Origin of the sequence: Allomuricauda sp. F6463D (assembly GCF_023015965.1) — a bacterium.
Taxonomy (GTDB): Bacteria; Bacteroidota; Bacteroidia; order Flavobacteriales; family Flavobacteriaceae; genus Flagellimonas.
The window spans coordinates 115343-173013 of the sequence record NZ_JALKAN010000002.1; the positions used below are offsets into that span (position 1 = coordinate 115343).

Below are 57671 nucleotides of genomic sequence, written 5' to 3' on the forward strand. Positions count from 1 at the left end.
GGGGCTTCCTGCGTTAATTTACACCTTTATGGTCCTCAAAATACCGTACAGCCCACGTTGGTTATTGATGAAAAACCGGGCCGATACCGTAATTATTGAGTCCATTACATTACTTGGTATTGCAAAGGACAATGCTGCTATACATTTGGAACAAATCAGGGTATCCTTACTAGAGTCCGCCGATGAGCAAAAAGAAAGTTTATTTTCAGGAAAATATAACAAGCCTTTGACATTGGCATTTCTAATAGCATTTTTCAATCAGTTATCAGGAATCAATTTTGTTCTTTATTATGCTCCTGAAATCTTGGAACGCGCAGGTCTTGCCTCTAGTGAATCCTTATTTAGTTCAATATCTATAGGAGTAATAAATTTGATATTCACCTTTATTGGAATTTCTTTGATAGACAAGTTGGGAAGAAAACAACTTATGTACATAGGTTCCATTGGCTATATTATAAGTTTGTCCATGGTAGGTTGGTGTTTCTACTCCGGTGCCAGCTCTCTACTTTTACTCATCTTTATTTTAATTTTTATTGCCTCGCACGCGATTGGCCAAGGCGCTGTAATCTGGGTATTCATCTCAGAAATATTTCCGAACAAAGTTCGTTCATACGGACAATCGTGGGGTACAGGTACCCACTGGGTGTTTGCTGCCCTTATCACCTTGCTAACTCCTACTTTTTTAGATGCTGAAATTGGAATTTTCAAAGACAACCCGTGGCCTATCTTTATATTCTTTGGGGTAATGATGGTGCTTCAGTTATTGTGGGTAATATTTATGATGCCGGAGACCAAAGGCATTTCTTTGGAAGCGCTGGGAAAACTCCTTAGTCCAAAAAAGAAAAATTCCAATTAATTGATTTACAGTATAAACCAAAAACAGGCCCATTAATCGATTAATGGGCCTGTTTTTATATAAAATGCATAAATAATTCCGTAACTTGATAGAAATTACACTATTATGGAGGATGAAATTAGCATTGGAGATAAGCTCATGATTGCTTTCTTACGGGTCTTGGTATTTATATTGATTGTGATATTGATAGCCATTCCTGTTCTCATTGCATTGGACTTTGTTGGAGTGTTATAGGCACTGAAACGTTCTATTTAAATATCACATCTTGTTCTTTCATTGATTTTGTGACTAGCTCAATATAAGAATCTATAGTCTTATTTACATCCTCGGGTTCCGTTACATCCACTTCGCCCCTCCAGATCAATTCTATTTCCTTACCAACACATATGCAATAGAGTGAAGTCTCCGAATGATATATATTGAAAGTATCATAGTATTCGGGATCGTAGTAAATCTCTTGATGCTCTAAATAATCGTTGGTGAACCTCATGAACATACTATCCACATCATTGATATGATTCTTAAATGTTCTTCGATTTTCCGTACCAACCACTTTGGTGAACAAAATAGCATCAAATCCTTTGTCCAATAATTGCTGTTCCACTTCTTCCAATTCCGCTTCGGATCGTTCCGAGCTTGTAAATTCCACATCAAAGAGATCCATACTGCGCACAGCATCAACACCCTGTCTCTTGAGGGCATCAACAAACCTGGTTTCATACTCCATACGTGCATTATCATCTTGTATCATGCCTACCACTAGTACTTGATACGCATCAAACAACACTATATCGGGGTTCTTCCAGGTACTTACCAATCTCGTTGTGGAACACCCCATTAGGAGTATCATGCTTATGAGTATTACTTTTGATTTCATCACAATGGGTTTTAATGATTGATGCACAGTATGGTTCGTGGTCTTTTAATGTGTAGAAAATGTAGCCTGTCTTTTCTCGAGTTGCCTACTCAAATCCTCTATCGTCTCAGACATGGATTTTTCAAAATCATCAGTATCAGATTTGGCAAAAATTCTAGGACCTGGCGCACTCAATTCAATTTCACAAATTTTACCCTCTCCAGTTCTATCATTCTCGGTTTTAAAAAGTACATTGGCCTTAATCAACCAGCTATACTTTTTTTCCAACCCTTCCATTTTTTTCATTAACAACTCGGTCAATGCTTCACTAGTCATCATTTTTTGATATTGAACTTGTACTTCCATGATTTTTGTTTTGATTTAATTCAAATCTATAACTACTAGAAATAAAATTTAATGACAAATGTCAGTTAAAACCTCATTGTTATCCCAAGAAGAATGGCTGACCTGTACTTTGAAGTACCGAGAACCAAAACTCTCCTTCCAAATCTATTTTTTTTCTTTTTTTGGTCACATCGGAAATTGGTGCATAAACATAGCTATTGTTCACTCTACTGGCCACAAACTTGGTCTTGCCCGCCATGGCCCCATGAACCGCATGATAGGCCAACCTGCTACAATACACACTATCACTGGAGTTTGCAGGAGCACACCTAATAATATAACTAGGGTCAATGTATTTAATGGTTACAGGACTTTTTTCCTCAAAGTGTTCCGTGATTTTTTCCTTTAGGAAAATTCCAATATCCTTATGTTGGATATTTCCGGAGGCATCCTTAACAACTTCGTTGTCCTGGAACAGTTGTTGTCCCGCTCCTTCGGCAACCACAATAACAGCGTGTTTTTTCTTTTGCAAGCGTTTTCCCAAAACCTCGAGAAAACCATCCTCGCCTTTCATGGTAAAATCCATTTCCGGAATCAGCACAAAGTTGACCACGGGCATGGCCAAAGCCGCAGATGCAGCAATAAAACCACTATCCCTACCCATTAGTTTAATTATGGAAATACCATTGTAAGCCCCGGTAGCTTCATTATGGGCATCACGTAAGATTGAACTGGCCACATCAAAAGCAGTTTCAAATCCAAAAGACTCATCGATCAAATCAATATCGTTGTCTATTGTCTTGGGTATTCCCACAACGCTTATTTTGGCATTCCTTTTGGATATTTCTTCACCGATGGCATTAACCCCTTTTAGGGTACCATCTCCACCGATGGCGAACAACATATCTATTTTATTTTTCTCTAGCGTGTCTACCATTATGGATACATCCTGTGCACCTCTTGATGAGCCTAAAAAAGTTCCTCCAAATTGATGTATATCTTTAACCTTGTCCGGGGTCAACTCAATCAATTCATGTCCTTTTTCCGGGTTGAGCCCTTCATATCCATAAGGTATCCCAACTATTTTTTTTACCCCATAAAAATAATGCAGCGCCATTACCAATCCACGAATCACATTGTTTATACCGGGACAAAGACCTCCACAGGTAACTATGGCCGCAGTAGTGTTTGCGGTATCAAAAAAGATTTGTTGTCGAGGGCCTGCCTTCTCTAGGCAAAGGGGTTGCTCCCCAGTTTTCAAACAATGATTGTAGTGCTCCATGGAGAGGTTAAAAACCAACTTATTCGACTCACTTACAAAATTGAATATATGGTCTCCCTTTACCGTGCTTAGTTTCAGGGGCGACTTAAACTGGGGCGCGCCCAAACTTTCTATATTAAATCTATTTTTATCGTTCACTATGATTAAACTTATATATGATCGGTCAAACTATGGTGCGAATCAATAAGAGGTCCCCCATTCATGATATCTTCTGATGCTTGACTCGAAAACTTATCAAAGTTAATATGGAACGAGTGGGCCAACTGAATGGCCTTGCTCACATAGGCACCTTTTTGCAGCCAAGTATTCATGGGATCCAAAATTTCTATTGGCACCCCTGGACAATATTTTGGCATAAATAAACCAAAAATTGGGTGTATATCGAACTCCACATCATCCAATTTATCTTCAAGAATGGCAGATATCATAGCCCTAGTATATTTTAGCTTTATTCTAGACCCTACTCCATAAGGGCCTCCGCTCCAACCCGTGTTGACCAACCATACATTGACCCCTGCTTCCTTCATTTTATTGCTCAACATTTCAGCATAAACGGTTGGGTGCAATGGCATAAACGGTTCTCCAAAACATGCGGAAAACGATGGGACCGGTTCAGTAATGCCCGCCTCGGTACCTGCTACTTTTGCCGTATATCCAGAAATAAAGTGATATGCGGCTTGACCAGGTGTCAACTTGGACAACGGGGGCAACACTCCAAAGGCATCACAAGTTAAGAAAAAGATATTTTTAGGGTTTGATGCATAGGATGGAACCTGAATATTATCGATATGCTCAATGGGATAACTTACCCTTGTGTTCTGTGTAATGCTACTATCAAAAAAGTCTACTTCCTTGGTGCCTTCCTTAAAAACAACGTTTTCTAAAAGTGCCCCCGGACGAATGGCCCTAAAAATATCCGGCTCCTTCTCTTCGGTCAGATCGATCACTTTGGCATAGCATCCACCTTCAAAATTGAAAATGGTGTTTTCCTTGGTCCAACCATGCTCATCGTCCCCGATAAGTTTACGGTTGGGATCTGCGGACAGGGTAGTTTTCCCCGTACCGGACAGCCCAAAGAATATGGCTGTATCCCCATCTTCGCCTACATTGGCGGAGCAGTGCATTGGAAGCACTTCCTTTTCAGTCGGAAGGATAAGGTTAAGGGCAGAAAAGATACCTTTCTTAATTTCCCCTGTGTATGCCGAACCAGCTACCAATGCAATTTTTTTTGTGAAATTCAAGATGGAAAAATTTCCACTTAAAATTCCAACATCAGAGGGGTTTGGTGTCTCATAGCCTGGGGCACAAAGTACCAACCATTCTTCTTCAAAGTCTTTTAGCTCGTTTTCATCCAAACGTAAAAACATATTTTTTACAAAGTAATTGGACCAAGGGTATTCCGTAACAGTCCTCACATTCATTTTATATTTTGGGTCTGCACAAACGGCCGCATCCCGCACAAAAACCTCTTTTCCACTAAGGTAATTGGCAACTTCATCATAAAGCTTGTCAAAATTTTCAGGGGAGATGGGTTTGTTTATCCTTCCCCACCATACTTTGTCCTTTGTATACTCATCTTTTACCAATAAACGGTCTTTTGGGGATCGTCCGGTAAATTTTCCCGTATTTACACAAAGGGTTCCGTTCTCAGTTTCGACCCCCATACCTTTGTCAAGGGTCAACTTCTGCAATGTTTCTCCATCAAGGTTCCAATGTGCTTGGACATTCTTCAACCCATATTTGCTAAGGTCTTTGGTTGTGCTCATAACTGTTGTTTTTAAATGATTAAAAGCTCCATATCCACGGAACCAATATTATTGTTGCTATAAAGAAAAGTAGGAGCAATGGTCCTCCCACCCTAAGGTAATCTGTAAATTTGTATCCGCCTGCTGCCATCACCATGGCGTTGGTGGTGGTCCCTACCGGAGTTAAAAATGCGGTCGAGGCACTTATGGCCACGGCTATCATAAAAGGTTTTGGTGAAACCCCCAGAGTTATGGATGCCATAACCGCTATGGGTGCCATCAAAACCGCAGTGGCCGAATTGTTGATGGTTTGGCTAAAGGCCGCTGTCAATAGAAATATACCTGCCAATAACGCTACGGGATGAATGCTCCCCAGTGAATTTACCAAGCTATTGGCCGCTAATTGTGCCACACCTGTTTTTTGCAATGCCAGTCCCATGGGAATCATGGCTGCGATCATTACCACGCTCGTCCAACTAATGCCCTTATACGCCTTGGAGATGGGCACACAACCCGTCAACATCATGATTCCAGCACAAACCAGTGCCGCAATTGCCCCGGGCAATATCTTGAATACCAAGAGCAAAATCATCAAAACCAAGGTTCCCATGGCAATATAACTTCTTGTGGTCAACTGATCTACATTTTTTGCCAGTGCCTCTGGACTTCCCGATATCACCAAGTTCTCGTACATGGATTTTAGTGAAATTATGTTTTCCCACTGTCCACGAATTACGAAAGCATCGCCCGCTTTGATCTTTATCTTACCTGTCAAGGGGACATTATCCCGGGACACGGCTAAAAGTTGTACTCCGGCTTGGCGGAGATAATGACCCAAATTAATGGTCTTGCCAACAAAAATAGACTTTGGCGTAATGATCATCTCGGCCATGCCCACCTCTTGATTGATCAGCTCTTTTTTGAGCATGTCTTTTTCAGGTTTCAGTGCCAGAACCCCCAAATGAAACTTGAGCACGAACTTATCCACTTCTTCCGGCTCCCCTTTTACCGTGATTATATCGTGATACCGCATTTCGGTATCCAATCCCGGCATTTCCACAAACTGTGGTATCCTATGGAGCTTGTTCGGATGTCTTCGCTTAAGGCGCATTATGGATATTTTGTGTTCACTCTCAAAATTCCAATCTCCTATTTTGGTATTGATCAGTTGGGACATAGACCTGATCCGCAGACGGTAAAGGTTATCTCCGATACTGTAGTTCTCGATCCATTTGTGCATTTCTTGATCAATGGCCATCGGCTTGTTGTTGGTTCTATGGTTGGGCAACAATTTATAACCGATATATCTAAAGTATAGCACGGAAATAATCAAGAGCGGCACACCTATCAATCCAAATTCAAAGAACGAAAAACCTATAAATCCATTTTCGACCAAGGCATTGCTCACAATAATATTGGGTGGTGTCCCGGTCAACGTAAGCAACCCGCCCGTATTGGATCCAAATGCCACGGGAATCAAGAGTTTAGAGGGCAGTGTACCCGCATTCCATGCCGCTGATACGGTAACAGGAAGCAATGCCGCTACAGTACCGGTGTTGCTCACCAAACCGGACAATATACTGGAACCTAGGGTTACAATTACCAATAAGCGCGAAATGTTCTTTCTCGCCCACTTCACAAAAAACTGTCCCGCCATGGCCGTCCATCCGGTCCTGGAAAGTCCCTCGCCAATAATAAAGAGAGCCGCGATCATGATTACCGTTGGATTGCTAAACCCGGTCAAAGTCTCACTAAGATCCAAAATACCAGTGAGAAAAAGAGAGAGCATGGCCATTAAAGCCACTACATCGGGAGGAAACTTCCCCCAGACAAACAATAAAATTGTAACACCTAAAATAATCAGCAGTGGCAGCATGCTCAAAAATCAAGGTTAGTCCAAAGCTAATACCGGTATCTCGGAATGCAAGGTCAACAGTTTTGTCAAACGACCTTCCGACGGTGTACTCCTTTCCGTATGGTTTCGTGGCAATATGGTTAACATATCTATCTTTTTTTCAGTGATATAATCCAAAATCCCCTGTTCAACATCCTCATTTTTACTAAATGAGTGTTCCGCATAAAAATGCTCTAAATAATATTTCAATAGGTTTTCATTGGATTCTTTAACTGCTTCTTCATCAAAAATAGACTCTTTATATATGGTAAGCACGTGCACCTTGGCATTAAATGTTCTGGCAATGTCCAAAAGAGTAGCCAAAACTGCTTTATCATCAATTTTTTTTCCTCCCATCACCAAGGCTATTTCCTTGGGCTCTTTAATCTCGGTTCCGTAGGGTATAGATAGCACCGGACAATTTGCCTTCAATACAAGTTTTGAAGTGTTTGTGATAGCTTCATCTGTTATTCTATCGCCCATAGTTCCCATCATAATTACATCCGACCCACTCTTTTCCTGAGTGGAAAGAATAGTACTGATTACCTCACCTGTTTCCGTTATAAACTCTGGAGATACTTTTAGTTTCACATTGAACGAATCAAACAATTTTAAAAATTTACTTCTTAAATTATCATTATCAGATTCATTAAGGGGCATAGTGCCCACATAAAGACCCAAAATATTTATGGAACGTTCTGTTCCCACAAAATTGGTCGCATATTCCAAAGCATTCAGGGATGCTTCAGAAAAATCAAAGGGAATCAATATTTTATTTAAACGGCTCATACCTAGTTGTAATTATTGGTTTAATTTATCCTCTCAAAAATAGAATTGGAGTTTGACGTATAATATGACGTAAGTCAGAATTTCCAACTTTTCCTCCATTATTACCTCAACAATTGTTTTTATAAAAAGTCCTATGAGTTATTTTTTCATCATAATGGCTATCTTTAAAAACAGTAAAAAAAGTAACATCGCAATATGGATTTAGTAATCGGGATTGACATAGGTGGAACTAAAACTAAAATTGGCTTGGTGGATGAACATGGTGAATGCCACGAGAAAACATTCTTTAGAACCAAAGAGTTTCCAAACTTGGATGATTATCTAAATAAAATAAAATCTTCCTCAGATGAGCTATTAACACAGTTTGGAACCAATGCCAATGTAATTGGTTGTGGAATTGGGGCCCCAAATGCTTCTAGTAAGAACGGGACCATAGAAAATGCAAGTAATTTAACCTGGAAAGGAAGTGTACCCTTGGTTAAACTTCTCAAACAGCGGATGGACATGCCCATTCGCATAATGAACGATGCCAGTGCTGCTGCTTTGGGCGAAATGCTGTTCGGAGGAGCAAAAAACATGACCGACTTTATTGTGATTACCCTTGGGACCGGTTTTGGCGCTGGTATTGTTGCGAACGGCAAACTTATAGATGGGTTTGATGGGTTTGCAGGCGAATTGGGTCATATAGATATGACCATGGGAGATGGCAGGTTAACCGGACTTGGCGTAAAAGGCGGATTGGAGGCCTACGTTTCCGCTACTGGATTAAAACGGACTGTTATGTTCATGCAGAGCAAATATATGGTTGAAAGCAGGTTCAGGGATATTGCCTACAATGACCTTCATGGTGAAGATATTACACAAGCAGCGGAAGAGGGTGACGAAATTGCCTTGAAGGCTTTTGATTATACAGCACGTATTATGGCACAGGCATTAGCCAATTTTACGGCTTTCACACAACCCGAAGCATTTATTTTGATGGGTGGGCTAACCAACAGTGGCAAGTGGATCATGAACCCCTTGGAAAAATACTTTAATGGTTTTCTATTGGATATTTATAAAGGAAAAGTAAAACTCTTACACTCCAATATGCAAGGTAAAACCGCAGCTATTTGTGGCGCAGCAGCTCTAATATGGGAAAGTAAAAAATAATTCCAACTATAGGAATCTTGAATTTATTAATCAATAGATAAAACCTTTTATAAGATTATACGATCCTTAGGAACTGTTGCTGCTTAAAAGGATTAAGGATACACACCAGAGGCCAACCCCAGAATTAAAACAGTGGCGGGGCAAACACCTTCATTACCACACGGATCTCACAAAAAAAGAATGTAACACTTCTTAGATTAGACCTATAACCCTTTAATTCTTAAAGGGCTGACATTCAATGGGAAACTGATTATTATCATGTTTTATGATTTTGAAGTACGCTAACTTTAAACTAGTTAAATAGTAAAAGTCATGAAACCTAAAAAAAACCCATATGCAGAAATTGGACGCAATAGCAGTCTTTATTTCATGATAGGATTAACTTCGGTTTTGTTCATTACGTGGCAATCGTTTGAAGTTAAGTTCTACGAAGAAGTTTCGAAAGTTTCAGAAGTTGTACAACTAACTGATGATCTTAAGGAAGATGTACCCATTACGGAAATACTGAGAACCGCACCTCCTCCCCCACCTCCATCAGCACCAGATGTAATTGAAATAGTGGAAGATGTGGAAGATGTGGAAGAAACTGTTATCGAAAGCACAGAGAGTAGCCAAGAAACCTTTATTGAAGATGCGGTAATAAGTATTGAAGAGGTTAATGTGGAAGAGGTTGAGGAAGAAGAGATAATCCCCTTTGCAGTGATAGAGTTTGTACCTGTTTTTCCTGGTTGTGAAATTTATCCTACCCAAGAGGAACGTAAAGCTTGTTTTAACCAAAAAGTACAGGAGCACATCAAGAAAAATTTTAGCTATCCCACAGCTGCTTTGGAAATGGGCATTGCAGGCAAAGTTTACCTTCAATTTGTAATAGACTCCAATGGACGTGTCACCAACATTCAGAAGAGAGGTCCCGATTTACGTTTAGAAAAAGAAGCTGAGCGCATCATTGCCTCCCTGCCAAAAGTTAAACCTGGGGAACAACGCGGAAAAACGGTAAGTGTTAAATACAGCATTCCAATTAATTTTGTTTTACAAAACGAATGAACAATCCTCGATGCAAAAAAAGCCCAAGAACCAAACTTGGGCTTTTTTATTTTTGATACCATGCGGCATTCCCATACTCTTTAGGTCGTGAGGCACTCTCCCTATTCTTGGCTATTAAATGGGACCTATCAAATTTTCTTGCCCTGTAGCCCAACAAGTGAAAGAACGACTTGGCAAAAAAGCGAGCGACTCGTTGATCAACCACCATCACATCTTTTTTACCATCTCTCCATTTAACCCCTGGCAATTTCACTAAAATATGATCTACCTTAAACCTTCGTAATTCCTTGGACAGCCACAACCATATTTTGGGTATAGGTCTAATAAAATAAAATCCCTCATTCCCCTGATCTTGATAGAGGGGCATAAAAATTTGTCGTTTCTTGGTTGTTTTCAACTGGACCCCATCAACAAGAGCTATATTTTTTCCTTTCGGCACTACTTGAAAATTAATAAACCCTGGGTACATTTTAAAATTACTATTATGGTCGATATCATGCTGATGATAGATTTCATAAAATCTATGGGGAGTGCTACTCAAATTAGAAATTGCATCTTTTATTTGTTGCTGTTCTATTTCAGGAATATTCACAGATTGGGTCAAAACCAAAGAATAACGAATAAATTTTAAACAATTTTCCACTGCCCTGCTATCATCGTGCTGTCCACTTTCAAAACCTAGTGAAACATAGCCCAAATCGTTGATATAACTTAACAAGGCTCCTTTTAAATACTCCTCTATACCCAAAATAATGGGTAAAGGGTAATTTGAGGCAAATTTACGGTTCAGTAAACTATCATTAAGAACCATGAAGGGAGACGTTTCGCTAGAGGTTGTATGAAGGTCCATAAAATAAAACGGTGGGGTCCCGGTATCCAGAATATTTTGTAGCAACCGAAATAATTGGCCCAGTTCATCCTCTTCATCGTGCTGGATTTCTTTAGTGCTAATGACACGTTCGATTCTATCTTGCAACCAAATTCTATTTAGGTCTTCATGTTGGAATCGCTGTTTGCTTCCCAAAGCTCCCAAATTTCCAGAAATAGCGTATACTTCTCCATTTACCGAAATGTTCTTGTTTCTAATTTCTTCTACAACCTCTTTTAAGGCAAAAACACCCGCAGTCTCATTTCCGTGAACACCTCCAAAAAAGACTATAGTGGGACCTCCTTGGCTTCCTTGGATATGATCTATTATTCGATTAACCTTTACTGTCCTACTAAGTGCTTTACTGTGAACTAATATCATACTGCTCCAAATCAACTTTACTAATAATTCCCACTATGTGGGCATCCATACAAACGGGCAAACAACCTATACTGTGTTTTACCATTATTTCTTTGGCAACGATTATCTCGGTTTTGGGAACTACACTTATAACTTTCTTGACCATGATATCGGAAACTCTTGCTTCATTTTTATCTAGCTCTTTAAATTTCTCGATATGGCTCCATGTAAGAAGCCCTGCCAATTCTCCTTTTTCATTTTCCACAGGAAGATGATGTATATTGTTCCATCTCATAATGGCCAAAGCCAAATTGGCATAATCATCCTCATACAGTTTCATAAGTTTTGTAGACATTATCTGACTTACCCATCGGAATGCACACTTAGTCTCCAACATTCCCCTTATGGGTTTCCATTGATGTACCGGTATATCCTCTTGCTGGTTTTTATACATTGCCTTGGTCAATTGCACTATGGCGCTGTCTAGCTTCATTTGTTTGTTGAGCTCCCTAAAATTTTTGATTTGCCACTCAGCACCGGTTTTACCATTGGCTCTGTTCTCAATAACCCCCAAAAGTCTGTTTATATCCGCTTTGTCAATATTAAACTTTTTGAGACCTTCATATGCAATGGGCAATAACTCTTGAACCACGATTTTTTTCATCGTCATGGCTTTCCCCATCCAAGAAAACATAGCATGACTTCCACTAGTGGCGGCCCTAAGAAAATTGAGCTTGACCGATTTAAAATCCATTAAACTGGGCATATCATCGTACTTTTTGGGCCTACCGGCCATAAGACCGACCCAAAAAGCGAAATTTGCCATCTCATCCGTAATGGTGGGACCTGCCGGAATGTACCTGTTCTCAATTCTTAAATGCGGTCTACCGTTGCCCACGCCATAGCAGGGTCGGTTCCAGCGGTACACTGTACTATTGAATAGACTTAATGCTTCCAGTTTTGGCACTACTCCATCTTTAAGCAAGTCTAAAGAATTGTGTTGGATGGGCTTCGTCAATAAAATACGATGTGTTGAAATATCCTGTTTAAATATTTCTGTAACCGAGTCTTTTTGCCATCTTTCACCAAAACCTACCCTGGCTACTTCTTCCTTGAGTGCCTTGGTCCATATTCGTGTATCCAAACTTTGCTGAAACAAAGCGATTCTAGTTTCTCGCCAAAGTTCTTTTCCCAAAAGCAATGGTGAGTTACAACAAACTCCCAGTACTGGTCCAGAAATGGCCTGGGCCCAATTATAGCTTTTAATAAAATCTTCTGGTGGTATTTGTAGGTGGAGTTGAAAACTGGTGTTACAGGCTTCGAACAAAACAGAATCGTGATGAAGCGCCAGCTCGTCCGCTCCTTTGATCCGTACCGTAAAATCATCGCCGCGCCAGGCGGTTAAAACTTCGTTGATTCTATAATACCTAGGAATTGGTGTCATAAAATCCATCCCCAGTTCATCTTTACTGATGGTGGGGAGTATGCCTGTCAGTATAATCTTGGTATCATTTTTATTGGCAGAATGTTTTACTTTCTCCAACAAACTCCTCAGTTGTTGCTCCACGATTGTAAAGCAATCTTTTTCCAACGTAAAGGGGTCAAGGTTAGCTTCAATATTATAGGTTGCAAATTCGGTGGTAAAATGATCATCATTTACATCTTTGATTATTTCCAATGCATTTGGGGATGGTCTATAATCTTCATTGATCAAACACATTTCCTGTTCGGCACCAATACGAACAATATCATCCTCTATCATTCCATCTTTGATCATGTTCTCCAAGGCTTGGATATCATCAATAAGATGTTGGGCAAAAACTTTCCGTTCTTCTTCGCTAAATGAACTTTTTCTAATATGTTCTCCCATAGAATAGTATTTATGAGTAACCAAAATCATCTAAAGATAGCATGTTGGGAAGATGAAAAACATGATACACATCAGGCTTTAAATTAATGCCGTGTACTATTTAAATAGCTACACTGACAATTATCATATTTTTTAAAAGCTATCAAAAGTAATTTTGAACCGTGATTGTAATGGTATAAAGCTTATGTGCGAATTAGTCCAAAAATACAATGTTCCAGGTCCTAGATACACCAGTTATCCTACTGTACCCTATTGGGACATGGAGGGTTTTTCTGAAAAAAAATGGAGGTCCAGCGTTCTTAAGGCCTTTGGTGAAAATCCTGAAGATGGAATAAGTGTTTATATACACCTACCATTTTGCGAAAGCTTATGTACTTTTTGCGGGTGTCACAAACGCATCACAAAACGGCACGAAGTGGAGCGCCCCTATATCAATACAGTTTTAAAAGAGTGGGAATTGTATGTTGACCTTTTGGGAACCAAACCGGTTATCAAGGAGCTTCATTTGGGAGGTGGTACCCCTACATTCTTTTCTCCCGAAAACCTAAGAATATTGATTGAGGGCATTGTCCGACTCAGCAAAAAAACAGATAAAATTGATTTTAGTTTCGAAGGACATCCGAACAACACTACCAAAGAACATTTGCAAGCTCTTTACAATGTAGGGTTTAGAAGGGTTTGTTTTGGTGTGCAAGACTACAACCTCACTGTACAACGTGCGATAAACAGGTTGCAGCCTTTTGAAAATGTAAAAAATGTTACCGAGTGGGCCAGGGAGATTGGATATACCTCTGTTGGACACGATATAATATACGGGCTACCGTTTCAAAATTGTTCCGATGTTGAGAACACCATAATCAAGACAAACGCATTGAAACCTGACAGAATTGCTTTTTATAGTTATGCCCACGTACCGTGGCTGAAAGGAAATGGACAACGTGGATACAAAGAGTCCGATCTGCCATCATCCGTTGAGAAAAAAGCACAATACGAAATGGGTAAAAGAATGCTTTCAGAATTCAATTATAAAGATGTTGGAATGGATCACTTTTCCTTGCCTACCGATAGCTTGTACAAAGCCTTGGAGAATGGCACCCTACATCGGAATTTTATGGGCTACACGCCTTCAAAAACTAAACTTATGATTGGTTTGGGAGCATCGAGCATAAGCGATAGTTGGTATGGTTTTGCGCAAAATGTAAAAAGCGTGGAAGAATATGAAAATTTGGTTTCGCATGGAGTTATTCCTATTTTTAAGGGTCACATACTTAGTAGTGAGGACGAGATTGTAAGAAGACACATTCTCAACATTATGTGCCAATTTGAGACCGAATGGAGCTCAAAAGAACGACAAACAGTTGATTTTAATGAAATTTTGGCCAACCTGTCGGAATTGGAAATGGATGGCTTGGTAGAAATAAACAATGATAAAATCAAGGTGACAGATAAGGGAAGACCATTTGTAAGAAACATAAGTATGGCCTTTGACCTTAAATTACACAGAAAAAAACCAGATACCCGAATATTTTCCATGACCGTTTAACCTAAAAATCGAATAAAATGAAAAGTATAATCGTACCCGTTGATTTTTCAAATCAATCTGAACAAGCCCTTAAAGTTGCTGCTTCCCTTGCGAAGCAACACAAGGCAGAACTATTAGTCCTACATATGTTAGAGCTATCTCCCGCCATTATGGGCGAATCAGGATATATCTCACAAGAACAGGTAGTGTATCTAATTAAACTTGGTGAAAAAAGGTTTGCTGAATTTCTAGACAAACCTTATTTAAAGGGTGTAAAGGTGGTTCCCGTAATAAAACACTATAAAGTATTCAGTGAAGTGAACGAAGTTGCCGAAAAGCACAATGTGGACCTTATCATAATGGGATCGCATGGGGCAGATGGTCTTCAAGAAATTTTTATAGGTTCAAACACCGAGCGTGTTGTTAGAACCGCTGACGTCCCTGTACTGGTAATCAAAGGAGATATTGAGGAATTTACACCAAAGACTTTTGTTTTTGCTTCGGATTTTGAGGTAGAGAGTGTTCCGGCACTAAAGAAAGCCAAGGAAATGGCCGATTTGTTAGGCGCTAAATTACAACCAGTTTTCATTAACACCCCTGGCGATGAGTTTTTGAGCAATGGAGATGCCAACAAAAAAATATCTAAATTTTTGGACACTGCCAATCTTGGATTAGCGGCAGAAATATTCAACGACTACACCGTGGAAAAAGGTGTTTTGAATTATAGTGATGCCATATCTGCCGACCTTATAGGTATTCCAACCCATGGCAGAAGAGGACTGGCACATTTCTTTATTGGAAGTATTGGTGAAGATATCGCCAATCATTCCGAAGTACCGGTGATTACATTTAAAATGTAACGGATTGTATTTTTGATTGGTTTCATACAATTCAATAAAAAAGGGGGCAATTTTACAATTGTCCCTTTTTTTATTCTTTATGCATGTTGTGTCTAGCCATGAAATCTTTCGTAAGCACCTTTTTCCAAAGCTTCCCTATGGTCTGGATGAGCTATGGAAATTAAGGCTTCGGCCCGTTGTTGTAGGTTTTTTCCAAACAAATTGACTATACCATATTCCGTAGCTACATAGTGCATATGGGCACGCGTTGTGGTTACCCCGGCACCTTGCTTTAAAAAGGGGGTTATTTTGGATACTCCTTTCTTTGTAGTCGAAGACATAGCTATTATGGGCTTACCACCTTTTGAAAGTGAGGCTCCTCGCATAAAATCCATCTGACCGCCCACTCCAGAAAATTGGTATCCCCCAATGGTATCGGCACATACTTGGCCGGTTAAATCTATTTCTATGGCACTGTTGATAGCTGTTGCTTTAGGGTTCCTACGAATTCTGGCTGTATCATTGGTGTAACCAGAGTCCCTAAAATCGCATATAGGGTTATCATCTATAAAATCATATAGTTTTCGGGAGCCTACTGCAAAACAACTTACTATTTTACCTCTTTTTACTGTTTTTTCTTTTCCGTTGATCACACCGCTTTCCAACAAGGGCAATACCCCATCAGAAAACATTTCTGTATGAATACCCAAGTTTTTGTGGTTTCCCAAATTGGATAAGACTGCATTGGGAATGTTCCCAATTCCCATTTGCAAGGTTGCTCCATCATCTATCAACGATGCCACATGCTTCCCTATTTGTTGTTCCACATCCGATATTTCGGTCGGATTATGCTCATGAATGGGCCTATCCACTTCTATGGCAAAGGATATCTCATCGATATGGACAATCCCTGTACCATGGGTGCGAGGCACTTGTGGGTTTATCTGTGCCACTATTTTTTTTGCTGTTCTAACCGCTGGCAATGTAACATCTACAGAAACCCCAAGAGAGCAATATCCATGTTTATCAGGTGGTGAAACTTGAACAAATGCAACATCCAGTGGAAGATAATCATCGGCGAACAACCATGGTATTTCACTCAAAAAAACCGGTATGTAGTCGCCCATGTATGTGTTTACAAATGTTCTAACATTGCCTCCGACAAAACATGCGTTCAAGGTAAAGGCATCGCAATAAGGCTTCCTTGTATATTTAGCGTCACCCTCGGTATGGATAGAGATAATCTCAACATCTTCTAATTCATTATGTCGATTACATAAAGCATCTATCAATTCATTTGGGGTCATGGCCGCTCCCTGAAAAAAGACCCGATCTCCTGATTTAACAATTCCTACTGCTTCATTGGCTGTGGTTATTTTCATAGTGGACTTAATTTTTTAGGGTTGATGACATTCTATCGTTGCCGTAACCGTGTCTGCCGGAGCTGCCTTCGGAGATACATAAGGAATTCCCAATCCAAGACCCCGTACAATAAACAAAAGGCCTATTATCACCACAAATACTGGAATCAATTTCTGTATTCTAGATTTAATGGAGGTACTGAACATTCCCTTGGAATAGACAACTAAAGACATAAGCGGAACAGTTCCCAACCCAAAAACCATCATATAAAGCCCCCCTTCCATCGGGCTACCCATTGCAACAGCCCCAAGCAAGGCCATATAAACTAGCCCACACGGTAAGAAACCATTTAAGAAACCTATCGTTAAAAAGGTGTCGGGGGATTTTTTTTTGAGCTCTGACCCAAGTTTGGATTGTACCTTCGCGATTATTAAATAAATGGGCGATAAAAACTTATGCCCGTTCAAATATTTACCCGGAATCAACACTAAAAGAATCATAAGCACACCAATACCTATGGATAGTTTTTGTTGGACCCCGAAAAGTGATAATCCTTTACCTAAAAGTCCAAAAAGTATCCCGATAACACCATATGCCAATAATCTTCCAAAATGATAAATAGATAACTGTACCGCCTTTTTTACATTATTTCCTTGGTCCAAGGGAAGCATAAAGGCTATTGGCCCGCACATGCCAAAGCAGTGGAGGCTTCCCAAAAGTCCAAGTACCAATGCAGATGTTACCATGATCAGTACACAAATTTTTGTTTGTGCAAAAAGGAATTACCTTCGTAGTTCCAGTTTATGGAAATGTCCCAACGACCGTCTACCAAGCGATTGTCAGGTATGAGCAAATGTGTTTGGGTCAAACTTATAGGAAAGTTTGTATCCAAATGCTTGTTAGACGGTCTATAAAGGGACACTGTACCCGTTATTTTTTTGGGGTCAAAACGTTCGGGAAAATAAATCATTAGACCCGCTTCCATTTTTTCAACCTTTAGGTTGGCATTCATTTCCAGTGCCATATTTGAGGCATCTATTTCTTGCTGATAAGACAAATCTTTTTTGTAGTAGTCTTCAGTTACCAAATCGTGGTTGGAGCTGTCATCCGTGCTCATCCTAAAAACAAAATAAAGTATGAAGGTTATAAACCCTATAAACGCCAATACTACTCCCGTTCCCCAATTAATCTTCATCTCGATTTTTTTTTAATTATAACTACGTGGTGCCAAAAACTGGGTTATCGTAGTTTCAATAAGTTTATCGCCACTATACACTCCAATCTTAAGCTTATCCTTGTCTCCATTCAATGCTGAGGCATTTATTTCTATAAACAATGTTCCCCCAGTCATTTTTTCCGCAGGAACGGTGAAATTGTCATTGGAAACCATTTTTATTTCACCATTATGCGACATCAGTTCAAAACGGACATTATCAATATCCTTTGTGGTTTTGTTCACTAATTTATAAGTGAAAACATTACTTATAATATTATTTTCTTTTCGTTCATACAATTGGCCGGGCAATCTTAAAATATTGGCTTCAACTTCATTTCTAAGAAACATCATCCCTATCAAAACTGCGGTCAATACAGCAAGAACAGCGGTATATCCTTTTAAGCGTGGTGTAAACTTAAACTTGGCTTTCTTTGTAATTTCATCTTCACTTGCGTAGCGAATCAACCCTCTTGGTTTATTGATGCTATCCATTATATGATCGCATTCATCAATACAGGCAGTACAGTTTACGCATTCCAATTGGGTTCCATTCCGAATATCTATTCCTGTTGGACATACATTTACACACTGAAAGCAATCAATACAGTCACCATGGCCCAAAGCCTCTCGATCTTCATTTTTTCTAAATTTTTTACGGCCATTGTCGCCTTCTCCTCGTTTATGATCATATGCCACCACAATGGATTTATTATCCAAAAGCACGCCTTGTAATCGACCATAAGGACAAGCAATGATACATACTTGCTCCCTAAACCAGGCAAATATGAAATAAAACACCCCTGTAAAGATCAACAGTGGAATTATGGTCCCTAAATGTGACATTGGGCCATCGGTGATATCAGCGATGAGTTGGTCGCTACCTATTAAATAGGCCAAAAAAACGTTGGCAATAAAAAAAGATATGATAAAGAAAATACTCCATTTCAATATTCTTTTTCTAATCTTTTTACCTGTCCATGGTGCCTTGGCCAATCGCATTTGTGCACCCCTATCCCCGTCTATCCAATACTCGATACGGCGAAAGACCATTTCCAAAAAAATGGTCTGGGGACACATCCACCCGCAGAAAATACGGCCATATGCAACCGTAAACAGCGCTATAAAAATAACCCCGATAATCATGGACACTACCACTAAATGAAAATCTTGTGGCCAGAATGGAAAACCAAATATATTGAAACGCCGTTCCAACACGTTGAACAACAAAAATTGATGCCCGTTAATTTTTATAAAAGGGGCCGCTATCAACAAAGCCAACAAAAAGTAACTTACATACTTTCGGTAATTATAGTATCTGCCACTGGGTTTCTTTGGAAAAATCCAGTTCCTTTTACCTTCTTCTGTGATTGTGCCTATGGAATCCCTAAAATTCTCTTCCATCGCATTTGTGGTTTATGGATAAATATTTATTGTCTTCGCCTCCGAAAGAACTACTTCATTGCAACTTCGGTAGAATCAACGGCCTGCTGCATTTCCTCTGGTACAGTTTCTTCCGACTCGGATTCTGTTCCATTAGATTCTTCTGGAGCATCTGGATCCACCCAAATTTCTCCTTCTGGATCCTTTGGATTGGCGGCTGTATTACCTTCCAAGGTGATTATATAACTGGCAACTTGCGCCATTTCAGCTGGTTTTAAGGTTTGCTTCCAAGCAATCATTCCTTTACCATCACGACCACCTTCAGAAATTGTGGTAAAGATGTTTTTAATACCCCCACCCAATATCCAATATTGGTCTGTTAAGTTTGGTCCTATTCCACCACCCCCGTCGGCCATATGACAGGCCACACAGTTGGATTGAAATATCTTCTCCCCTGCAGCTAGGTCAGATTCATCGGATAGAAACTCCACAGTACTGGCATCCACCAGGTCTTTTGCCGTTCGTTTATATTCCTCTATTGCCAATTGGGCAGCAGCCACTTCACGCTCGTATTCCATTTCTTGATCATAGTCTCCAATTATATGGAAACGAACCATGTATACTACTGCAAAGACAATGGACGCATAGAAAAGGTATACCCACCAAGGAGGCAACACATTGTCCAACTCACGTATTCCATCATAATCATGATCCAGAACAATTTCACCTTCACGCTCAATAGAACGGCTTTTGGTCAATTTACCCATTAAGTCTTTGGCCCACGTCCATTCGAACTTTTTGCTTTTGGCTTCCAAATAGCGCTCTTGACCTTCTTTTGACAGAGTTTGGAACATAATATTCTCTATGGACGCCAATATTAGTTCTATGGCAATGAGAATCATCAATACCAACAGCATAAAAAACTGTGTGACCGGAAATTCAATAATTGCTAGTTTATCACCAGAGTCTATAAAGTATTCCATTAATCCGAAGATTAAAAAGAATAAAACCGGGACTCGTATCCACCAAGGTGTTTTTGTGCTCATAATGTTATAGTTTGTTTTGTTGATCATCGTTATCCAATGGCAGTTCGGACATCTCCCTTATATGTTCTTTGGTGGCGGTAAACACCCACCAAAACAATAAAACAAAAAACACAAAGAAGATAAGCAGGGAAACCATGGGATAATTGGCTATCCCATCTATAGTTTCCATATGTTCCTTTACAAATTTCAACATGGTTATATTAGATTTTTGGTGCAAGAATCAAAACACTTTCTATGTTTAGCAGTCTAGACTTGGTAGTCCTTATTGTTTATACTAGGTTATTGACTCTTGGTTTATGATTACTTTTTTAATTCTCTTCTGTATTGGTTATTTTTATATCGGTGCCCAATCGCTGTAGATAAGCAATCAAGGCCACAATTTCGCGATCTCTCATTTCCACGAAATCCAATCCATTTTCTTTTGCATACTGTTTATCAGCTTCATACGTATTTTGGAATTCAGGATCCGTGTAAAGGTTCTTTTCAATTTGCTCTGCTTGTTCTGCCATTGACTGTGGTGCATTGGCAATATCTTCTTCGGTATAAGGAACACCAAGAGTAACCATAGCTTTCATTTTTGCCTGTATATCACTACGGTCGTGCTCATCTGTAACCAACCATTCATATGATGGCATTATAGAACCTGCCGAAGTACTTTGCGGATCATACATGTGGTTCAGGTGCCAGTTATCGGAATATTTTCCTCCGACACGCAATAGGTCTGGACCTGTACGTTTACTACCCCATAAGAACGGATGGTCATACACAAACTCACCTGCCTTGGCATACTCGCCATAACGTTCAACTTCGCTTCGGAAGGGTCTAATCATTTGTGAGTGACAACTTACACAACCTTCTCTAATATAGAGATCTCGCCCCTCCAGTTCCAATGGAGTATAAGGTTTTACACTTGTAATTGTAGGGATATTGGATTTGACTAAAATAGTCGGAACTATTTGAATCACTCCTCCAATTAATATGGCAATGGTTGCCAAAATCGTTAATTGAACTGGTTTTCTTTCCAACCAGTTGTGGAAGGTTTCTCCTGCCACACGTCTTTTGGAAACTCTTTCCAACGCTGGGGCTTCTGCCAGTTCATCTTCAACCTTACTTCCAGATCTAATTGTTTTAACAACATTGTAGAGCAAGACGAACATACCTAGAATATATAGTGACCCTCCAATCGCCCTCATCCAATACATAGGTATAATCTGGGTCACTGTTTCCAAGAAGTTACCATATACCAATGTCCCATCTGGGTTAAATTCTTTCCACATCAAGGCTTGGGTAAATCCAGCTACATACATAGGCAAGGTATACAATACAATACCCAAGGTTCCAATCCAAAAGTGAAAATTCGCCAAACCTTTGGAGTGTAGTTCTGTTTTAAACATTCGTGGCACCAACCAGTAAATCATACCAAAGGTCAAAAACCCATTCCAAGCAAGTGCACCTACGTGAACGTGGGCAATGATCCAGTCACTAAAATGGGCAATGGCATTTACGTTTTTCAAAGAAAGCATTGGTCCTTCAAACGTAGCCATACCGTAACCGGTAATAGCAACCACCATAAACTTTAATGTGGCATCGGTACGCACTTTGTCCCAAACTCCTCGAAGGGTCAATAAACCATTGATCATACCACCCCAAGAGGGAGCCAACAACATAATGGAAAAAGCCACTCCTAGGTTCTGTGCCCACTCAGGTAAAGCAGAATACAACAAATGGTGAGGTCCTGCCCAGATATAGATAAAAATCAACGACCAAAAGTGGACAATGGATAATCTATAGGAATAAATGGGCCTATTGGCCGCTTTTGGCACAAAATAGTACATCAGTCCCAAGAAAGGTGTAGTCAAGAAAAATGCCACGGCATTGTGCCCGTACCACCACTGTACTAGAGCATCTTGAACACCTGCGTATACAGAATAACTCTTAAGTGCGGAAACAGGAAGTTCCAAGCTGTTAAAAATATGAAGTACCGCCACAGTAACAAATGTGGCGAGGTAAAACCAAATTGCTACATATAAATGCCTTTGTCTTCTTTTAAGAATGGTTCCGATCATATTCCAACCAAATACTACCCAAACGAGAGTAATGGCTATATCGATGGGCCACTCCAGCTCGGCATATTCCTTAGTAGTAGTATAACCCAGTGGAAGCGTAATTGCAGCGGCTACAATGATTAATTGCCAGCCCCAAAAATTAATGCTACTCAGGGCATCGCTGAACATTCTGGCCTTTAACAAACGTTGCAAGGAGTAATACACCCCTGCAAAAATAGCGTTGCCCACAAATGCGAAGATAACGGCATTGGTGTGCAATGGACGTAATCGCCCAAAACTCAACCATGAAATACCTTCTGTAATATTGGGGAACAAAAACATAAAGGCCAACAAAAGACCTACTGCCATACCTACAACGCCCCAAAAAATGGTAGCGTATAAGAACTTTTGCACGATTTTATTATCGTAGCGGAACTGTTGAATTTCCATATTTATTGGTTTGTACTTTTAGTTTGTTTGATATCCTTTTTATTTGAGTTTGATTTATCCTTGACCAGTTCATCTTCAAACAACATTCTTACCGAAGGGGTATACGTGTCATCATACTGTCCGCTTTTAACCGAAAAAACGAAGGCTATAAAAAAGATTATGGCCACCGTTACACTAATGGCCAACAACACGTAAATAACACTCATACCTTCCCTAATTTAGAGGTAAAACTACGGTGATGGCTTACTACAAAAAATGACATATATCAGCTTTATTTATTTTTTAATTCTTTTCCAATGAAATTTGTGGCTAATGTTGTGAACAAGACTATGCTAATGGAACTCAACGGCATTAAAATTGCTGCGATTACCGGTTGCAACTGCCCTGTAACGGCAAAATATAATCCCACGACATTATAACAGAGGGAGAGTATGAAACTCAATTTAATTATCCGTATTGATTTTTTGGACAGTTTGATGAAACTTGGCAGCATATTTAGGTTCCCCGCGTCCAAGATTCCATCACAGGCCGGTGAAAATACATTGATATTTTCCGAAACTGCCAATCCCACATCACTTTGTGCCAAGGCACCAGCATCGTTCAATCCATCTCCGACCATTAAAACCGTGTTCTTTTCTTGAAGTTTTTTAATATATTCCAACTTATCTTCCGGTTTCTGGTCAAACATCATTTTTGTTTTTGCAGGGAGTACGTTCTCCAACTTCTTTTTTTCTCCATCATTATCCCCAGAGAGAATACCCAACTCCAAACTTTCCGCAAGCTCATCAAAAATTTGTTGCATACCTTCCCTGTAGGTATTTTTAAATACAAATCGCCCTTTCACATCTTCGTCAGAACTTATATAGACTGTGGTATTGGTAATTGAATTGGATTTGTTCTCTCCTACATAGGATGCTGACCCCACTTTTATAGAATGTTCATTGTACTTTCCTTCAATTCCTTTGCCTGTTTCTTCCTGAAACTCTTCAAGGGTCATTATGGCATTGGATTTTAAAATATTGTAGAGCGAGCGGCTTAATGGGTGGTTAGATGCTCTCAATGTAGTTTTTAAAAGCGCGGTTTCATCTTCCGTCAATTCCATGCCCTCGTAATGGATAGTATCTTTTTGATTTGTTGTAAGCGTACCCGTTTTATCAAAAATAGCCGTGTCAATTTTGGATAACCGCTCGATCGTATTAGTGTTTTTTAAATATAATTTATACTTGCCAAAAATTCGAAGCATGTTCCCCAATGTAAAAGGTGCCGCCAATGCAATGGCACAGGGACAAGCAATAATCAATACAGAGGTAAAAACATTGAGTGCCAAACTGGGCATATAGACCAACCAGAAAATGGTCGCCAAGGTGGCAATACTCAACACAGCAACAGTAAATCGTTTTCCTATACTATCGGTTAGGGTTTGAAACTGACTCGCTTTATCTTTTGAAAATATGGAGTTGCTCCATAATTGGGTAAGATAACTTTGGGATACCGACCTTAACACCTCAACCTCCAATACACCGGACAATTGTTTTCCACCGGCAAACAATTTTTCACCGGATTTTTTTAATACTGGCTCAGATTCACCTGTAACAAAACTATAATCAATCTCCGCAGTTCCCTTGATTAGAATACAATCTACGGGGATGATTTCATGGCTCCGAATCAATACCCTATCCCCTACATTAATATTATAAATTTGGATATTCTCCTCTCCTCCATTCTTTTGCAAACGCGTAACCGCTATAGGGAAATACGATTTATAATCACGCTCAAAAGAGAGATAGGAGTATGTTTTTTGTTGAAAAAATCTACCCAATAATAAGAAGAACACCAAGCCGGTAAGGCTATCAAAAAAGCCTGAACCTAAGTCAAAAGCAATATCTACGGTGCTCCTAACAAATAGCGTAAATATTCCCAAAGCAATGGGCACATCAATATTCAATAATTTTGAGCGGATTCCCTTGTAAGCTGAAATGAAGTAATCTATACCTGCATAAAACACAACTGGTAGGGAAAATGCAAACATCAGCCAACGGAAGACATGTTTATATTGGTCCAGCCAAAACTCTTCCACCTCAAAATACTCCGGAAAGGAAAATAGCATCACGTTACCAAACGCAAAACCAGCTACGCCCAATTTATAGATCAAGGAGCGGTCTACCTTTTTTCCTTTTTTGTTGTATTCTTCTAAAGAGATGTACGGTTCATATCCAATACTTCCCAACAACAAGACCAAGGCTTTAAGGGAAAAATCGTTTGTTTTATAGGTAACACGAATCGTTTTCTTTGGAAAGTCAACCTGTGAAACGGAAATGGCGGCATGTAACTTGTTTAAGTTTTCCAGCACCCAAATACAAGAACTACAATGGATGGAAGGAATGCTCAGTGTAACCACCTGGACATTTTCTTCATCAAATTCCACAAGTCTCCCTACAATTTCCTGGTTATCCAGAAAATCGTATTTCTTACGAATTTGGTTGGGTGTAGTTCCCGCTTTTCCCTCTAGTTCATAAAAGGTTGAGAGGCCGTTGGACGTAAAAATCTCGTAAACGGTCTTACAACCATTACAACAAAAATCCTTACCATCAAACGTTACACTATCCCTACCACACTCGTCGCCACAATGATAACAGGTCGAGTCGGTCATTTCACATTTGCTTTACCTAATGCAAATTTGTAATACTATTCCCCTTAAAAATATGATAATTATCAGTAAAATACTTTTGTTTATCAATTATTTTTGCTGAATCAGGTAAACAAATCAGTATGGAAAGCAGGTGTGAAAATTGTATTATTCGACAGTTCAACTCGCTCCGTGCCATGAGCAAGGATGAATTGAAAAAAGTCTCCGATTCCAAAACAAGTAAAACTATAAAAAAAGGCGAACCAATATTTGAAGAGGGAGACAAACTTAATGGGGTCTATTGTGTTCGAGATGGAGTTTCCAAGCTTTCCAAATTAAGTGCCAACGGTAAAGATCAGATAGTTAAATTAGCCACCAAGGGCGAAGTGCTTGGGCAACGTTCTGTGATTTCCGAAGAGAGCACCAACCTCTCCGCTGTAGCCATTGATGATATGGAAGTTTGCTTTATCCCAAAAGAGAGCATTAACAATACCCTTCAAAAAAACCCCAATTTTACATTGGAGGTTTTGCGCCATATGGCTCACGACTTAAAAGAGGCAGATGATGTAATCGTCAATATTTCTCAAAAAACAGTAAAGCAAAGAATGGCCGAAGCTTTTCTATATCTAAAGAACAATTTTGGAGAAGATGAGGATGGCTTTTTAGCACTAACGCTCACTAGAGAAGATATTTCCAATGTAGTGGGCACTGCAACAGAATCCGCTATCAGAATAATTTCAGAATTTAAAAAGAAAGGTTTGATCCATGCTTCAGGAAAAAAAATTGGAATTAAAGACGAACGCAAACTTTTGGAAATGGCGGAAGGGTTTTAGTTCTCTTTTAAAAAGCTGATAATTGTCATAGAATCCCTTGCTCCATAAATTTACTTTTATTGCATCATAATCTTAGTCAGATGCAGAAGATTTTAATACCTACGGATTTTTCAGAAAATGCATGGAACGCAATTGATTACGCCATGCAATTGTTTCGCAATACGCGATGTAAATTCTATTTGTTAAACACTTATACCCCGGTTATCCCAAGTAGTCGATTTATGGCAAAAATGGTGGATGGTGTAAGTATTGTTGATGCGGTAAGGAGGAATTCAGAGGAAGGATTGAACAAAACCGTGGAACGGATAAAAACCAAATATGGTAATCCCAACCATAGTTTTGAAACTGTTTCTTCCTTTAATTTATTGGTAGAAGAGGTAAAGGATATTGTTGAGTCACTTGGTATTCATTTGGTAATAACCGGCACAAAAGGAGCATCTGGTGCGAATGAAGTTTTTATGGGCAGCAATACCGTGCGTCTTATAAAATGTACCAAAAAATGTCCCATTTTGGCCATTCCGTACCACTATGAATATGTTACCCCTTCCGAAATTGCTTTTGCCACAGATTTCAAACGATTCTATACTTCTTCAGAATTATCCCCAGTTTTGGCGATGGCAAAGATGTTTAATGCCACCATACGGATTGTACACGTTCAGTACGGTATTAAAGCATTGACGGAACTACAACAATTCAATTTAAACATGCTACGACGTTATCTGGGCAACGTGGAGCATTATGTGCACACCGTATCTGAACTAAATTCTATTTCGCATACTTTAGAATCATTCTCCAAAGAATTGGACATCCATCTTTTGGCCATGTTAAATTATCAACATAGTTATATGGAAAAAATGACCCGTGAACCCATCATTAAAAGAACGGCATTTCATACTCAGATACCCTTGTTGGTTATTCCAGAATTGGGCATGGAGGGTGTATCCGAAGAATCAAAAGACGAAAAGGAAATACAATCCCACAATTAAATTAACCTCCGGTCATTATCTTTGATACCTTATTATATTTTACCTATAAGGATTAAGATTCATGGACATACAACACCTAATAGACTGCCACGAACGGATAAAACCATTTATCCATAACACACCAGTGCTTACTTCCCGGCTGATCAATGAAATGATTGGGGCTGAACTATTTTTCAAATGTGAGAATTTTCAAAGAATGGGTGCGTTTAAAATGCGTGGGGCCTCCAATGCCATTTTACAACTTACAGATGAGCAAAAACAAAGAGGGGTTGTTACACATTCATCAGGGAATTTTGCACAAGCACTGTCCCTTTCCGCACAAAGCTTGGGTGTAAAAGCCTATATCGTAATGCCAAATTCCGCTCCCGAAGTAAAAAAAGAAGCTGTAAGGGGCTACGGAGGCATATTAATATCCTGCGAATCCACTTTGGAGGCTCGGGAACATGAATCCAAACAGATTGCTAAAAAACATGGCGCTACTTTTATTCATCCGTCCAATGACGACCATGTTATTTTAGGACAAGGAACTGCTTGCAAAGAATTATTGGAACTATATCCCAATATAGATTATGTTGTAACTCCTGTTGGTGGCGGTGGACTTATTGCGGGTTCGGCACTATCGGCATATCATTTTGGTAATAATTGCAAGACAATTGGTGGCGAACCCTTTGAAGTAGATGACGCTTATCGATCACTACAAAGCGGCAAAATTGAGTCCAACAAAACCACAAATACCATTGCAGATGGTCTTAAAACCCAATTGGGTGACAGAAATTTTCCTATTATTCAACAATATGTGGAAGCAATCGTCCGTGTAACCGAAGAAGAAATCATTATGGCCATGCAACTGATTTGGGAACGACTCAAAATCGTTTGTGAACCATCGAGTGCCGTGGCATTGGCAGCGATTATCAATAAAAAAGAAAAATATTCCGGCAAAAAAATAGGGGTAATTGTTTCTGGCGGCAATGTGGATTTGAGCAAATTACCTTTCTAAAACTATTACTTTTTTTTAGGAAAAGTGATACTAAACGTGGCGCCTTGACCCTTCTTACTTTCTACTTCAATTTTTCCATCCATAGCTTGTACCTGGGTCTTTACCAAATAAAGTCCCAGACCTTTACCTTCAGTTGCACCACTTAACCTGCCGTACATATCAAAAATTTTACGCTCCTTTTCCGAAGTAAGTTCCATTCCAATCCCGTTGTCTGAAAACTTAAGTATTATTGACTGCTCCGTATTTTCTGCGGTTATTTGAATGATGGGAAGCACATTTTCCTTGGAATAATGGATTGCGTTGAGTATGAGGTTATAAAAAATATTGACCACATAGCTCTTTGCACCATATACATAATCTACATCTGAAAAATTGGTATGAATGGAAGCTTTATTTTTAAATATCTCTTCAGAAAGCAATCCGTCGACATCTTTCATAACATTTTTAAGAAGAACCTCCCTAAATTTTTCCCTGTCCGCTGATTTTAACGCCAGCGAATGATGAAGGTCCTTTATCGTTTGATCCAATGCCTCGGTAGTAAGTTCTATTTTTTTTATGATATCGTCGTTCATCTCATCTTTTCCCCAATCATAAATTTTGGACAACATTAAAAGATTGGATATTGGACCGCGAAGGTTGTGTGAAATAATTCGAACAAAATTTTGAAGCTCGTGGTTCTGTTCCACTATTTGTTTGTTGGACAACACATCCTTGGTAACATCCTGCGTTGTACCACTCATTCGAATTGGCATGCCTTCTTCATCATAATAAGTCTTGCCTTTTTGATGAACATACTTAATCTCTCCACTATCCACCACAATTCGATTGACGATATCGTGCAATGTCTTTTGTTCGATACATTTTTTCACATCTTCATCGAACGCATCTCTTTCCTCTGGATGTATAATCTCCAATAACAAATCGTAATTTGCCTTAAAAGTTGTTGGGTCTTTATCAAAAATCCTGAAAAGTTGATCAGACCAAGTAATTTCATTTTTTTTTATGTCCCAATTCCAATGCCCTACATTGGCAACTTCTTGAGCTTCTCGATACTTACGCTCACTTTCTCTTAAACGAAGGTTGTTGTTAACTTCTTCGGTGATATCCTTTTGCCAAACACAACATCCAATAACCTCTCCCAAGCTGTTCATAAAAGGTTGAAAGGAAAATTCATGGACCACTGTTTCACCGTCCTCTTCAAATGTATGTCTTGATGTTGTAGCGTAGCGGTTGAGTGCCCTTTCGCACCCCTGCTCACATGGTTTGAAGAAAAAATCGGACCGATAAACGACCTTAAGGTCCATGCCTCTTTCGGCATCCCCTAAATCATTTTGTAAAAGGCGGGACTTAAAGGATGTATTAAAAGCAGTAAGCTTGTAATTTCGATCCATGGCCCACACAAGATCAGCCCTATCCTCAACAATTTCAATTTTATTTTGAATAAAGGTGTGTTTCACATGTTAAAATTTATTCAGAATAAAATTAATAGCCCAATAGATAGTGGGCACTATTCCATATAAATTACTTATTGGCACTTTGCAGATAATCCTCCAAATGCTCAATCTTTAATGGTTTTGCAATAAATTCCTTCACATATTTCTCATACTTCTTAGCCTCTTCCTTATCTGCGTCGGATTCAGAAGACGTTACCAAAAGTACCTCATTGGATTCAGGAAAGTCCTCGAGCATCATAAACTCCAAAAATTCAAAACCACTCATCTCGGGCATATTAATATCCAATAAAATAAGTGTTTTTGTGTTTGGAGCGTCTCTAAACCTAAGATCATCAAGGGCTAGTTCAGGGTTAGTAAAGCTCTTAACCCTTTCTTCCAGTCCCATTCTTCTAAAGTGAATTGCATTTACAGTATTCACAAGGTCTTCGTCGTCGACCAAATAGATTTCTTTGTACATAGCGTGGGTGGTCAATTAATTTAGTTAGTATCTGTTTGGTTGTTAGGTTTTGCTTTTAAAAAATTGACAAATATCAATATTTTGTATTTAATAAAACTTTAAAAAAGTTATTTTATTATAACATTGATTATCGAGGGAACTTAATAATATGGCAATAGCAATAAATTTAAGGTTTTTTTTATTCAAAAATACCGCCTAAAAATTTAACTTATCACAACTTTTAATTGTTATGTATGATACATTACAAAATAAATATAAAAAACAATACACTCTTCATATCGGTCCGCTTCAAAAAATCAGTATTGCAGACCCTTCCACTTCATTGACCAATTTTTCAATATAAATAACAGAAACGCCTACAAGGCAAAGGATTAAAGAGTAGAGAATTAAAAAAAAAAAAGACCCTTCAATATGTGAAGAGTCTTTTTAGTGCGGGTGAAGGGAGTCGAACCCCCACGCCTTGCGGCACTAGATCCTAAGTCTAGCGTGTCTACCAATTCCACCACACCCGCGAATTGGAGTGCAAATATAATTCAATTTTCCGATTTGCAAATCTACTCCTATTAAAAACTTGTTTTTTGTACTTTTAAGGTCCTTTTTAATACATATATGAAAGATATCAATAATTACATCAACACGAACAAAGACAGATTTATCAACGAGCTGATCGACCTCTTAAAAATCCCCTCCATCAGTGCTGACCCAGGGCATTCGCAAGATGTTCTAAAAGCTGCTAAGGCTGTAAAAAAAACGTTGGAGGAAGCAGGTTGCGAAAACACAGAAATTTGTGAGACCAAAGGTTATCCAGTGGTTTATGGAGATAAGATCATAGACCCAAACTTACCAACGGTGCTGGTTTACGGCCACTACGATGTGCAACCTCCAGACCCTATCAACCTATGGGACTCCCCTCCTTTTGAACCCATTATCAAGAAAACCGAATTACATCCCGATGGCGCTATTTTCGCCAGGGGATCATGTGACGACAAAGGCCAGTTCTTCATGCATGTAAAGGCTGTGGAATACATGATCAAGAACAATACGTTACCCTGTAATGTGAAGTTTATGATCGAAGGCGAGGAAGAAGTTGGAAGCGATAGTTTGGAGGATTTCTTAAAGGAAAATAGCGAAAAATTCAAGAACGATATCATTCTCATTTCCGATACGGGAATGATTGCCAATGACACCCCTTCAATTACAACAGGCTTGCGCGGACTTAGTTATGTGGAAGTGGAAGTGACTGGCGCCAACCGAGATCTGCATTCTGGTATTTATGGAGGTGCAGCACCCAACCCCATCAACGTGTTGGCGAAAATGATTGCCGAGCTTCATGATGAGAATAACCATATCACCATCCCCGGATTTTATGACAAGGTGGAAATTATTTCAGATGAAGAGCGTGCCGAAATGGCAAAGGCTCCTTTTGATTTGGAAGACTACAAAAAAGCTTTGGATATTGATGATGTTCATGGTGAAAAAGGATATTCAACAACGGAACGTTTTGGAATCCGACCAACATTGGATGTCAATGGCATTTGGGGCGGCTACATGGGTGAAGGTGCCAAAACGGTAATCGCCAGTAAAGCCTACGCTAAAATTTCGATGCGATTGGTCCCAGATCAAGATTGGCATGAGATCACTGATTTGTTCACCAAACATTTTGAATCCATTGCACCGAAAAGCGTAAAAGTCAAAGTTACCCCACACCACGGCGGTCAAGCGTACGTTACCCCAATAGACAGTATCGGTTATAAAGCAGCTTCCAAAGCTATGGAAACCACCTTTGGGCAAACCCCGGTACCTCAGCGTACAGGAGGTAGTATTCCAATCGTGGCCCTTTTTGAAAATGTGTTCGACAGCAAAACAATCCTTTTAGGATTCGGATTGGACAGCGACGCCATCCACTCCCCTAACGAACATTTTGGGGTATGGAACTTTTTAAAAGGTATTGAGACAATCCCCTATTTCTATAAATATTATTCAGAGATGAAGGCTTAGAGCTTTTTAACGTATTTGGTGATAATCACAATTTGTTGACCATCTACTTTACCTTCAATGTATTCAGCATTTTCGTGATCCAGGGAAATCCGTCTAACGGCGGTTCCCTGTTTTGCGACCATGCTAGATCCTTTTACTTTTAAATCTTTCACCAAAACAACACTGTCGCCATTCTCCAAAATATTGCCATTTACATCCCTGTGAATTATTTTTTCACTTTCCTCTTCACCTTCACCAGTGGCTTTGGCCCATTCTAAAGTCTCATCTTCCAAGTACATCATGTCCAAAAGATCTTGTGGCCATCCTTCAGATTTTAATCGGTTGAGCATTCGCCAAACCACCACTTTTACCGCATCATGCTCGCTCCACATACTATCATTTAAACACCGCCAGTGATTCGGATCTGTTGTTTCCGGATTTTCTATTTGGTCTTTGCAAGTTTGGCTTATCAAAATACTCCCATCCAATCCTCCGGTAGAAACGGGTGGTACTTCATAAATTACCAAATCTTCCGTAACTCCGCTCAATTCACAAACTCCTCCACTTCGTGCCTGTAACTCTTCTAATAATGCCATTGGTATTTTTTTAGTGTTGCAAACTTACTTATTTTTCACTTTTACTTCTATTTCCACAGTGGAGTTTTTAAGTCTAAAATGTAACAAATCCACCCAATCTGCGTTCTAATAACCTATCAATCAAAAGAGAACACGATATGTTACAACGCTTTTTTATCTTCTGCTCTGGAGCAGATACAGGAATCCTAGACTCTTGTTCCAACGGGGAACGCAACAAATATGCAGGCATTGGAGCCACCGTATTTTTTACAGCGGTAATGGCTTTTATCGCATCAGGATATGCCCTTTACACCGTTTTTGACACAGTTTACACCGCTATTTTCTTTGGTTTGATATGGGGACTGCTCATTTTCAATTTGGACCGATACATTGTTTCAACCATTAAAAAGCGTGACAATTTTAAAGGGGAATTGCTTCAGGCTGCACCACGTATTGTTTTGGCATTGATCATTGCCGTTGTGATTTCCAAACCTTTGGAAATGAAAATTTTTGAAAAGGAGATCAATCAAGTCCTTCTGGAAGAAAAAAACGCACTCACCCTGAACAACAAGGAACAATTGGCACTCCAATACACTCCAAAGATTGAAAGTCTAAACCAGGATATTGACAACCTAAAAGGTGAAATTGCAACGAAAGAAGTCGAAACCAATGCACTATACGACACCTACATCACCGAAGCGGAAGGTACTGCCGGAACCGGTTTGTTGGGCAAAGGCCCTGTTTATGAAGAAAAACGGGAGAAGCACGATGCTGCTTTGGCGGAACTCAACAGTTTAAAAGAAACCAACGCAACCAAAATCGAAAATATTGAAGCCCAAATTACGGCCTTACAATCCGATTACGACACTGCGGTTTCTACCTCACAACCCATTATTGATGGTTTTGATGGACTCATGGCCCGCATCAATGCATTGGGAAAATTACCATGGTTTCCATCGTTTTTTATCTTTCTGTTGTTTTTGGCCATTGAAACAGCACCGATCATTGCCAAATTGTTGGCTCCAAAAGGCGAATACGATTATAAGTTTGAGGAGCAGGAAAGCGTAGTGGCCACTTGGATAACGCAAAAGGTAGAACAACGAAAATTATTAATGGCCACAGATGGAGAACTCAACCAGCAAATCTATGCCGATATAAAAAATGAGGAAGAATTGTACCGCTACAAAAAAGAAAAAGCAGAAGAATTGCTTCGTCTACAGGCGGATAGTTTCCATAAACTTCAAGTAAAAAACCTCTAAGTTACAACAGAGAGTTTCTTATTATAAATTATAGCTATAGAGTTATTCTTTATCGCATATCAGCATCATTCTTAATATGCACTACCCTATCTTTATCTGCTGTTGTAAGTGGCTTAGAGAAGCGAAATGGTTTTCAGGCAAAATCATAATATCGTTGCCGATGCAATCCGATTATTCTTCGAGAAAAGATGTATGGAAAACAAAAAATGGAACCGGAAAAGAGTCCTGAAATTAATAGGGAAATGCATTCTTGTACTGTTGGCATTGTTTATCATTTTGGTGTTGGTGATCAAAACCCCGTGGGCACAAAACCTGATTGTTTCAAAAATAACGGACTATGTATCCAGTAAAACCCAAACCAAGGTGGAGATTGATAGGGTCTTTATTAGCTTTTCAGGGGACATCAAAACCGAGGGGATTTACTTAGAAGATAAGCAAGGTGACACGCTGCTATATTCAGAAGAACTCCAATTAGACCTTCCCATTTATCCTTTACTTGTTAAGAATGAGCTATCCATCGATGATGTGGATGCAACCCATTTAGTCGCTAATATTAGCAGAAATAGCGACCCCGAAAGCTTTAATTTTTCCTTTTTAATAGATGCCTTTGCCACTCCTACCGATACTACAACCACCTCCCCGCCAATGTCCATCTCCTTAGGCGATTTTTATCTTAAAAATTGGAAAGTAAGTTACGATGATGTCCACTTGGGAACAAAACTGAAAGTTTCCCTTGGCGAATTGGAGGTTGATGTTACCGAATTCAATTTAGAGGAAATGAAATTTGGAGTCGATGATTTTGCTTTAAAAAATAGTCAGATTTCCTATAACCAGACCCAAGCCATTCCTGTCTCCAATGATACCACGGCAGCGCCCCAACCAAGAATTTCTATAAATGATTTCGAAATAGTGGAAGTTGCTATCGTTTACAACTCTAAGCCCGATGGTATACAGACCCAGATGCAATTATCGAATATTGGCTTGACGGAAATAGCCGTGGACCTTTCCAAAAACAGTTACAAAACAGATGAACTAACGCTAAAAAACTCAAGCATATTATTGGCACTGAATCAGGTCAAGGATTCGGTAAAAACTACTTCACCAAATACTTCCTTTGAATGGCCCGAACTTGAATTGCAAGTAAACGAGTTGAACTTGGAGTCCAATACTTTAAGTTTTTTCCAAAATGAGGCGGTAGAAAACGACTCAATTTTTAATCCTGATGCTTTTTCAATACAGGACCTAACGCTGAAATCCAATGATTTTAGGTATGCTCCAAAGAATTTTCATTGGGAAGTCGATAAGTTCACCTTTAAAGAGCACAGTGGAATTGCTTTGCAACAATTAGGCTTCGAGGCGGGCATATCGAACACGCATGCCGCCATTTCCAATTTCAACCTGCAATTGAACAACAGCTCGGCCAACGCCAATGCCGACATTCAATACCAATCTTTGGATTCAGCCTTAGACAATCCAGAGAACAGTCAGCTGCAAATTGCTTTGACCCAATTAAATTTACAGGCCGCAGACCTCCAAAGCCTATCACCTGAACTACAAAAAAATCCCTACGTGGATGCGCTCACTGCACACCCTATTACCGGCTCCATACTGGCAAATGGAAGTTTGAAAGAAGTAAATGACTTTAATACGGAATTGAACTGGGGCCCATCAACCATTCTCAATATAGAAGGAAGTCTTTCTAGCATCACCCAAATGGAAGAGTTTGTTTTTGATTTGAATAGCATCGCCCTACAGTCAACCAAAGAAAACCTGCAACGGTTTATACCAAAGGACAGTCTAGCATATAAGATTCCCGATACACTTTCACTCACCGGTGCGCTCAAAGGTAATCTGGAATCCTTTCAGACCAAAACAGTTTTAGCGATGCCCGAAGGAAAGGTAAATCTGGATGCCTTAGCAGAATTAGGAAATCAAAAGCGATTTGAAGTGGCAATAGCTTCCGATAGTTTACAACTGGGCATACTGCTTAAAAGCAACAAAATGGGTGCTATTTCACTACAACTGGAAGGCTCTGGCTCTGGAACAGAACTTTCCAATATGGACGCGAAATTGGATGGGACCATCTCCCAATTTGTGTTCGATGAATACAACTATAGCGATATAAATCTTACTGGCACCTTGAAAAATGGCACTGGAGATGTTTCTCTTTCCATGGAAGATGAAAACCTTAATTTAAACGCCATCACCTCAATCGATTTTACTGCTGAAAGCAACTCCATAAACCTTACTTCCAACATTATTGGTGCCGATTTAAGGAAACTTGGGTTTACCAAAAACGATATAAAGATAGCCGCAGATATAGAAGGGTCTTACAAGGGTACCTCCAATAGTTATAACATCGAGGCCTCTGTAAATAATGGAATAGTGGTGGCGGACAGTAAACAATATCAAATTATACCAATATTGCTAAATGCAAGCGTGGAAGACTCCATTACGGACGCCACTGTGAAAAGCGGTTTTCTTAACGGTGGACTGTATTCCAATACCTCCATCAACAGGGTCAGCACCGCATTAAAAAAGCAATTGGAAAATTATTTCTCCAATGACAGTACCCTCTCTGCAGATTTGGACGATGTTGAGGCAAAATTGGATTTGGCCTTAGTACCAACGCCTATTATTTCCGAAGTCTTTTTTGAAGGTATCGAAGATTTGGATTCCCTGAACATAGATGCCAACTTTAACGCAAGAAGAAAAAAACTGGACGTGAAAGTATCCATACCAAAGTTCACGTATGCCGGAAGCACCGTGGATAGTCTTGAAGTGAACCTTGAAGGTGATTCCACTAACCTAAACTTTCATGCAGGACTTAGAAATTTTGAATTTGACCCCATACTTTTAAAAAATACCTATGTGGAGGGAACTTTAAAAGATAAAGAGCTGGTTTTGGACTTCAATTCCATTAACGACTCTACACAAATAATGCATATAGGCTCCGAGCTCGTATTTAAAAAAGATACCCTGAGTCTACATATTTCTCCCGAAAACCTAATCCTGAATAAAAAGCAGTGGGAAATTCCGGATGACAATAAAATTATAATGGCCAATACTTATACGAGGTTTCAAGATTTGGTGCTTTCAAGAAACAGTCAAAAACTGGAAATTTCTACAACGGTTCCTCAAATGGAGAACGAACATATTGGAATTATTTTTGAAAATTTCCAACTCCAAACCTTTCTAAGCCTTTTAAATCCGACTGAAGCACTCGCCAAAGGTACTGTGGAAGGGAATTTTGTAATCCTTAACCCGTACGACGCTTCTGGATTGGTTTCCAAATTGGATATCACTGATTTTAGTTTGATGCAAACTCCTTTGGGCTCCCTAAGTTTAAAGGCTTCTTCCAAATCACTTTCCGGCTATGATTTTAATTTGATTTTACAGGACGGAGGTGCCGATTTAACATTGACAGGTGACTACGTAGCGAGAGAGAACGATGCGAATTTGAACATGGATTTAGACATTGAAAAATTTGAAACGAACATTCTCCATGAATTTTTTAAAGAAGAAATATCCAATCCGTCCGGAAATATTTCGGGGAGTATGCAGGTAAACGGAACCCTTAGCAATCCCTCCTATTCCGGCAGGTTGAATTTTAATGAGGTTGGACTTACATTATCAGCTTTTAAAACCAATCTTAGCGTGAATGGCCAAACACTGGATCTGAATGAAGAAGAAATCAATTTTGACAATTTCAGTATAAAAAATACTGACAAGGGATTATTGGTCTTGAATGGAGCCATTTTTACAGAAACCCTTTTAAATCCCGATTTTGATCTATCCATTAAAGCTAATAAGTTTATGGCACTCAATTCCAAAAAAGGAGATAATGAGTTGGTATACGGCAAGGCCATTGTGGACATGGATTTGGACGTGACCGGAAATCTAGAGCTACCTATCATTAATGGTACACTAAGCATTGGTGATGAAACAGACCTAACCTATTTAGTTCCCCAAAATCAATATGAAATTCAAGAAAGAGATGGTGTTGTCATCTTTGTCAACAGAGAAAGTCCTGATGCAATATTGACCAGAACTACCGAGAATGAAACGAACGCGGTTTTTGAGGGAATGGACATCAACACCACTTTGGAAATCTCGGACGATGCTATGTTTACGATAGTGTTGGACGAGAAAACAGAGGACATGTTGCAGGCTTCCGGCAATGCCAGTTTAAATTTAAATATAGATCCCAACCAAAATACACGCTTATCGGGCAGATTGGACATCAATTCGGGTTTCTATAAAACAAGTCTATATAATTTGGTAAGCCGCGAATTTAAGTTAAACGATGATAGTAGTGTAGTTTGGTCTGGCGATCCGTACGACGCAAAACTGGACGTTACTGCCACTTACGAATTAGAGACTTCCGCAGCACCGCTAATGTCCTCCATTAGTTATGGGCAGGACGCGAATATATCTGGTCAGTACCAAAAACCCGCTACATTTTTGGTGTATTTAAATATTGATGGTGAAATTACCTCTCCTCAAATATCCTTTGCCCTGGATATGCCGGAAAATGTACAGGGAAGTTACGGAGGCGGCGTGTATGGTCGTATACAACAATTGAATGAGCAAGAGGCCGAATTGAACAAACAAGTGTTTTCGTTATTGGCCTTGAACAGGTTTTACCCCACTTCCGGAAGCGATGGAAGCAATGGAGGTGCCGTTGCATTGGCCCGGAACAATGTTAATAATGTATTATCCAGCGAACTCAATGCCATTTCCAACAAAATATTGGGCAGTAGTGGATTTGAACTGGATTTTGATTTGGACAGCTTTCAAGAGTATCAAGACAGTGGGTATGAAGATAGAACGCAACTGAATATAAATGCAAAGAAAAAACTATTTGATGACCGTGTTATAGTTACGGCCGGCAGTGCAGTAGATGTAGAGGGAAGTGCATCCAGCTCCGATACATCCACACCCGTTATTGGTAATGTAACTTTGGAGTATCTAATAAATGAAGAGGGCACCTATCGACTTAAAGGATTTAGAAAACAGGAATATGAAAATGTTATTGACGGCCAAGTGATCATAACCGGACTTGCATTTATTTTTAATAGGGAATTCAACAAATTCAGTCAATTGTTCAATCCAATAAAGACCAGGACTGAAGAAGCTGAAACACTGGAAGGTGATAATGATAAATAGAACTAGTAATTCTAAAACTATTTTTTGAAAAATTTTGTAACAACATATCTATTTTACTGTAGTCTAGCTGTTTTTCTATTGCATTCCTGTAGCATAAAAAAATTCATACCGGAGGGTGAGCGACTTTATACCGGCGCAGAACTGGAACTGGATACCATTGGAAATGTAACAGGGTTGAAGGATATTAAATCCGAATTGGTCAATCTGATTGAGCCAAATCCCAATACCACATTCTTGGGAATGAAACCTGCCCTATATTTTCATTATAAAGCAAAGCGAGAAAAACCAGGATTTATTTACAGATTTCTTGATAAGTCCTTCGGTGAGGAACCTGTATATTTCTCCGAAGTAAATCCAGAACGGGTCGAGGATCTTTTATTGAACCGTTTGGACAACAATGGTTTTTTCTATAGCAGAACAGGAGCGGAAACTGTTTTAAAAGAAAAATATGCCTCGGTGAATTATTCAGCAAAGGTACAAGAGCCATACACCTTGGAAAATTATACAGTGGACACTGATTCCCTTCCCATATATAATGAGTTATTGGACCTCATCAAGAACACCCCTTTATCCAAAAATGACCGTTTTGACCTCGATCTTTTAAAAGCGGAAAGAGAACGGTTGGATTATAATCTAAAACAACGAGGATACTACAACAGTAACGCTAATCTTTTCATATTCGAAGCGGATACCAACCAATATAAAAATAGAAAATTCGACCTGTTCCTTCGTCTAAAAAAAGAAGTTCCGAAAAAATCTGGTTTACCTTATACCATCGACTCCATCACCGTTTATCCAAATTACTCCATAGAGGGGGATACTTTGCCATTGTCCAAAAAAAACCGGACCACGGTAAATGGAACAGATTTTATTCAGAAAGAATATTACTTTAAACCCGATTTACTGGAAACATACATACTGTTCAAAGAAGGTGACCTTTACAATGCCAATACCTCAAAACTTACCAGTAGTAGACTTTCCTCATTGGGAAGTTATAAGTATGTGAACATCCAGTATACCGAAATGGATACCACAATGACCAACGGTGATGGAGGCTCTCTTGCAGCCGATATTTATCTGGCACCATTAACAAAGCGTTCGGTAAGGGCGGAAATACAGGCTGTGACCAAATCAAATGGATTTACCGGTCCTGGGCTAGTATTGAGCTATAACAATAGAAACCTTTTTAAAGGTGGGGAAACCTTGAGCCTATCCACTCATTTTTCGTATGAATCCCAGCTTTCCTCCGGTGACAATTCCAATTTAAGCAGTATCGCTTGGGGAATTAAAGGAGACTTGATTTTTCCCAGATCCATTCCTTTTTCACCAGAAAATTTCAGGTATTCCGTGCCTAAGACGAAGATCTCTACAGGAATTGATTTCTTAAAACGCAGTCAGCTTTTCACCTTAAGCTCTATAAACAGTTCTTTCGGTTATACTTGGAAAGAAAATAGATATGTCTATCATCAGTTAGACCCAATAAGTATCAATTACTCCAAATTGTCCAACGTAACGGACGAGTTTCAACAAATATTGGACGATAACCCATTCCTTCGAAGAAGTTTTGAACAACGTTTTATTGCAGGCCTACTCTATAGTTTTACCTATGATGAGGTATCGGATTTGAGAAAGCAGTACCCTATCTTTTTTTCCTCCAACATCGATTTGTCAGGGAATCTATTCAGTTTAATTGACGGAGACTCAGGGACAATCATTGGTTCAGAATATGCACAATATGCCAAAATGGATGTCGATTTCAGGTTTTACTATCGATGGGACAAAGAACAAACATTGGTATCAAGAATATATGCCGGATGGGGCATACCCTACGGAAATAGTGAAACACTGCCCTTTGTGAAGCAATTTTTTTCGGGAGGGCCATATAGTGTGAGAGCTTTTGATATCCGATCTCTGGGTCCTGGGAATTTCAATCTCACATCGGAAGATGTCTCCACGGATTATTTTGACCGTTCCGGAAACTTAAAATTAGAAGCTAATATCGAATATCGTTTTCCTTTGTTCTCCTATCTTAAAGGTGCCCTTTTTGTAGATGCAGGGAATGTTTGGCTAACAGGAAATTATGAAGACTTGGAGGTTGACCAAGAAAACAGTGATTCTTCCAGCACGCTGTTTACCGATGGTAAATTTGAATCGGATTGGTTACAGGAAGTGGGAGCTGGATTTGGATTTGGACTACGGGTGGATATCCAGAACTTTGTAATTCGTTTTGATTTGGCCTCACCGTTCAGGGTACCGTATCAACCAGAAAACGACCGATGGAATATTCCTTTCTTTGGTAACAATGGAAACAAAATGACTTTGAACTTTGCCATAGGCTACCCCTTCTAATCCTTGATAATATCCATCTTCCTCAATAAAAAAGATGCATTCATATTCTGGCAAACACCCTCTTTAAACTTGTAATCAAAAAACAGCTCTCCGTTTACGATCTGGGCATCAAAATAACGATTTTCCACTTCGGGGAGCTCATCGGCCAAGGTACACAGGCTTAAATCGTGGGTGGCCACCATTCCGGTTGACCCATTCTGCACCAAACGTGCCACAAACTTTTTGGAACCTTCTGCCTTGTCGACACTGTTGGTTCCTTTCAATATCTCATCCAAAATCACAAAACAGTCATTTTTATCCAACTCCTCCACGATGTATTTTAAGCGTTTGAGCTCTGCATAGAAATAGGAAGTTTCATCTGCCAAAGAATCCGACGAACGCATACTTGTAAGCAACCGCACCGGAGCATATTTTACCTCTTTGCCCATAACAGGCAAGCCCATATTGGCCATTACAATTTGAAGACCGACCGCTCGCAAAAAAGTACTTTTGCCGGCCATATTGGCCCCTGTTACGATAGAAAAACGCCCTTTTCCGATCTCAAAATCATTCAAAACGTTCTTTTTGGGGTCCACCAAGGGATGGCCAACTTCTTTAGCACTGATTACAGTATCCCCTTGCACCAAGGCTGGATAGGTATGTTCAGGATGATTGAACGCATAGGTACCCAATGTAATGTAGGCATCAAACTGAGCAATGGCAGCAAACCAACCGGCTACATCCTTACCGTATTTTGATACCCAAGATTGCACTTTATAGGCATAAAAAAGACTGTACAGTCCAAGACCTTGAGCAAAAAATAACACTACCAAGTTGTATTGTTGCTCCAACATGGTCGTACGTTGGGTAAAGCGCTTCAAAATCATTGATGTTTTTTCGCCTTTTACCTCTAGTTTTGATTGTAGATCCTTCAATAATTCAGAAGAAAAACTGGTTTCTTCCAGTTCAGAAATCAATCTTTGATGTTGTTGGATGGTATCTTGCGCCTCGGACACTTTCACCGAAAATTCCAGAATGCCCTTGGCATATCTCCCTACAATTCCCAATCCCAAAAAAAACCATATCAAAACCAGACTTTCGGGTATTTTTCCCATAACCGCTACGGTAATCAACAATATGGAAATCCCTAAAAATATAGGCGCTCCGATTCCAGCCCATTTGGGTGTCACGCTTTTGTGGGATTTCATCCAATCGGAAACTACATCGGGTGATATTTTCGGTTTGGTCTCACCGGCCAACGCGGAAAAATGTTGTCGCCATTCCGGAAGTTTTGCCAATTCTTGAATGGCTTCTTGTTTTTTATCTATATCCTTTGGGATACCATCCAACAAAAGATTAGAGAAAACTTCACGGCCTTGTTGCAAAGTGGTCCGGTTTGCATATTGATAAAAGGAACCTCTACCAAATAGATCTAGATCTTGGGCGTATGGATGGTCGGGTTTTAAAAACTCCTTCCCATCCGGCAAATGGTAAAAACGGCGTTCCAAAATTTTTAGTTCCGTGGCATTGATGGCAATAAGCCGTTCCAGATACTTCTTATGGCGTTTTACATTGCTGAACCGCACTACCAGATATAAAAATAGTACAATGGAAAGCGGTACTAAAATCCATAGGACTGTGTTGCCCCAAAATAGGTAAATCGAAAACCACAAAGCCACAAATACGGAAAGACGAAGGGTGGCCAACAATGACAACCTTTTCTTTACCTGTTTTAGTTCAATTTGATGTTTGTTCCTTTGATCGGTATAAAATTTTTTCAAGTCATGCATTAAAATCAATCTAAATCGTTTAGCTCTTGTTGAAGCTTTTTTGTTAAACCAGATACAACCAAATCATAGGAATGATCCACCAAATCTTTTATCAATTGAGGGGGAAGCTGTTCCAAAAATAAGGTATTCCAATGCTTTTTACTCATATGGTACCCAGGCATGATAGCCCCATCGAACGTTTCCCTAAGTTCTTCGGACCTTTCTGGATCACATTTTAAATTACATTGGCCCGGTAGTCGCTCCAAAGGCACCAAGGCAAACATTTTGCCCATTACTTTGAACACCAAAGTATCGGCATCAAACGGGAACTCTTCCGTTACCCCTTTTTTGGATATACAGAATTCCCTAAGTTCCTCTATATTCATTGGTTGATTCCCTGAGAGTCATATACAATTACTTTATCCCAAAGATCCTCACACTCTTCAATAAAGACAAGGTGCGGAGGTTCTTCTTGGTAGGCTTCTTGATCTTCTGCCGATTCAAAAGATAAAATCAAAGAGTAAGTAAACGAATCATCCACCACATCCCGAACTGCCTTTGGTGGCTTGCCTATAAACTTGGTTTTGGCATATTTAGAGTTTTCCAAGAATTTTGTCAGGGATGCTTCAAACGTAGTTCTTGCAGTATGACTATCTGGGTTTTTGAACCAAAAAAACACCGTATGCGTAAAAGTATGGTCAAAATTAGTGCTCATATCGTTTTTGATTTGTACACAGCTTGAGGCAAATAAACCCACCAAAAGCAAGGTTATTATTTTAGTTTTCATAGTTACTCTTCTATAGATTGTTTTTTATCAGTTCCTATTTCCAAAGCGGAATAATCCAATTTCCACCCTATAGTTTCTACTATTTTCTCAACGACCAAAACAGCTTGTAAAGCTTCTTTTTTTGCGGTTTCCATCAACCCGCTCTCTGGTATTCTTTTTTTGATATGCTCCTTGGCCTCTAGGTTCAGATTGGTCAAATCCGTAGGAGAAAAACTGTTGAATATACCATTTTTGATGTCATAAAATTGTAGATCGGGTTCTATGGACAACACTTCCGGCTCTGGAAAATGACTCAGGATAATTTTCTTTTTATCATTTTCCGCCTTCATGTCCAGCTTATTGAGGTCGTACCCGATATGCGCTTTGGCTTTGATCACGATCAGCGCCTTTTTTTTGCTTCGGAACAGGCTCATAAAACTATCCTTGGTATTCTCGTAGTGATAGATTTCTGCAAAATCACCCTCTACAGAAACGAGTTTGCACACACTACGTATCTTGTTCAAGATTACGGTGGACTGCTCTTCTGTAATTTCTTTGTTCTTCTTTTTTCGAAATAGGGAATAGACCCAATACATCAATATTGCGCCCAAAATCAACCCTAAAACCATGTCTATTGCTTCACCCATTTTATGTGCCTATTTCACCCAAATGGGTAAACTTAAATCCTTTGTCATATTTTAATCCGTAGCCAAACATTCTGTCCAACGATGCATGGGAAAACAGTATTATCCCAACAAACTGGCATAAAGGTATTGAAAAGTAAATTCCAACAAAATACATTACTACGGCAATCCCTTTATGATGGAACAAATTATACATTATAGCTCCTGTTCTGTTTCCGAAAAGATATCCCAGCATACCAATATCCGGAGTTAAGAGTAACACCAAAAACCACCACCACGCGTAATCTAATTGATTGAAAAGGTAGATACCTAGAATGAACATCATCAACTCTTCCAATTTGAGGGTTGTTTTCATTTATTTCTCTTCAATTTTATACAAAACAGGTCTACTAGGGCTGGCATCATTTTCAAAGGGAGCCACTTGCAGGTTTAAAAAATAAGTGCCGTCCTCTACTGGGTTGGGTACATAAATAAACTCTGTGATGGTTGCCTTTGTCCTAGGTTTCCCGCTCATGTTCCAAAAAGCTTTATGTGCCAAAAGCTGCCCTCCGTCCCTTTCCTTATCCACCGAAGGCAGGTCGATGAGTAAATGCTCCACGCCTTTTTTTACCAAGTACTTAGCAGCTGCTTCGGTTAAATAGGTTGGGTTGGTATCCGAATATTTTTTAGAGCGCTTGTCGCCCAAATTCGGCATGGTCCTGATTACGATTGCCTGTCTCTTTTTGTTGCCCAAAGCGTATTTTATCTGCTTTTCGGAAATTACAAAATCATCTCCCAATTGTTCCGGTGCAACGGTGATCAGCTCAGCAAAAAAGAAGAAATTTTTCAGTTTTTTATTAATGGAGTTGAACGCTTCCGAAATATGTCCCAAACACTCCGTGTGGGTTACATGCGAGTGTGGATTAAACCAGATATCATTAAAATTGACCGGAGCTCCTTCCGAGACCTTTCCCACAAAACCATCTTGCTTATGGGGCACTATTTTTGGCGGTTCCAAATACCATGCATTCACATTTTTATCACCACCCTTGAGCGGTATTGAAATATCAAGAGGTTTGGTCAGGTCTATTTTATAGTTACGGGAGTTGTGTTTTATGGTTGCAATCATATATGTTGGGCTTGTTTGGGGTAATTAAGGCATTTCATAGGATAAATCCAATAATAAAGTTCTTTTTGGTTGAAATCTGCTAACTCCACAAATAGGTTGAAATATTTCATTGAAACAATTTGAACCTTAAACGTCATAAGCAATTTAAGGATATGAATTTAGATTATATCGTGACGAAAAGCTTATGGAGAACAATGAAATATTCATTCAATTAAGCCAAACCATTAAGAAAACATTTAATTAGCTAAATTAGTTGCCAGAACATCACAATAAACATGCACAAATTGATTAGTGCACCCCCAACTAAGAAATCCAGCTAAGTATGAACATTATTCCAAAATTGAAATCTTTACTATCGCTATTGATGCTAGCCTTAATTGGAACATCATCTATAAATGCCCAAAACTCTGATAACAAAATGGAAAAGCCAATTGAAGTTGCTTTTATCATGTTCGATGATTATGAAACCTTGGATGTTTTCGGGCCAGCAGAAATTTTTGGCCGTTTGGTGGATAAATATGCACTTAAATTTTATTCCCTCGAGGGTGGTGTGGTCACCAACAGGCACAAGGTCCCCATTATGACCGAAAAATTTGAGACCATGGGCAATGGCCCCAAAATAATTTTGGTTCCAGGAGGTATGGGCACCCGAAAGGAAGTAAACAATACCCAACTTTTAAATAAATTAGAAAAACTCTCCCAAACTAGTGACTATGTGCTATCTGTTTGTACAGGCAGTGCACTGCTCGCCAAATCTGGACTTTTGAAGGGTAAAAAAGCGACTTCGAATAAGCGAGCCTTTTCATGGGTGGTTTCCCAAGACACCAAGGTGGATTGGGACAAAAAAGCAAGATGGAAAGTCGATGGAAAATACTACACCTCTTCGGGAGTAAGTGCAGGCATGGATATGGCGTTGGGCTTTTTAGCTGATAGACATGGCATTGATTTCGCCAGAAAAGTGGCCAAGGAGATTGAATACAATTGGATCGAGGATAAGGATAATGATAATTTCGTAGCCGAATAGGTACTGCATTAATCCACAAAAAACAAATCACTAGCAATACCATCGGCTAAAAACTTGCCCTGTTTGGTAACCAAAAGTTTTCCTTCTTCCAAAAAAAGCAAATGGGATTCCATATACTTTTTGGATTGTTGGTTTAAATAGTCCAGATAGTTTGGTCCAAAATCCGAGGCTATTTTATCCAAATCAACCCCCCAAACAGTTCGTAGACCGGTCATCACATACTCATTGTACCTATCCGTTTTGGAAAGGGTCTCAATTTCCATGGGTAAAACGCCTTCACTTATTTTTTTGATATAGGTAGGGTTGTTTCGGATATTCCAGCTTCGGTGTTTGCCATCAAAAGAATGTGCCGACGGACCCACGCCCAAATAGTGTTTCCCCTGCCAGTATGCCGTGTTGTTCTTGGAGAAAAAACCAGGTTTCCCAAAGTTCGAGATTTCATAGTTCACAAAACCCTGCGCTTCCAACATTTCCACCAAAATATGAAACTGCTCTTGCGCCTGCTCGTCATCCACATCCGGAACCACACCTTTTTTAATGAATTTTTTGAGGGCAGTTCTGGGCTCCACGGTCAACGCATAGCTGGAAATATGGGGCAAACCAAAATCCAAGGCCTTTTGGATGTTCCGTTTCCAACGTTCGTTATCCATCCCGGGGATTCCGTAGATCAAATCGATGGTGATGTTATCAAAATGCTTTGTAGCTTCTTGGATACATTTTTCTGCCTCTCCCGCATTATGTGCTCGGTTCATCAATTTTAAATCTTCATCAAAAAAAGATTGGATGCCGATGCTTAAACGATTTATTCCTGATTTTTTATAATCCAAAAATAGATCTTTCGACTGCGCTCGAGATGACACCAAATCATCAGGATTGGCTTCCAGTGTGATTTCCGGATGGTCAATTACTTTGTAATTGTCGTACACCGACTGAATCAACTGTTGAATTTCCTCAATTGATAGCACCGACGGCGTTCCTCCCCCAAAGTAGATGGTTTCTACCTCATCCTCCACCTCAGATTTTCGCATAACGAGTTCCTTGCCAATGGCATTCACCATGACTTCCTTTTTTTCCAGTTGCGTGGAAAAATGGAAATCACAGTAATGGCAAGCTTGCTTGCAAAAAGGAATGTGGATATAAATTCCGGACATCAATTGTCAATTAACAGTAAACAATATACAATGATCATTTTGCTCTCTTTGTAGTTTTTAGGATGGAAAACATGATTTTCGAAAGTTCATCGGCCTTGGAAATTAGCGTTGCTGATTTGCTTTTAGGAATATAGTCTGAATCCGTCAGTAACGAAAGCCAATATTTTACTTCCAAACTCTCCTTGTAAGCTATTGAAATTTTGGCGGAAAAATCAGCCGTTGAGATAGCTCCATTTGCCTCACTGATATTTGCACCGATGGATGTTCCTGAACGCAGCATTTGCTTGGATAGCACAAACTCTTTTTTGGATGCCACTATGTGCTTGTATAAACTGACCGTTTGCAAGGCAAAATCATAAGATTTTTCGAGTAAAGGATTTTTGTTTTTCATAAAGTAGGTTCGTTTGGGAATTGGACATTACTTATTGTTAATTGCTAATTGTACATTGTTTATTGTTTATTGTTTATTGTTTATTGAAAACTGGTAATTATTATTTGATCTTACCCGGGTTTTGCTTCACAAAGGCTTCCCAACCCGTATAGCTTTTACCCACTTCTACCCTTCCTTCATTATAAAAGTGACAAACGGCTGCGGCCAAACCATCGGTACTGTCCAGATTTTTGGGCAAAGATTTTAATTTTAGTACACTTTGCAACATTTTAGCCACTTGCTCTTTAGTGGCGTTTCCGTTTCCTGTGATGGCCATTTTTATTTTCTTGGGCATATACTCCGTAATCGGAACTTCTCTGGAAAGACCTGCTGCCATGGCCACACCTTGAGCGCGGCCCAATTTTAGCATAGACTGTACATTTTTTCCATAAAAAGGGGCTTCAATGGCTATTTCATCTGGGTGATAGGTATCGATAAGCTCCACAGTGCGTTCAAAAATAAGCTTGAGCTTGGTATAGGGGTCTGTATACTTTTTGAGCATCAACTCGTTCATCTGCACAAAGTGCATTTGCTTATTGATGACCTTGATTATCCCGAACCCCATGATCGTGGTTCCGGGATCTATACCCAATATAATTTTTTCTGTTGCCAAATTTAGTAGGTATTTAGTACCAGCGGTAGCCTGAAACGTAGGCTTACCGGATTTCCTCTTTTCAATGCCGGGGCCACGGTGGTCAAATCGTTCAAACTATCAGAAATTTTGGTGTTAAAATCTGAAATTTCATTTAATACAGAAGTTTTCTCCTCCACGTTCAACACAGAAATAAAACCATGCTCATCTATCAGAAAATCGATATAGACCGTATCATTCAAATCGTTCCTTACTTCAAACTTGAGTCCTGCCAAAGCTTCGGAAAAATACTCAGTGATTAGATTTTGAAAACACTCCTGTTGGGCATCTTTGGGGGCGGTTTCGTCACAATCCTCAAAAAGGGGATATTGATCCACATCGTTCCAATCAATGGCCAAAAGCTCCTCATTGACCAATTTTTGGGTCTTATCCTCCTTGGACTCCAAAAGCTCGCAGGATACGAACAAACCCATAAAAATGATTAACAAAACTAACTTCCGCATGACAGGCCCAATAATTTGGCTGAAATTACGATTTTTTAATGAAGAACTATATAATGTAAAGAGACCTGAAAATGTTTCAGGCCTCTAATTATTACAATGCATTTACCTAAACACCATTAAAAAGTAACCGTAACCTTTCCCCTTAAATAAAAAGGCATGCCGGGTGTAAAATGAATCTCTTCAAACGAATTCGACTCATTGAACAATCGGCTTTCCGTGGCAAACTGTGTTTCGTTCCATTCTGTGTCGAACAAGTTTTCAACGATAAGACCAAAGGTCCAATTGTTTACACTATAACTTAGCGTTGCATCGGTAACGAAATATCCTTCGGCCACAATGGAATTGTCCTCGTTGGCGGGTCTATCATCAATATATCGGTAATTCAATCCTCCGGAAAAACCTTGATTGCCTCCAAAGGTTACCCCTCCAGCCATTGTAAAATCGGGTGCCAATGGAATGTAGTCTTCTCCATCCGCCTCCTCGGTGCTTCGAGCGTGCGTGTAATTGGCATCGGAATAGATGTAAAGCCAATCCAAAGGCTGGTACCTTGCCCCTACTTCGAACCCTATTCTTCTGGTTTTTCCACTGGGCTCCACAATTCCTGCATCACCCACGTACACAAACTCTTGATCCAAGAACAAAGTCCACAAAGTGGCGTTCAAGACCAATTTATCCATTGGTTTTATGATCGTGCCCAAATCCACACCGTAAGCAGCTGGCAGAATCTCTTCGCCACCATTCGCCACAACAACACGGGTATCGTTGGAGTGGAAACCAATACCCGTTTTTAAGAAGATCTGTGTATTTTCAGTTGGACTGTAAATGGTATTGAACTTAGGACTGAACGCCACTTTTTCTTCGCTACGGCTGTCATAAAGTTCACTGAGGTTGTTGACATAGTCAAATTTGAAATAATCCAAACGAACAGCTGGTTCAAACGTAAATTTGCCTGATTTAAATGCTGCGCCCGCAAATGCGTAGCTGTTCACCTCATCCACATCACCATAAGCCAAACGCTCCAACAATTCTTGACGGTTCAATGTGTGAGACAACTGGTTATCGTCCACATTGTCGTATCTAAAACCAATTCCTACATTGTATTTGAAATCCATACTTCCCAAACTGGCAGAACTGTTCTGAAAAACAGTTTTTGCCCCGGCCAATAAACGATCTTCATATTGTTTGATTTGATCCCCGTTCACTGGGTCATCCAAGAAAAAAGTGAAATTGGAATAGAGTTCAAAATCATAATGAGATACAAATGCCATCGTGTTGAGCGATTTTCCAGCACCCAACTTCTTATTATGATTTAAAACAAAGTTGGTTCTGCTCGTCTGTCCGCCTTCGGTATCGTCAATGGCACCAAAGCGACCAATCAAACCTTGGTCAACCGCCCTTTGTGGGATTTGACCGGAAGCATCCCATTTGCTTGAAAAGTGAGATGCTGTCAACAACAGCTCTTGTTCTCCGGGCAATGCGTAGCGATATCTTCCCATAATATTAATTCGATTAAAATTTTGTGGTGAATCAAACGGACCATCTGTTAAATACAGTTCAGAGGCCAAATACGCATTACTGTTCTGGTTATCCAGCACATTGAACATTCCCATAAACCTTCGCGTTCCGAATTGCCCCGCTTCTGTTGACAACAAACTCTTATCCAAGCTTTTTCGCAACTTTAGGTTTACGTAGCCCGCGGTATTAAAATTACCTTGGTCGGCATAGTAAGGCCCTTTTCCAAAGTTTACATTCTCGATAGTCTCTGGAATCACAAAGTGAAGATCGGCATATCCCTGTCCGTGGGCGTGGGAAACCATATTCACGGGCATTCCGTCCACATTGATGGCTACATCAGTACCGTGATCTACATCAAAACCACGTAAAAATAGCTGCTCAGCTTTTCCGCCTCCGGCGTGTTGGCCAATAATCAGTCCTGGTACCTTTCTTAAAATTTCCTGTGATGATTTTACGGGATTCGTTTTTAAATCCACATCCACCAATCTGCTCAAAGCATCCACTTCGGACACTAAAACCACCTGATCTAAAGAAATGGTACTTTCTTGAAGTACAATGGTAAGTGGATTCTGTAAATCAGCTTGACTCACCATTCGGGTCTCTGTGGCATATCCCAATCGAGAAAAATAAATGGTATCGTTCACTGAGGTCCTATCAAGAACAAAATGACCCGTACCATCGGTATGGCTATGTTGACCGCTGGTCTTATTAAATATACCAGCGTCTTCCAATGGGGAACCGGCTTCATCAACCAGCTTCCCTTTTAAACTTTGTGCAGTAATCGTGCCCATGAACAGCATAGACAATGCCGCCATAAAATATTTCATGTTGTTATTATTTAATTTGATTTGTGTGAAAATTTATCTCTCTAATTCATCAAAAAACAAGGGTAAGGTCATGCTGAACTCATATCAGCATCTCATAACCCATACTGTGATATTCATGCGACCCTGAAACAAGTCCAGGATGATGAATTCAAAACCCGTTTAAAAAATTAGTTTAGCTTAATTCAGCTATTTTGAGGAGGGGGGGTGGTCACACTGTGGCACCAAGAAAAGATCTTGTCTTGGTAGGCCCAATTGTTAATGGCACTGACCAAAAAATTAATTTCAGAAGTTAAATGTGTTTTCTCCACAAAGTGTTTGTCCAGTGTAAGACTGATTTTATCTTTCGAATCCTGTTCATCCGAATGATTGGCCTTTAATAAATCCTTTAAAGCTTCTAAACCTTCGTGGGAGTGTCCCGCCATGGCTTTTAAGGAAGCGTAATCCGTTGTTTCGTGATCCGAAGCAAAATTATGATGGTGTGTCGATGGAGTCAATACGTGTGAAACTTCGTGCAGGGTTTCCAACACTAAGCCATTAAAAAGTCCAAGTAAATAAAACATACACATAACGGCACATCCCGTTTGGATAATTCTTGATTTTGTATGTGTTTTATTCGTTTTCACGACCGATAGAAATCAGTTTCAAATGTACCAACGAAAAAAATAAGGGCAGGGTTTTATTTTGATTTTGTTTGTAACAATTGTCCATTACATTTGTCTTACAATAAAACACAGCCATGGACATTGCATTGCTCATTTTAGGGTTCCTTTTGATGCTGGTCGGAATACTGGGCAGCTTCTTGCCCGTTTTGCCAGGTCCTCCCATTAGTTGGGTTGGACTTTTACTCCTCTATTTAACCAAAGCCGTACCTGATAATTGGTGGGTTCTGGGAGTCACCTTTGTAATAGCCATTACCATCACCGTTTTGGATTATGTGATCCCCGCCATGGGCACTAAAAAGTTTGGAGGCACCAAAGCGGGCATGTGGGGTACCATCGTTGGGCTATTGGTCGCCATTTTTGTTCCGGTGTTCGGACCTTTGGGAATAATCATTTGGCCTTTTATTGGAGCCTTGGTCGGTGAACTATTGAACAAAGCCAATAAAAAAACCGCCCTTAAGGCGGCTTTTGGTTCATTTTTGGGATTTTTAACGGGCACTTTCATGAAGTTTGTCGTGACCGTTTTGTATGCCGTATTCTATGTGTACATCACTATAAAACATGCTGGGGAACTATTTACCTTTGCTTAGTCCAGCCACTCCACCTTTTCGCAAATAGGGGTTCTGGCGGATGGAATTAGCTCACCATCAAAATAACCCATATAGAAAAATCCCAAGCATTTTTCACCCGCTGCCAAATCAAAAAACTCATCCATGTATTTGATGAGTCCGGGGGAAGACCAGTAACTTCCAATTCCCAATTCTGCGCAGCATAGCCACATGTTTTGTACCGCCATGGAAACTGCGGCAATTTCTTCCCACTCGGGCAAACTTTCTTTTGGATCCCGTTGCATGCAAATTGCAATTACCGCTCCTGAATTGGATGGATTAAACTGTAGTTTTTTTATCTTCATCTGCTTTGGATTAGGATCCACCTCCTCATACTTATTGGAAAGGAAAATCCCCAGCTCCTGTTTCTTGTCCCCTGTCAACACTTTAAAACGCCAAGGCTCTGTTTTCTTGTGCGTAGGTGCCCAATTCGCCGCTTCCAAGATTTTTTCAATTGTCTCTTTATCGATGGCCTTGTCAATATATTGGGCCGGAAAAACACTTCTCCTTTTCTTGATCAAGTCAAAAATCATAATGTTCTATTAAGTTGAATTCCAAAGTTACTCCCCAAAACATTGTTATCATAATTTCATAAGCAAATCCATACATTTTTGAAGAGCCGGATTACGGTTATCCGTTTTCCAGACCATGCTCAATACTGCGCGTTGTTTAATTTTCTTCATTTCAATGAACTTCACCTTCATCTGAAACCCATATTGGAGGGTTGTCGGCACAATGGCAATGCCCAATTTGTTCTCCACCAGTTTAAAAATGGTCTGGGCATGAACCGATTTATGGGAAACATTGGGTGCAAAACCACCGTCCTCACAAATACTGAGTACGGTGTCGTAATAGGTAGGACTGTAATCTTGGGAAAAAAGGATAAAATCCTCGTTCGCCACCTGATTGATGTTCTTGAAATTCCCCTTATCCAAAGGATGTTCCTCGGGCAAAACCAAAGAAAAAGTATCTTCAAAAACAGGCTTTGCCTCCAACCCTTTGGGTACTCGGGACAACCGAACAAAACCCAAATCCAGACGGTCGGCCAATATTGCATTGATCTGCGCGCGGTTGGAAAGTTCCTCCAACGTAGTATGCACCGTAGGATACTTTTCTTTCAGTCCCAGCAATAAATTGGGAACCACATTTTGCATGGCAGAACCCAAAAAACCGATGCGTACCTCCCCCAAATGCCCATCGCCTATATGCTTCACTTGTTTTTTGGTCTGCTCCAGATGGTTCAAGATAAATTCCACTTCTTTTTTTAAGAACTCGCCTGCAGGGGTCAACCGGACCTTCTTTTTGTCCCGAATAAAAAGTTGTGTATCCAATATTTCCTCCATCTGTTTGATTTGCGTACTCAATCCAGGTTGGGAAATAAAGAGTTTTTCCGCAGCTTTTCTAAAATGGAGTTCTTCAGCCACGGCCAAAAAATAAATGAAATGTCGAAGCTCTATTTGATAATTCATACTTATTGATTCTTACAAAAATAAGTATTGGCAATTATTAAACCTAATTGATATTTTTATTCAAAAAGAAAAAAACATGGCTACAGACCGAACATTTCACTTTGGAGAAGACCATTTAACCGCTGGCATAGCATTGGGTATGGCCCATAGCGCAATAAAAGGTGTTTTCTCGGATACATGTCTCAAAAATGTAAATGCCAGTCATCAACGTGTTCAGCGTATCGTGGAAAAAGGCGATACTGTCTATGGCATCAATACGGGCTTTGGCCCTTTGTGCAATACCAAAATATCCAAGGAGGACACCAAAATCCTTCAATCCAATATATTGCAGAGCCACAGTGTGGGGGTGGGAAAACCCATCTCCAACGAGTTGGCAAAAATTATGCTGATTCTCAAAATCCATGCTCTTGCCAAAGGGTATTCGGGTATTGCAGAATCCACGCTGCAACGCATGCTCTGGCATTTGGGAAACGATGCCATTCCGGTGGTTCCCTCCCAAGGTTCGGTTGGTGCATCTGGCGACTTGGCTCCACTTTCCCACTTATTTCTTCCGCTCATCGGATTGGGTAAAGTGGAATTTAGAGGTCAAACCATAAAAACACAGGAACTTTTTAACCAAACGGGATTGAAACCTTTGGAATTGGGTCCAAAAGAAGGACTGGCCTTGATCAACGGAACCCAGTTTATTGCCGCGCATGGGGTAATGGTCGTACACAAATTGCAGCATTGTCTAAAACATGCGGACATTATCGGCGCCATGATGCTCGAAGGTCTGCAAGGTTCCATGAAACCGTTTTTTGAAGCATTGCACCAACTCCGTCCATTTAAGGGCAACCAACATGTGGCAGGAAGAATCCGAACCCTCCTCCAAGGTTCCGAGATTTTGGAAGACCATATCGATTGTGAACGGGTGCAGGACCCCTACTCCCTTCGCTGTATGCCACAAGTGCACGGAGCATCCCGAAATGCATGGCTCCATCTTAAAGAATTGTTAGAAATAGAACTCAACTCGGTAACCGACAACCCGGTCATCATAAATGATGAACTCACTATTAGCGGAGGGAATTTCCACGGACAACCCTTGGCCATGGCTTTGGATTATGCCGCATTGGCCGCTTCGGAAATCGGAAATATCTCCGACCGCCGTATCTATCTCGCCCTCGAGGGCAACAGCCCCGGTGTTCCTAAATTATTGATGAAAGATACCGGAATCAATTCGGGCTATATGATTCTGCAATATACCTCGGCAGCATTGGCCAGTGAGAACAAAAGCTTATGTTTCCCCGCTAGTGCCGATAGCATCCCTACTTCTTTGGGACAGGAGGACCATGTAAGTATGGGATCCATAAGTGGAAGAAAAGCACTCAATATTATAGAAAATGTGGAAAAAATCCTCGCTATCGAATTGTTGACCGCCGCCCAAGCATTCGAGTACAGAAAACCACTCAAATCGGGTGTTTTGCTTGATGAAATCCATACATTTCTGAGGACAAGGGTCGCTTTTGCCGAAAACGACCGTGTTTTTGCAGATGATATTGAGAAAGGAATTGAAATTATCCAAAACCGTGAAATCATCAATATAGTGGAAAAAGTTATGCAAGAAAAAGAACTTTCTTGGAACACGCCACATCTTGACCTATTTGAAACATATTAAAATGAACAAACTACAATTAATAGGACCGTTTACTCAATTACTTCCCATGACGGGGCTTCCCTTAAAAGGAGCCTTAAAAGATGAGCAACTGCCGATCATTGAAAATGGGGGCATTCTGCTTTCTAGAGGAAAAATTATCAACGTCGGGGTTTTTGATGAGTTAAAATCCGATGATGTCAAAATCTACCATATCGAAGGAGCACATGTTTGCCTCCCTGGATTCGTGGATTCCCATACCCATATTTGCTTTGGAGGAACCCGAGCCCGCGATTATGCCTACCGAAATGCCGGAAAAACCTATTTGGAAATTGCCAAGGCCGGTGGCGGTATTTGGGACACTGTTACCCAAACCCGAAAAGCATCACAAGTGGAACTGGCCAAAGGAATCCTATCTCGAAGCCAAAAACATCTCAAAAATGGGGTTACCACCATCGAGGTGAAAAGTGGTTACGGACTTTCCGTGAATGAAGAATTGAAAATGCTACGTGCCATAAAACAAGCCAATGAAATATCCAATGCTTCACTTATTCCAACCTGTCTGGCGGCACACATGAAACCTAAGGATTGGAACCATCAAAAAGAATATCTGGAAGAAATTATTGCAACCTTGTTTCCTATCATTAAAACCGAAAATTTGGCACAACGTGTGGATGCTTTTGTGGAAGAGAGTGCTTTTTCACCAGAGGAAATCAAACCGTATTTCCAAAAAGCCAAGGAAATGGGCTTTGATATCACCGTACATGCCGACCAGTTTACCACGGGCGGCAGTCAGGTTGCTGTAGACTTTGATGCCGTGAGCGCCGACCATTTGGAGGCCAGTACCGAAAAAGAAATACAGCTTTTGGCTAAAAGTAACACCATTGCAACAGCATTGCCCGGGGCATCCATTGGTTTGGGCTGTGCCTACACCCCTGCCCGCAGAATTTTGAATGCCGGCGGCGCTCTGTCCATTGCCAGCGACCACAATCCCGGCTCTGCACCCATGGGTGATTTATTGACCCAAGCCAGTATTTTGGGCACCTTTGAAAAATTGTCCAACACCGAAGTGCTTGCTGGAATCACTTTTAGGGCAGCTGCTGCTTTACGCTTGGCGGACCGGGGAAAGCTGGAAGCCGGAGCAAAAGCAGATTTTATTGTTTTTCCAACGGATAATTACCAAGAAATCACCTACCACCAAGGGCAATTAAAGCCTAGTGAAGTTTGGAAAAATGGAGAACCCATCAACTAAAAAACGCGTTATGACAGCATTTCAACAACAGCTATTGCAAGGCATACCCGAGCAACTACCGCCCAAAAAGTCCTATCCAAAAAACGGTAACCCAGCACCAAAACGGAAGGACATCCTCTCCAAAGAAGAGAAAAAACTGGCC

At 40.0% G+C, this 57671-nt stretch carries 52 protein-coding genes and 1 tRNA gene (2 of these 53 running past the window's edge); 18 read left to right on the top strand and 35 right to left on the bottom strand.

Annotated elements, in window-relative coordinates:
- Together MWU56_RS09060 and MWU56_RS16555 are read left to right on the top strand one after the other, a co-directional pair.
- Positions 1-856 carry the 3' portion of a sugar porter family MFS transporter gene (locus tag MWU56_RS09060; RefSeq protein ID WP_247043865.1) on the top strand. 536 nt of this gene lie to the left of the window's left edge, so only the last 856 of its 1392 coding nucleotides appear in the window; the start codon falls outside the window, past its left edge; the stop codon is at positions 854-856.
- A 105-nt stretch (positions 857-961) separates the two neighbouring features.
- Positions 962-1090: a hypothetical protein gene (locus tag MWU56_RS16555; protein ID WP_262917814.1), complete on the top strand. Its 129-nt coding sequence runs from the start codon at positions 962-964 to the stop codon at positions 1088-1090.
- Positions 1091-1103: 13 nt separating this feature from the next.
- On the opposite strand, the gene MWU56_RS09065 is transcribed toward MWU56_RS16555, so the two are convergent.
- The 6 genes from MWU56_RS09065 to MWU56_RS09090 all read right to left on the bottom strand — a co-directional run bounded on the left by MWU56_RS09065 (position 1104) and on the right by MWU56_RS09090 (position 7767).
- On the bottom strand, positions 1104-1733 hold the full coding sequence (locus MWU56_RS09065; protein ID WP_247043866.1) for a hypothetical protein: 630 nt from the start codon (positions 1731-1733) through the stop codon (positions 1104-1106).
- 45 nt (positions 1734-1778) lie between these two features.
- On the bottom strand, positions 1779-2078 hold the full coding sequence (locus MWU56_RS09070) for an HPF/RaiA family ribosome-associated protein (protein WP_247043867.1): 300 nt from the start codon (positions 2076-2078) through the stop codon (positions 1779-1781).
- Positions 2079-2157: 79 nt separating this feature from the next.
- Positions 2158-3477, bottom strand: a complete 1320-nt coding sequence (locus tag MWU56_RS09075) for an ATP-dependent 6-phosphofructokinase (protein WP_247043868.1) — start codon at positions 3475-3477, stop codon at positions 2158-2160.
- 11 nt (positions 3478-3488) lie between these two features.
- Entirely contained in the window at positions 3489-5105 is a 1617-nt protein-coding gene (pckA, locus tag MWU56_RS09080; protein ID WP_247043869.1) for a phosphoenolpyruvate carboxykinase (ATP), read from the bottom strand.
- A gap of 19 nt (positions 5106-5124) precedes the next feature.
- Complete coding sequence (locus MWU56_RS09085) at positions 5125-6960, bottom strand: SLC13 family permease (RefSeq protein WP_247043870.1); 1836 nt, start codon at positions 6958-6960, stop codon at positions 5125-5127.
- A 15-nt stretch (positions 6961-6975) separates the two neighbouring features.
- Positions 6976-7767, bottom strand: coding sequence for a universal stress protein (locus MWU56_RS09090; protein ID WP_247043871.1), 792 nt, complete (start codon positions 7765-7767; stop codon positions 6976-6978).
- Positions 7768-7962: 195 nt separating this feature from the next.
- Here MWU56_RS09090 and MWU56_RS09095 point away from each other — a divergent pair, with 195 nt between their 5' ends.
- A complete protein-coding gene (locus MWU56_RS09095; protein ID WP_247043873.1) occupies positions 7963-8919 on the top strand; it encodes an ROK family protein in 957 nt (318 codons plus the stop codon).
- A gap of 312 nt (positions 8920-9231) precedes the next feature.
- Positions 9232-9963, top strand: a complete 732-nt coding sequence (locus MWU56_RS09100) for an energy transducer TonB (protein WP_247043875.1) — start codon at positions 9232-9234, stop codon at positions 9961-9963.
- Between the two features lie 46 nt (positions 9964-10009).
- Here MWU56_RS09100 and MWU56_RS09105 read toward each other — a convergent pair whose 3' ends face one another.
- Both MWU56_RS09105 and MWU56_RS09110 read right to left on the bottom strand, forming a co-directional pair.
- A complete protein-coding gene (locus MWU56_RS09105) occupies positions 10010-11212 on the bottom strand; it encodes a succinylglutamate desuccinylase/aspartoacylase family protein (protein ID WP_247043877.1) in 1203 nt (400 codons plus the stop codon).
- Entirely contained in the window at positions 11193-13061 is a 1869-nt protein-coding gene (locus tag MWU56_RS09110; RefSeq protein WP_247043879.1) for a CBS domain-containing protein, read from the bottom strand. The genes MWU56_RS09105 and MWU56_RS09110 overlap by 20 nt, the downstream gene beginning before the upstream one ends.
- A gap of 184 nt (positions 13062-13245) precedes the next feature.
- Here MWU56_RS09110 and hemN point away from each other — a divergent pair, with 184 nt between their 5' ends.
- Complete coding sequence (gene hemN / locus MWU56_RS09115) at positions 13246-14604, top strand: oxygen-independent coproporphyrinogen III oxidase (RefSeq protein ID WP_247043881.1); 1359 nt, start codon at positions 13246-13248, stop codon at positions 14602-14604.
- A gap of 17 nt (positions 14605-14621) precedes the next feature.
- Positions 14622-15443, top strand: a complete 822-nt coding sequence (locus tag MWU56_RS09120; protein ID WP_247043883.1) for a universal stress protein — start codon at positions 14622-14624, stop codon at positions 15441-15443.
- Positions 15444-15535: 92 nt separating this feature from the next.
- Here the strand turns inward: MWU56_RS09120 and MWU56_RS09125 are convergent, their stop codons facing one another.
- The 9 genes from MWU56_RS09125 to MWU56_RS09165 all read right to left on the bottom strand — a co-directional run bounded on the left by MWU56_RS09125 (position 15536) and on the right by MWU56_RS09165 (position 25571).
- Positions 15536-16804 (bottom strand): acetyl-CoA hydrolase/transferase family protein, encoded by a 1269-nt coding sequence (locus MWU56_RS09125; RefSeq protein WP_247043885.1) that lies wholly within the window; start codon positions 16802-16804, stop codon positions 15536-15538.
- Positions 16805-16819: 15 nt separating this feature from the next.
- Positions 16820-17530, bottom strand: a complete 711-nt coding sequence (locus MWU56_RS09130) for a sulfite exporter TauE/SafE family protein (protein ID WP_247043886.1) — start codon at positions 17528-17530, stop codon at positions 16820-16822.
- Between the two features lie 2 nt (positions 17531-17532).
- Entirely contained in the window at positions 17533-17979 is a 447-nt protein-coding gene (locus MWU56_RS09135; protein WP_247043887.1) for a FixH family protein, read from the bottom strand.
- A 12-nt stretch (positions 17980-17991) separates the two neighbouring features.
- The gene (ccoG, locus tag MWU56_RS09140; protein WP_247043888.1) at positions 17992-19401 is read right to left on the bottom strand and encodes a cytochrome c oxidase accessory protein CcoG; all 1410 of its coding nucleotides are present in this window, start codon (positions 19399-19401) and stop codon (positions 17992-17994) included.
- 50 nt (positions 19402-19451) lie between these two features.
- On the bottom strand, positions 19452-20426 hold the full coding sequence (locus tag MWU56_RS09145) for a cbb3-type cytochrome c oxidase N-terminal domain-containing protein (RefSeq protein ID WP_247043889.1): 975 nt from the start codon (positions 20424-20426) through the stop codon (positions 19452-19454).
- A 4-nt stretch (positions 20427-20430) separates the two neighbouring features.
- Positions 20431-20619 (bottom strand): cytochrome C oxidase subunit IV, encoded by a 189-nt coding sequence (locus tag MWU56_RS09150; RefSeq protein WP_067037876.1) that lies wholly within the window; start codon positions 20617-20619, stop codon positions 20431-20433.
- 115 nt (positions 20620-20734) lie between these two features.
- Complete coding sequence (ccoN, locus tag MWU56_RS09155) at positions 20735-22921, bottom strand: cytochrome-c oxidase, cbb3-type subunit I (protein WP_247043890.1); 2187 nt, start codon at positions 22919-22921, stop codon at positions 20735-20737.
- Positions 22922-22923: 2 nt separating this feature from the next.
- Positions 22924-23127: a cbb3-type cytochrome oxidase assembly protein CcoS gene (ccoS, locus tag MWU56_RS09160; protein WP_247043892.1), complete on the bottom strand. Its 204-nt coding sequence runs from the start codon at positions 23125-23127 to the stop codon at positions 22924-22926.
- Between the two features lie 65 nt (positions 23128-23192).
- Positions 23193-25571, bottom strand: a complete 2379-nt coding sequence (locus tag MWU56_RS09165; RefSeq protein WP_247043894.1) for a heavy metal translocating P-type ATPase — start codon at positions 25569-25571, stop codon at positions 23193-23195.
- 119 nt (positions 25572-25690) lie between these two features.
- Between MWU56_RS09165 and MWU56_RS09170 the strand changes: the two genes are divergently transcribed.
- From MWU56_RS09170 to MWU56_RS09180, 3 genes are all read left to right on the top strand, one after another.
- Complete coding sequence (locus MWU56_RS09170) at positions 25691-26380, top strand: Crp/Fnr family transcriptional regulator (protein WP_247043896.1); 690 nt, start codon at positions 25691-25693, stop codon at positions 26378-26380.
- 80 nt (positions 26381-26460) lie between these two features.
- On the top strand, positions 26461-27366 hold the full coding sequence (locus MWU56_RS09175; protein ID WP_247043897.1) for a universal stress protein: 906 nt from the start codon (positions 26461-26463) through the stop codon (positions 27364-27366).
- A gap of 61 nt (positions 27367-27427) precedes the next feature.
- A complete protein-coding gene (locus tag MWU56_RS09180) occupies positions 27428-28363 on the top strand; it encodes a threonine/serine dehydratase (RefSeq protein WP_247043899.1) in 936 nt (311 codons plus the stop codon).
- A 5-nt stretch (positions 28364-28368) separates the two neighbouring features.
- Here the strand turns inward: MWU56_RS09180 and MWU56_RS09185 are convergent, their stop codons facing one another.
- The 3 genes from MWU56_RS09185 to MWU56_RS09195 all read right to left on the bottom strand — a co-directional run bounded on the left by MWU56_RS09185 (position 28369) and on the right by MWU56_RS09195 (position 30786).
- Positions 28369-29820: a sensor histidine kinase gene (locus MWU56_RS09185; protein ID WP_247043901.1), complete on the bottom strand. Its 1452-nt coding sequence runs from the start codon at positions 29818-29820 to the stop codon at positions 28369-28371.
- 64 nt (positions 29821-29884) lie between these two features.
- Entirely contained in the window at positions 29885-30274 is a 390-nt protein-coding gene (locus MWU56_RS09190; protein ID WP_247043903.1) for a response regulator, read from the bottom strand.
- 430 nt (positions 30275-30704) lie between these two features.
- A tRNA-Leu gene (locus MWU56_RS09195) sits at positions 30705-30786 on the bottom strand.
- Between the two features lie 97 nt (positions 30787-30883).
- Here MWU56_RS09195 and MWU56_RS09200 point away from each other — a divergent pair.
- Entirely contained in the window at positions 30884-32272 is a 1389-nt protein-coding gene (locus MWU56_RS09200; RefSeq protein ID WP_247043904.1) for a dipeptidase, read from the top strand.
- Here MWU56_RS09200 and MWU56_RS09205 read toward each other — a convergent pair.
- Positions 32269-32847 (bottom strand): PhnA domain-containing protein, encoded by a 579-nt coding sequence (locus tag MWU56_RS09205; RefSeq protein WP_247043906.1) that lies wholly within the window; start codon positions 32845-32847, stop codon positions 32269-32271. The two genes, MWU56_RS09200 and MWU56_RS09205, sit on opposite strands and share 4 nt — an antisense overlap.
- A 137-nt stretch (positions 32848-32984) precedes the next feature.
- On the opposite strand from MWU56_RS09205, the gene MWU56_RS09210 reads away from it, so the two are divergent.
- The 3 genes from MWU56_RS09210 (at position 32985) to MWU56_RS09220 (ending at position 41603) form a co-directional block, all read left to right on the top strand.
- Positions 32985-34085, top strand: a complete 1101-nt coding sequence (locus tag MWU56_RS09210) for a DUF4407 domain-containing protein (RefSeq protein WP_247043907.1) — start codon at positions 32985-32987, stop codon at positions 34083-34085.
- Positions 34086-34277: 192 nt separating this feature from the next.
- Positions 34278-39254, top strand: coding sequence for a translocation/assembly module TamB (locus tag MWU56_RS09215; RefSeq protein ID WP_247043908.1), 4977 nt, complete (start codon positions 34278-34280; stop codon positions 39252-39254).
- 24 nt (positions 39255-39278) lie between these two features.
- Positions 39279-41603, top strand: a complete 2325-nt coding sequence (locus tag MWU56_RS09220; protein ID WP_247043909.1) for a BamA/TamA family outer membrane protein — start codon at positions 39279-39281, stop codon at positions 41601-41603.
- Here MWU56_RS09220 and MWU56_RS09225 read toward each other — a convergent pair.
- From MWU56_RS09225 to MWU56_RS09250, 6 genes are all read right to left on the bottom strand, one after another.
- Entirely contained in the window at positions 41600-43372 is a 1773-nt protein-coding gene (locus tag MWU56_RS09225; protein ID WP_247043910.1) for a MutS-related protein, read from the bottom strand. The genes MWU56_RS09220 and MWU56_RS09225 overlap by 4 nt on opposite strands.
- Positions 43373-43377: 5 nt before the next feature.
- Positions 43378-43737 (bottom strand): MmcQ/YjbR family DNA-binding protein, encoded by a 360-nt coding sequence (locus tag MWU56_RS09230; RefSeq protein ID WP_247043911.1) that lies wholly within the window; start codon positions 43735-43737, stop codon positions 43378-43380.
- Entirely contained in the window at positions 43734-44066 is a 333-nt protein-coding gene (locus MWU56_RS09235; protein WP_317236531.1) for a Dabb family protein, read from the bottom strand. Before MWU56_RS09235 ends, MWU56_RS09230 begins: the two co-directional genes overlap by 4 nt.
- A 74-nt stretch (positions 44067-44140) precedes the next feature.
- Positions 44141-44764: a DUF4230 domain-containing protein gene (locus MWU56_RS09240; RefSeq protein WP_247043915.1), complete on the bottom strand. Its 624-nt coding sequence runs from the start codon at positions 44762-44764 to the stop codon at positions 44141-44143.
- A gap of 1 nt (position 44765) precedes the next feature.
- Positions 44766-45116 (bottom strand): DUF4260 domain-containing protein, encoded by a 351-nt coding sequence (locus MWU56_RS09245; RefSeq protein WP_247043917.1) that lies wholly within the window; start codon positions 45114-45116, stop codon positions 44766-44768.
- On the bottom strand, positions 45117-45869 hold the full coding sequence (locus MWU56_RS09250; RefSeq protein WP_247043919.1) for a cyclase family protein: 753 nt from the start codon (positions 45867-45869) through the stop codon (positions 45117-45119).
- Between the two features lie 418 nt (positions 45870-46287).
- On the opposite strand from MWU56_RS09250, the gene MWU56_RS09255 reads away from it, so the two are divergent.
- The gene (locus MWU56_RS09255) at positions 46288-46893 is read left to right on the top strand and encodes a DJ-1/PfpI family protein (protein ID WP_247043921.1); all 606 of its coding nucleotides are present in this window, start codon (positions 46288-46290) and stop codon (positions 46891-46893) included.
- A gap of 8 nt (positions 46894-46901) precedes the next feature.
- Here the strand turns inward: MWU56_RS09255 and hemW are convergent, their stop codons facing one another.
- From hemW to MWU56_RS09285, 6 genes are all read right to left on the bottom strand, one after another.
- Positions 46902-48044 (bottom strand): radical SAM family heme chaperone HemW, encoded by a 1143-nt coding sequence (gene hemW, locus MWU56_RS09260; protein ID WP_247043922.1) that lies wholly within the window; start codon positions 48042-48044, stop codon positions 46902-46904.
- A gap of 34 nt (positions 48045-48078) precedes the next feature.
- Positions 48079-48435, bottom strand: a complete 357-nt coding sequence (locus MWU56_RS09265) for a four helix bundle protein (protein WP_247043923.1) — start codon at positions 48433-48435, stop codon at positions 48079-48081.
- Between the two features lie 100 nt (positions 48436-48535).
- The gene (gene ruvC / locus MWU56_RS09270) at positions 48536-49087 is read right to left on the bottom strand and encodes a crossover junction endodeoxyribonuclease RuvC (protein WP_247043924.1); all 552 of its coding nucleotides are present in this window, start codon (positions 49085-49087) and stop codon (positions 48536-48538) included.
- 2 nt (positions 49088-49089) lie between these two features.
- Entirely contained in the window at positions 49090-49569 is a 480-nt protein-coding gene (locus MWU56_RS09275) for a hypothetical protein (protein WP_247043925.1), read from the bottom strand.
- 116 nt (positions 49570-49685) lie between these two features.
- Positions 49686-51911, bottom strand: coding sequence for a TonB-dependent receptor (locus MWU56_RS09280; RefSeq protein WP_247043926.1), 2226 nt, complete (start codon positions 51909-51911; stop codon positions 49686-49688).
- A 182-nt stretch (positions 51912-52093) separates the two neighbouring features.
- A complete protein-coding gene (locus MWU56_RS09285; protein WP_247043927.1) occupies positions 52094-52534 on the bottom strand; it encodes a hypothetical protein in 441 nt (146 codons plus the stop codon).
- 113 nt (positions 52535-52647) lie between these two features.
- On the opposite strand from MWU56_RS09285, the gene MWU56_RS09290 reads away from it, so the two are divergent.
- Positions 52648-53160: a DUF456 domain-containing protein gene (locus MWU56_RS09290; RefSeq protein WP_247043929.1), complete on the top strand. Its 513-nt coding sequence runs from the start codon at positions 52648-52650 to the stop codon at positions 53158-53160.
- On the opposite strand, the gene MWU56_RS09295 is transcribed toward MWU56_RS09290, so the two are convergent.
- Positions 53157-53711: a nitroreductase gene (locus MWU56_RS09295; RefSeq protein WP_247043931.1), complete on the bottom strand. Its 555-nt coding sequence runs from the start codon at positions 53709-53711 to the stop codon at positions 53157-53159. The genes MWU56_RS09290 and MWU56_RS09295 overlap by 4 nt on opposite strands.
- Before the next feature lie 48 nt (positions 53712-53759).
- Positions 53760-54647, bottom strand: a complete 888-nt coding sequence (locus MWU56_RS09300) for a LysR family transcriptional regulator (protein WP_247043933.1) — start codon at positions 54645-54647, stop codon at positions 53760-53762.
- A 76-nt stretch (positions 54648-54723) separates the two neighbouring features.
- Between MWU56_RS09300 and hutH the strand changes: the two genes are divergently transcribed.
- The 3 genes in view from hutH to MWU56_RS09315 are tightly spaced (at most 10 nt apart) and all read left to right on the top strand, a layout consistent with a single transcriptional unit that may run on beyond the window.
- Positions 54724-56301, top strand: coding sequence for a histidine ammonia-lyase (gene hutH, locus MWU56_RS09305; protein WP_247043934.1), 1578 nt, complete (start codon positions 54724-54726; stop codon positions 56299-56301).
- Between the two features lies 1 nt (position 56302).
- On the top strand, positions 56303-57529 hold the full coding sequence (gene hutI, locus MWU56_RS09310) for an imidazolonepropionase (protein ID WP_247043935.1): 1227 nt from the start codon (positions 56303-56305) through the stop codon (positions 57527-57529).
- 10 nt (positions 57530-57539) lie between these two features.
- Positions 57540-57671: the 5' portion of a urocanate hydratase gene (locus tag MWU56_RS09315; protein ID WP_247043936.1), read on the top strand. The gene runs 1872 nt beyond the window's last position; only the first 132 of its 2004 coding nucleotides appear in the window; its start codon is at positions 57540-57542; the stop codon falls past the right edge of the window.

What these genes read in the sequence shown, in the direction of transcription:
- MWU56_RS16555 (WP_262917814.1), top strand. Translation starts at nt 962, where the DNA reads ATGGAGGATGAAATTAGCATTGGAGATAAGCTCATGATTGCTTTCTTA.
- MWU56_RS09065 (WP_247043866.1), bottom strand. Translation starts at nt 1,733, where the DNA reads ATGAAATCAAAAGTAATACTCATAAGCATGATACTCCTAATGGGGTGT.
- MWU56_RS09070 (WP_247043867.1), bottom strand. Translation starts at nt 2,078, where the DNA reads ATGGAAGTACAAGTTCAATATCAAAAAATGATGACTAGTGAAGCATTG.
- pckA (WP_247043869.1), bottom strand. Translation starts at nt 5,105, where the DNA reads ATGAGCACAACCAAAGACCTTAGCAAATATGGGTTGAAGAATGTCCAA.
- MWU56_RS09085 (WP_247043870.1), bottom strand. Translation starts at nt 6,960, where the DNA reads ATGCTGCCACTGCTGATTATTTTAGGTGTTACAATTTTATTGTTTGTC.
- MWU56_RS09090 (WP_247043871.1), bottom strand. Translation starts at nt 7,767, where the DNA reads ATGAGCCGTTTAAATAAAATATTGATTCCCTTTGATTTTTCTGAAGCA.
- MWU56_RS09095 (WP_247043873.1), top strand. Translation starts at nt 7,963, where the DNA reads ATGGATTTAGTAATCGGGATTGACATAGGTGGAACTAAAACTAAAATT.
- MWU56_RS09100 (WP_247043875.1), top strand. Translation starts at nt 9,232, where the DNA reads ATGAAACCTAAAAAAAACCCATATGCAGAAATTGGACGCAATAGCAGT.
- MWU56_RS09105 (WP_247043877.1), bottom strand. Translation starts at nt 11,212, where the DNA reads ATGATATTAGTTCACAGTAAAGCACTTAGTAGGACAGTAAAGGTTAAT.
- MWU56_RS09110 (WP_247043879.1), bottom strand. Translation starts at nt 13,061, where the DNA reads ATGGGAGAACATATTAGAAAAAGTTCATTTAGCGAAGAAGAACGGAAA.
- hemN (WP_247043881.1), top strand. Translation starts at nt 13,246, where the DNA reads ATGTGCGAATTAGTCCAAAAATACAATGTTCCAGGTCCTAGATACACC.
- MWU56_RS09120 (WP_247043883.1), top strand. Translation starts at nt 14,622, where the DNA reads ATGAAAAGTATAATCGTACCCGTTGATTTTTCAAATCAATCTGAACAA.
- MWU56_RS09125 (WP_247043885.1), bottom strand. Translation starts at nt 16,804, where the DNA reads ATGAAAATAACCACAGCCAATGAAGCAGTAGGAATTGTTAAATCAGGA.
- MWU56_RS09130 (WP_247043886.1), bottom strand. Translation starts at nt 17,530, where the DNA reads ATGGTAACATCTGCATTGGTACTTGGACTTTTGGGAAGCCTCCACTGC.
- MWU56_RS09135 (WP_247043887.1), bottom strand. Translation starts at nt 17,979, where the DNA reads ATGAAGATTAATTGGGGAACGGGAGTAGTATTGGCGTTTATAGGGTTT.
- ccoG (WP_247043888.1), bottom strand. Translation starts at nt 19,401, where the DNA reads ATGGAAGAGAATTTTAGGGATTCCATAGGCACAATCACAGAAGAAGGT.
- MWU56_RS09145 (WP_247043889.1), bottom strand. Translation starts at nt 20,426, where the DNA reads ATGAGCACAAAAACACCTTGGTGGATACGAGTCCCGGTTTTATTCTTT.
- MWU56_RS09150 (WP_067037876.1), bottom strand. Translation starts at nt 20,619, where the DNA reads ATGTTGAAATTTGTAAAGGAACATATGGAAACTATAGATGGGATAGCC.
- ccoN (WP_247043890.1), bottom strand. Translation starts at nt 22,921, where the DNA reads ATGGAAATTCAACAGTTCCGCTACGATAATAAAATCGTGCAAAAGTTC.
- ccoS (WP_247043892.1), bottom strand. Translation starts at nt 23,127, where the DNA reads ATGAGTGTTATTTACGTGTTGTTGGCCATTAGTGTAACGGTGGCCATA.
- MWU56_RS09165 (WP_247043894.1), bottom strand. Translation starts at nt 25,571, where the DNA reads ATGACCGACTCGACCTGTTATCATTGTGGCGACGAGTGTGGTAGGGAT.
- MWU56_RS09170 (WP_247043896.1), top strand. Translation starts at nt 25,691, where the DNA reads ATGGAAAGCAGGTGTGAAAATTGTATTATTCGACAGTTCAACTCGCTC.
- MWU56_RS09175 (WP_247043897.1), top strand. Translation starts at nt 26,461, where the DNA reads ATGCAGAAGATTTTAATACCTACGGATTTTTCAGAAAATGCATGGAAC.
- MWU56_RS09180 (WP_247043899.1), top strand. Translation starts at nt 27,428, where the DNA reads ATGGACATACAACACCTAATAGACTGCCACGAACGGATAAAACCATTT.
- MWU56_RS09190 (WP_247043903.1), bottom strand. Translation starts at nt 30,274, where the DNA reads ATGTACAAAGAAATCTATTTGGTCGACGACGAAGACCTTGTGAATACT.
- MWU56_RS09200 (WP_247043904.1), top strand. Translation starts at nt 30,884, where the DNA reads ATGAAAGATATCAATAATTACATCAACACGAACAAAGACAGATTTATC.
- MWU56_RS09205 (WP_247043906.1), bottom strand. Translation starts at nt 32,847, where the DNA reads ATGGCATTATTAGAAGAGTTACAGGCACGAAGTGGAGGAGTTTGTGAA.
- MWU56_RS09210 (WP_247043907.1), top strand. Translation starts at nt 32,985, where the DNA reads ATGTTACAACGCTTTTTTATCTTCTGCTCTGGAGCAGATACAGGAATC.
- MWU56_RS09215 (WP_247043908.1), top strand. Translation starts at nt 34,278, where the DNA reads ATGGAAAACAAAAAATGGAACCGGAAAAGAGTCCTGAAATTAATAGGG.
- MWU56_RS09225 (WP_247043910.1), bottom strand. Translation starts at nt 43,372, where the DNA reads ATGCATGACTTGAAAAAATTTTATACCGATCAAAGGAACAAACATCAA.
- MWU56_RS09230 (WP_247043911.1), bottom strand. Translation starts at nt 43,737, where the DNA reads ATGAATATAGAGGAACTTAGGGAATTCTGTATATCCAAAAAAGGGGTA.
- MWU56_RS09235 (WP_317236531.1), bottom strand. Translation starts at nt 44,066, where the DNA reads ATGAGCACTAATTTTGACCATACTTTTACGCATACGGTGTTTTTTTGG.
- MWU56_RS09240 (WP_247043915.1), bottom strand. Translation starts at nt 44,764, where the DNA reads ATGGGTGAAGCAATAGACATGGTTTTAGGGTTGATTTTGGGCGCAATA.
- MWU56_RS09245 (WP_247043917.1), bottom strand. Translation starts at nt 45,116, where the DNA reads ATGAAAACAACCCTCAAATTGGAAGAGTTGATGATGTTCATTCTAGGT.
- MWU56_RS09250 (WP_247043919.1), bottom strand. Translation starts at nt 45,869, where the DNA reads ATGATTGCAACCATAAAACACAACTCCCGTAACTATAAAATAGACCTG.
- MWU56_RS09255 (WP_247043921.1), top strand. Translation starts at nt 46,288, where the DNA reads ATGGAAAAGCCAATTGAAGTTGCTTTTATCATGTTCGATGATTATGAA.
- hemW (WP_247043922.1), bottom strand. Translation starts at nt 48,044, where the DNA reads ATGTCCGGAATTTATATCCACATTCCTTTTTGCAAGCAAGCTTGCCAT.
- MWU56_RS09265 (WP_247043923.1), bottom strand. Translation starts at nt 48,435, where the DNA reads ATGAAAAACAAAAATCCTTTACTCGAAAAATCTTATGATTTTGCCTTG.
- MWU56_RS09275 (WP_247043925.1), bottom strand. Translation starts at nt 49,569, where the DNA reads ATGCGGAAGTTAGTTTTGTTAATCATTTTTATGGGTTTGTTCGTATCC.
- MWU56_RS09280 (WP_247043926.1), bottom strand. Translation starts at nt 51,911, where the DNA reads ATGAAATATTTTATGGCGGCATTGTCTATGCTGTTCATGGGCACGATT.
- MWU56_RS09290 (WP_247043929.1), top strand. Translation starts at nt 52,648, where the DNA reads ATGGACATTGCATTGCTCATTTTAGGGTTCCTTTTGATGCTGGTCGGA.
- MWU56_RS09295 (WP_247043931.1), bottom strand. Translation starts at nt 53,711, where the DNA reads ATGATTTTTGACTTGATCAAGAAAAGGAGAAGTGTTTTTCCGGCCCAA.
- MWU56_RS09300 (WP_247043933.1), bottom strand. Translation starts at nt 54,647, where the DNA reads ATGAATTATCAAATAGAGCTTCGACATTTCATTTATTTTTTGGCCGTG.
- hutH (WP_247043934.1), top strand. Translation starts at nt 54,724, where the DNA reads ATGGCTACAGACCGAACATTTCACTTTGGAGAAGACCATTTAACCGCT.
- hutI (WP_247043935.1), top strand. Translation starts at nt 56,303, where the DNA reads ATGAACAAACTACAATTAATAGGACCGTTTACTCAATTACTTCCCATG.